Raw genomic sequence first — 55,801 nt, 5'->3', positions numbered from 1 at the left:
CGAAGGCCGCGCCCGCGGTGGCACCTGTGCCGCAGCAAGCGCCGGCTGCCTCGGCGGCACCCCAGGCATCGGCGCCAGCGGCGGCAGCAGCAGCGCAAGCCACTGCATCGGCCAGTGCCGTGCGGCCTGAAGCCGCTGCCCCCGAGCCGGTCGAGCCCAAGCCCAAGCCTCAGCCCGCGTCCAAGGCCGAGCCTCCGTCATCCTCGCCCAAGCCCGCCGCACCGCGCGAGGCTGCGGCAGCGCCGGCACGTCCTCCATCGGCTCCCGGCAAGCCGCAGCCTCAGCCAGCACCGACCGGCAAGAAATCGTCGCGGCCGCCGTGGGGCCTGGTCGGCGTGCTGCTGATTGCGCTGGTGGCCGTGGGCAGCTGGATCGGCCTTCACTTGACTTCAGGCCGGCAGGAAACATCGACCGCCATGGTGCCGGTGCCCCCGCCGTCGGGGCCGATGTCCGCCACCTCGCCGCCGCCTGCCGCCATGCCGCCGGGCGAAGGCGCCGCCGGCGGCTCATCATCGTCATCGGCGCCCGCGGGCGAGAACGTGGCGGCAGCGCCCGGCACGCCGCCTCCCGCGGCAGCGGCCAGCGCGCCGGCCGGCCCATTGACGCCGCTGACCAATGTGCCAGTGGGCGCGGCGCCGGCACCTGCACCGGCCACACCGGACCCCGCAGCCACGCCGCCGGGCGCAACGCCCACGCCCGTGCCGCCGCCGGAAGCCGCCATGGCCACCGCCGAAGCCGAGGACTGGAACCTGGCCCAGGCCGAGAACACGCGCGAAGGCTACGAGGCCTACCTGCGCCGCTATCGGCGCGGCCCGCATGCGCGCGATGCCCGCAACGCCATCGCCGAGCTGAACCGGCTCGCGCAGGCCGTGCCCGCGACACCGGGCACGGCGCCCACGAATCCGGTACCCACCGTGATCGCGGGCGGCCCGACCCCGCCGCCCGCGCCGCCGGCCGCTCCGCCCGGCATGGGACGCGTGGTGCTCAACATCCGTCCCTGGGGCCAGGTCTTCGTCGACGGCGCCGAGCGCGGCGTGAGCCCGCCGCTCAAGTCGCTCTCGCTGCGCCCGGGCATCTACAACATCGAAGTGCGCAACGGCGACCTCGACGTCTACCGCCAGCGCGTGACGGTGCAGGACAGCAAGTCGGCGCCCGTGGTGAGCCACGAGTTCAAGTAGGCGCTGCTCTGCGCCTTGGCGGGGGCGCTCAGTTCCGCAGCGCCCTGCGGTACTGCACCGCCTCCGCCACATGCACCACCCCCACCGATTCGGCGCCCGCCAGGTCGGCCACGGTGCGCGCCACCTTGAGCGCGCGGTGCGTGCTGCGCGCCGACCAGCCGAGCTTGGCGGCGGCGTTGTAGACGAACTTGCGTGCCGCATCGTCGAGTGCGGCATGCTTGTCGATGGCGCCGGCCTGCAGCGCCTGGTTGGGGCTGCCCTGGCGCTGCAGCGCGAACTCGCGCGCGGCCACCACGCGGGTGCGGATGCTGGCCGTGGATTCGCCGGGCGGCGCATCGATGAGCTGCTGCGCCGACACCGCGGGCACCTCGATGTGCAGGTCGATGCGGTCCAGCAGCGGGCCGCTGAGCTTGGCCTGGTAGCGCGAGATCTGGTCCGGCGTGCAGCGGCAGGCCTTCAGCGTCGAGCCCAGGTAGCCGCAAGGGCAGGGGTTCATGGCCGCGACCAGCTGGAAGCGCGCCGGAAACTCGGCGCGACGGGCGGCGCGCGCGATGGTGATGGTGCCCGTCTCCAGCGGCTCGCGCAGCGCCTCGAGGGCCGAGCGCGCGAACTCCGGGAACTCGTCTAGGAAGAGCACGCCATGGTGCGCCTGCGAGATCTCGCCGGGCCGCGGGGGCGAGCCGCCGCCCACCAGCGCCACGGCGCTCGATGTGTGGTGGGGCGCCGAGGTCGGCCGGTTCATCCAGCGCGCGGCCGAAAAACTGCCGGCCAGGCTGGCCACGGCCGCGCTCTCCAGCGCCTCGTCGACGCTCATGGGCGGCAGCAGGCCGGCAAAGCGCTGCGCCAGCATCGACTTGCCCGAGCCGGGCTCGCCGACCATCAGCAGGCTGTGCCCGCCCGCGGCGGCGATCTCGAGGGCGCGCTTGGCGCCGGCGTGGCCCTTGACGTCGGCCAGGTCGGCATAGAGCGGCGCGGCCGCCGCGGCTGCGGCGTGCACGCGGGCCCAGCCGTCGGCGGCGGGCTGCTGCTGCTGCTGTTCCTCGCCTTGCGGCAGCGCGGCGCCCTCGGGCATGAAGCGCTGCACCACGTCCAGCAGGTGCCTGGCGCCGTACACCTCGCTGCCGGGCACCAGCGCCGCTTCCTGGGCGCTTGCGGCGGGCAGCACCAGCCGTGTCGCGATGCCGCTCGTGTGCAGGGCCAGCGCCATGGCGAGCGCGCCGCGCACCGGCCGCAGTTCGCCTGAAAGGGAGAGCTCGCCGGCAAATTCATGGCCCGCCAGCAGCGCAGGCTGGATCTGCCCGCTGGCCGCGAGGATGCCGAGCGCGATCGGCAGGTCGAAGCGGCCGGAATCCTTGGGCAGGTCGGCCGGCGCCAGGTTGACGACGATCTTCTTGTTGTTCGGAAACTCCAGGCCGGCGTTCTGGATGGCCGAGCGCACCCGCTCGCGCGCCTCCTTGACCTCGGTTTCCGCCAGCCCGACGAGCGTGAAGCTCGGCAGGCCGTTCGCCAGATGCACCTCGACCGTGACACTGGCCGCTTCCAGCCCAAGCAAAGCGCGGCTTTGCACCAAAGACAGGCTCATTCCACTCCCTCTCACCATTGTGGTGCGCCCGTTTTTGGCCGGGCTCATGCACCGCGGTGCCCCATGGGGTACCGCAACTGAACACGCTTGTAACTATTTCGCCTGGGTTGCAGGTGCGGGGGCGGCCGCCGTGCCGCAGGGCAAAACGTGCACTTTGGCACGCTCCCTGCTATGAGACGGTGTCCCCCAACAATCCAACCAACTCCGAGGAGTCTCGATGATGCACCGTAAATTCGCCCAGGCAATGGCCGTGGCCGCCCTTGCTGCCCTGCCGATGCTTGCGAGCGCACAGCTCACGGGGAATGTGGCACTGACCAGCAACTACAAGTTCCGCGGCCAGGACCAGGACATGATCGGGAAGAACGACTACGCCAAGACCAAGGGCTTCAAGCCCGCGATCCAGGGCGGCTTCGACTACGCCTTCGGCGAGACCGGCTTCTACGTGGGCAACTGGAACTCCAGCGTCAACTGGCTCAAGGGCAACAGCATCGAGAGCGACATCTACGGCGGCTACAAGTTCAAGGCCGGCCCCTTCGACATGGACGTGGGCGCGCTGACCTACATCTACCCGGGCAACTCCGCCGGCAACACCACCGAGCTGTACGGCGCCGGCACCTGGGCCGACGAGGCCATCGGCTCGTTCACGCTGAAATACTCGCACACGGTGTCGAAGGACTACTTCGGCTACGCGGGCAACAAGGCCGGCTCGGGCCTGAAGGGCACCAACACCGGCTACCTGAACCTGGCCTACAGCAAGGAGATCGTGCCCAAGCTCACGCTGAAGGCCGCCGTGGGCTACACCCACATGTCCAGCGACATCCGCAGCCTGGGCTACAAGAGCTACGTGGACTACAACGTGGGCGTGTCGTACGACTTCGGCAGCGGCCTCGCACTGGCCGGCTCGATCCAGGGCGCCAACAAGAAGAGCTCGTACCTGGCCGTGTCCAACCCGGGCGTCGACCTCGGCTTCGGCACCTTCGGTCAGACCACCTATTCGCCCAACAAGGCGCGCTTCATCGTTACGCTCAGCAAGACCCTGTAAGCAGGCACAAGAACAAGGTGCGGCCCAAGCTGCCGCACCATCCATTCCATCCAAGAAGGAGAAAGTCATCATGAAGCTGGTCACAGCCATCATCAAACCGTTCAAGCTCGACGAGGTGCGCGAAGCCCTCTCGGCCATCGGCGTGCAGGGCATCACGGTCACGGAGGTCAAGGGCTTCGGCCGCCAGAAGGGCCACACCGAGCTGTACCGCGGCGCGGAGTACGTGGTCGACTTCCTGCCCAAGGTCAAGATCGAGGCGGCGGTGTCCGACGACCTCGTGGACCGCGTGATCGAAGCCGTGGAGGGCGCGGCGCGCACCGGCAAGATCGGCGACGGAAAGATTTTTGTCTACAACCTCGAGCAGGTCGTTCGCATCCGCACCGGTGAAACCGGCCGCGAAGCCCTCTGATCCAGCCCGGAAAACAACAACCATGAAAAAACTGCTTGTTTCTCTCGCGCTCGGCCTGAGCCTGCTCGCTGCAGGCACGGCGAGCTTCGCCCAGGCGCCTGCTGCCACGCCCGAGGCGCCGGCGGCGTCCGCGCCCGCAGCCGCTGCTCCGGCACCTGCGGCCGCTCCGGCTGCCGCCGCACCCGCTGCGGCTGCCGAAGCAGCGCCCGCCGCGGCGCCTGCCGCTCCTTCCTTCAACAAGGGTGACACCAGCTGGATGATGCTGTCCACGCTGCTCGTCATCATGATGACCGTTCCCGGCCTGGCGCTGTTCTACGGCGGCCTGGTGCGCAGCAAGAACATGCTGTCGGTGCTGATGCAGGTGATGGTCACCTTCTCGATGATCGTGGTGCTGTGGCTCATCTATGGCTACAGCCTCGCGTTCACCGAGGGGAACGCCTTCTTCGGCGGATTCGACCGGCTCTTCATGAAGGGGATCTTCGATCCGGCCACCGGCGTGTTCGCGCCCGGCGCCACCTTCAGCAAGGGCGTCTACATCCCCGAGCTGCTGTTCGCCGCCTTCCAGGCCACCTTCGCCGGCATCACCTGCTGCCTGATCGTGGGTGCCTTCGCGGAACGCGCCAAGTTCTCGGCCGTGCTGCTGTTCATGGTCATCTGGTTCACCTTCAGCTATGCGCCGCTCGCGCACATGGTCTGGTTCTGGATGGGCCCGGACGCCTACACCGCCGCCAACGTGGTGGACGCACAGAACGCCAAGGCCGGCCTGATCTGGCAGTGGGGCGCGCTCGACTTCGCGGGCGGCACCGTGGTGCACATCAACGCCGCCGTGGCGGGCCTGGTGGGCGCCTTCGTGATCGGCAAGCGCGTGGGCTACGGCAAGGAAGCCTTCACGCCGCACTCGCTCACGCTCACCATGGTCGGCGCTTCGCTGCTGTGGGTCGGCTGGTTCGGCTTCAACGCCGGTTCGGCCCTGGAAGCCGGCACCAGCGCCGTGCTCGCCTTCATGAACACCTTCACCGCCACGGCCGCTGCCGTGCTCGCATGGTGCATCGGTGAAGCGCTGATGCGCGGCAAGGCCTCGATGCTGGGCGCCGCTTCAGGCGCCGTGGCAGGCCTGGTGGCCATCACCCCGGCCGCCGGCAACGTCGGCCTGATGGGCGCGATCATCATCGGCTTCATCGCCGGCTTCGCCTGCCTCTGGGGCGTCAACGGCCTCAAGAAGCTGCTCGGCGCGGACGACTCGCTCGACGTGTTCGGCGTGCACGGTGTCGGCGGCATCGTCGGCGCGCTGCTCACCGGCGTGTTCAACACCCAGGCCCTGGGCGGCCCCGGCCTCGTGGGCGACTGGGTCACGGCCAGCGTGGTGTCCAACGGCATCGGCGCCCAAGTGTGGATCCAGCTCAAGGGCGTGCTGCTGACCATCGTCTGGTCGGGCGTGGTCTCGTTCATTGCCTACAAGATCGCCGACCTCACCATCGGCCTGCGTGTGTCGGAAGAAGAAGAGCGCGAAGGCCTCGACATCTCCTCGCACGGCGAGACCGCATATAACAGGTAACCCCCCAGTCTTCGCGCACTTCGTGTCGCTTCGCCAACCCCCCTGCTGGGGGCAACACCAGAGGCCCGGCAAAGCCGGTTCCTCGGTGTTTCTGGAAGAAGGCATGCGGTGTACAGGCTGGTTATAAGAACTACACGGAACGATTTTTCAGCGAGGTCTCCTTTGGATGTTCAGCCCGCGAGCGCTTCGGCGTCAGCGGGCTTTTTTTTGCCTGCGTTTTCCCGCTGGAGCGGCGATGTCCGCGCATGCACAATTCCGGGCATGTGGACCTCCATCGACAACAGCCTCTGCGAGCTCGGCGAATCGCCGTTCTGGCATCCGCGGGAACGCGCCTTGTACTGGCTCGACATCCCGGGCCGTGCGGTGCTGCGCACGCGCGGCGACATCGGCACGGACTCGGCCAAGGTGGAGCGCTGGGCCTTGTCCACCGAGCCCGGCTGCATGGCGCCGGCACGCAATGGCGGCCTCGTGATCGCGCTGCGCGACGGCATCTACCGGGCGCGCGAGTGGGGCGGTGAACTCGTCGCGATCGCGCGCGTGGAACACGACGCGCGCACCATGCGCTTCAACGACGGCAAGTGCGACGCGCTCGGCCGCTTCTGGAGCGGTTCGATCAACGAGGCCAAGGACCGCGCCAACGCCGCGCTCTACTGCCTCGATGCGCGGCCCGGCAGCGGCGTGGCGCCGGCCCTCACGCAGATGGCCAACCAGGTGACCACGGCCAACGGGCTCGCGTTCTCGCCCGATGCGCGCACGCTGTACTGGGCCGATACGCCCGCGCACCAGGTGCGCGCCTGGAACTGGGACGCGGCGGCCAATACGCTTTCGCAGCCCCGCGTGTTCCACCAGTTCGACGCCAAGCCCGAAGGCTGGACCCCCGATTCGCCGACGCTGCGCTATGAAGGCCGCCCCGATGGCGCCACGGTCGATGCACAGGGCCACTACTGGGTCGCGATGTTCGAAGGCGCGCAGCTGCTGCGCCTTGCGCCTTCGGGCGAGATCGTGGCCGCCGTTCCTGTGCCGACCCAATGTCCCACGATGCCCTGCTTCGGCGGCGACGACCTGAAGACGCTCTTCGTCACCACCGCCCGCAAGGGCCGTCCCGCCGCCGAGATCGAGCGGCTGCCAGCCTCGGGCACGGTGATCTCGATGCGGGTCGATACGCCTGGGTTGCCTGTGAGCTTCTTCGAGGATTAGGGTGAATCCCATGACTCGATGCGTCGTGCATGACGTGCTTTGTTCGGGGCGCGCTCCCGCCGACGGGGTACCTTTCTCCGCGAATGTCCCCCGGCCTGCGGCCTCCTCCTTGATTTCGCTGCGCAAGGCACCCCATCAGCGGGTGCGTTATGCGCAGCGGTCGTTGATCAGCGATGCACAACGAGCGTGCCCTCGTGCACAGGGCATCGGGTGCTCCCCGCAGCGAAATAAAGGAGGAGCCGAAGGCGGGGGACATTCGCGGAGGGGAGTACCCGGTGGCCTGTGCACGCGCCCTGAACAACAGCGCCGAAACCAACAGCGCCGAAACCAAGAGCACCCCAGAAGAGGGTAAGGACAATGGCCCTGCAGCACATCCCGCCCATCCAGTGCCTGCTGACCTTCGAGGCCGTGGCGCGGCTGCGGCATGCGGGCCGCGCGGCCGACGAGCTGTGCGTCACCGCCAGCGCCGTGAGCCACCGCATCCGCCAGCTCGAGGCGCACGTGGGCTTCAAGCTCTTCGGCCGCGGCGACTTCAGCCTCACGGCCGACGGCGCCGCCTACCTTGCCAACGTGCGCACCGGCCTTGCGGCGCTGCAGGCCACGCCGCTCGGCAACGCGGCGACGCGCGCCACGCGCCTGCGCATCGCCGTCACGCCCACCTTCAGCCGCGTGTTCCTGATGCCGCGGCTCGAGCTGTTCCGCAACATCTACCCCGACATCGAGCTGGTGCTGCAGGTGTCCATTCCGCTGCTCGATGTCACGGCCGAGCAGGCCGATCTCGAAGTGCGCTACGGCAACGGTGCGTATGCCGACTGCGAACACCGCCTGCTGCTCGAGGAAGAGGTGGTGCCCGCCTGCAGCCCGAGCTACCTCAACGAATTCGGCCCGTTCGACGGCTTTTGCACCGCGGCGGAGATTGCCAGCGCGCGGCTGATCCGCAGCCCGCTCGAGCCCTGGGGCACCTGGTTCGCAAGCTGCGGCCTCGACCAGCCCGAACCGCACGTCGGCTCGCAGTTCAACGACCTGGGCCTGGTCTACGACGCGGCCGCGAGCGGCTTCGGCGTGGCGCTGGTGCGCCAGAAGATGGGCGCCGCCTGGTTCGAATCGGGCCGGCTGGTGCCGCTGTCCGACCGGCCCGTGCCCTCGCCGCACCGCCACACCATCTGCTGGCAGCCCGGCATGCTCGATCGCTGGGAATGCGCGGCGTTTGCAGACTGGCTCGCGCAGAGCCTGCGCTGAACCGGCGGCCGGCCGGCCGGCCGGCCGGCCGGCAGAGTTCTATCGGCAAAGTTCTCTCAAGCGCCGCGCAAAAAAGCATCAACCCGGCCGCGCCGCATTTTGCGTAGAGTGCAGGGCACCAAGAGAGACATCCATGAACGCGCCGCTCACCGCCGCCCAGCACGATTCGCTGCTGCAAAAAAAAACCGACCGCCAGTCGCAGATCGTGCGTGCCCTGCAGGCCCACCTGCCGGCGCACGCGCTGATCTGGCACGCCGAGGACACCACGCCCTACGAGTGCGACGGCCTCACCGCCTACCGCCAGCGCCCACTGGTGGTGGCCCTGCCCGAGACCGAGGCGCAGGTGGCTGCGGTGCTCAAGACCTGCCACCAGCTCGGCGTGCCCGTGGTGGCGCGCGGTGCGGGCACCGGGCTTTCGGGCGGCGCCATGCCGCATGCGCTGGGCGTGACGCTGTCGCTCGCCAAGTTCAACCGCATCCTGAAGATCGACCCGGTGAGCCGAACGGCCGTGGTGCAGTGCGGCGTGCGCAACCTCGCCATCAGCGAAGCCGCCGCGCCCTTCAACCTCTACTACGCGCCCGATCCGTCGAGCCAGATCGCCTGCACCATCGGCGGCAACGTGGCCGAGAACTCGGGCGGTGTGCACTGCCTCAAGTACGGTCTCACCTTGCACAACGTGCTGCGCGTGCGTGGCTTCACGGCCGAAGGTGAGCCCATCGAGTTCGGCGGCGAGGCGCTCGACGCGCCGGGCCTGGACCTGCTCGCGCTGGTCATCGGAAGCGAAGGCATGCTGGCCGTGGCCACCGAGGTCACGGTCAAGCTGGTGCCCAAGCCGCAGGTCGCGCGCTGCATCATGGCCAGCTTCGACGACGTTCGCAAGGCGGGCGACGCGGTGGCCGCGGTGATTGCGGCCGGCATCATTCCCGCGGGGCTCGAGATGATGGACAAGCCCATGACCGCCGCCGTCGAGGACTTCGTGCACGCGGGCTACGACCTCGACGCGGCCGCGATCCTGCTGTGCGAATCCGACGGCACCGCAGAGGAAGTGGAAGAAGAAATCGGCCGCATGACGGCCGTGCTGCGCTCCTGCGGCGCCACCGCCATTGCGGTGAGCAGCAGCGAGGAAGAGCGCATGAAGTTCTGGAGCGGCCGCAAGAACGCCTTCCCCGCCTCGGGCCGCATCAGCCCCGACTACATGTGCCTCGACTCCACCATTCCGCGCAAGCGCCTGGCCGACATCCTGCTGGCCATCCAGCAGATGGAGAAGAAGTACAACCTGCGCTGCTGCAACGTGTTCCACGCGGGCGACGGCAACCTGCATCCGCTGGTGCTCTTCGACGCCAACGACCCCGACGAGCTGCACCGCTGCGAACTCTTCGGCGCCGACATCCTCGAGACCAGCGTGGCCATGGGCGGCACCGTGTCGGGCGAGCATGGCGTGGGCGTGGAAAAGCTCAACAGCATGTGCGTGCAGTTCACCGCAGCCGAGAACGAGCAGATGTCCGGCGTCAAGCGCGCCTTCGATCCGGCCGGCCTGCTGAACCCCGGCAAGGTGATCCCCACGCTGCAGCGCTGCGCCGAATACGGCAAGCAGGTGGTGCGCGGCGGCCGGCTGCCGCATCCCGAGCTGCCGCGCTTCTGAGAACCACGACAAGAAAAGCAGCACAGACCATGGAACCCGCCCTCCGCCAGATCGCCGAACGCATTCGCGCCGCGGCCGCCGATGCCACGCCGCTTCGCATCCGCGGCGGCGGCACCAAGGATTTCTACGGCGAGGCGTTGCAAGGCGACGTTCTCGACACCACGGCGCTCGCAGGCATCACGAGCTACGAGCCGAGTGAACTCGTCGTCACCGTGCGCGCCGGCACACCGCTCGCCGAACTCGAAGCCGCATTGGCCGAGAAGGGGCAGTGCCTGCCCTTCGAGCCGCCACACTTCGCCAGCAACAGCACGGTGGGTGGCATGGTCGCCGCCGGCTTGAGCGGCCCCGCGCGCGCCAGCGTGGGCGCGGTGCGCGACTACGTGCTCGGTGCCACGTTGGTCAACGGCCGTGGCGACATCCTGAGCTTCGGCGGGCAGGTGATGAAGAACGTCGCAGGCTACGACGTCTCGCGCGTACTCGCGGGCTCGCTCGGCACGCTGGGCGTGATTGCCGAGGTCAGCCTCAAGGTGCTGCCGGTCGCGCCCGCCGAGGCCACGCTGGCCTTCGAATGCAGCCAGGCGGATGCGCTGCGCCTGCTCAACGAGTGGGGCGGCCGGCCGCTGCCGCTCAATGCGAGCTGCTGGTTCGAACAGGCGGGCGCCGGCGTCCTGCAACTGCGCCTGCGCGGCGCGGTCGCGGCGGTGGAAGCCGCCTGCGCGCATCTCGGCGGCGAGCGCAAGGACAACGCGCAGGCCGCGGCGCACTGGCAGGCGCTGCGCGACCAGCAGCTGCCGTGGTTCGGCACGGGCCCGAACGCACTGTGGCGCCTGTCGGTGCCGCAGACCGCATCGGCGATTGCATGGGATGGCGATGGCGACGCGCCGCTGGTCGAATGGCATGGCGGGCAGCGCTGGTACCAGGCGCCGCCCGCGCAGGCCGCGCGCATCCGCGAAGCCGCGCGCGCGGCCGGCGGGCACGCCACGCTGTTCCGCATGCCCGCGGGTCAGGCCGCGGACAGCGGGGTGCCGCGCTTCGACGCACTGAGCGCGCCCGTGGCCCGCATCCACCAGGCGCTGATGCACGAGTTCGATCCACACCGCATCTTCGATCGCGCACGGCTGTTGGCCGGCGCATAGATAAAAAACCAAGAACACCAGCGATGCAAACCGAACTCGCCCCCGAATTCCGCGGCACCGACGAAGGCCGCGAGGCCGAAGCCATCCTGCGCAAGTGCGTGCACTGCGGCTTCTGCACCGCCACCTGCCCCACCTACCAGCTGCTCGGCGACGAGCTCGACGGCCCGCGCGGACGCATCTACCTGATCAAGCAGGTGCTCGAAGGCAAGGCCCCCACGCGCAGCACGCAGCTGCACCTGGACCGCTGCCTGACCTGCCGCAACTGCGAGAGCACCTGCCCGAGCGGCGTGCAGTACGGCCACCTGGTCGATATCGGCCGCAAGATCGTCGACGAGAAGGTGCCGCGCCCCGCCCTGGAAGCGGCCACGCGCTGGCTGCTGAAGGAAGGGTTGCCGTCGCCGCTGTTCGGCCCGGCGATGAAGCTCGGCCAGTCGGTGCGCGGCCTGCTGCCCGATGCGCTCAAGGCCAAGGTGCCGGCCAGGCAGGAGGCCGGCGCCTGGCCCACCGCCACGCATGCGCGCAAGGTGATGATGCTCGCGGGCTGCGTGCAGCCGTCGATGATGCCCAACATCAACAGCGCCACCGCGCGCGTGCTCGATGCGGCCGGCATCCAGGCCGTGGTCGCGCCCGAGGCCGGCTGCTGCGGCGCCGTCAGGTTCCACCTCAACGACCAGGAAGGCGGCAAGGCCCAGATGCGCGCCAACATCGACGCCTGGTGGCCGATGGTCGAGCGCAACGAGGTCGAAGCCATCGTCATGAACGCCTCGGGCTGCGGCGTCACGGTGCGCGAGTACGGCCACATCCTGCAGCACGACCCGGCCTACGCCGCCAAGGCCGCGCGCATCAGCGAGCTGACGCGCGATTTGAGCGAGCTGCTGCCCGACCTGGTGCCGGCCCTGAAGGCCCGCGTGCATGCGCCGCAGGGCGTGGTCGCCTACCACCCGCCCTGCACGCTGCAGCACGGCCAGAAGCTGCGCGGCGGCGTCGAAACGCATCTGCGCGCACTCGGCTTCGACGTGCGCGTGGCCATGAACGAATCGCACCTGTGCTGCGGCTCGGCCGGCACCTACTCGGTGCTGCAGCCGGAGCTGGCCTACCCGCTGCGCGACCGCAAGCTCGGGCACCTGGCGCAGCTGCAGCCGAGCGTCATCGCCTCGGCCAACATCGGCTGCATCACGCACCTGCAAAGCGGCAGCCAGCAGACGCCCGTGCGGCACTGGGTGGAGCTGCTGGACGCGGCGCTGGCAGCGGCCTGATCGCACACCGAAGAGCGCCCTGGTCCGACTCGCGTTCAGAGCTTTTGCGCCGCATCATGGCGGCACCGTTTTTCCTAGGAGCAAGCCTCATGTCTTCTGTTCAAGCAGCTTCCACCGTTCCGAAGAAGCACTTGCGGCGCGCCCTGCTGGCGCTGGCATGCGCGGCCGGCGCCGTTGGCGCGCAGGCCCAGTCGGCCATGCCGCAATGGAAGGGCGAGGGCGCGGTGCGCTATGTCTGCGGCGGCATCGGCTCGGACGAATCGACCGCCATGCGCGCCGCCATGAAGGACCATCCGCTGGCCCTGCTTTTCGCGCGCTCCGACGGCGCCTACCTGGCGGATGTGCAGGTCGACATCAGGGGCGCCGACGGCGCGCCCTCGCTGGCCTTGCGCGCGAGCGGGCCGGTCTGCCTGGTCGATCTGCCCGCGGGCCGCTACACCATCGACGCTGCCATGGCCGGCAGTGCCAAGAGCCAGGCGGTGACGGTGGGCAGCGGCTCGAAGACTGTCGATTTCAGGTTCTGAGCGGGCCTCGATTCAGCCCGCCGCCAGCGCCGCCTCGATCTCGCGCGCGATTGACGCAGGCGTGTCCAGCGGCGCGTAGCGCTTGCGCACCCGCCCGTCGCGGCCGACCAGGAACTTGGTGAAGTTCCACTTGATGGCCGTGCTGCCCAGGAGGCCCGGCTTTTCCTTGGTGAGCCACTGGTAGAGCGGCGCGGCGTTGCCGCCGTTGACGTCGATCTTTTCCATCATCGGAAAGCTCACGCCGTAGTTGGTGGTGCAGAAGGCGCCGATTTCCTCGTTGGTGCCCGGGTCCTGCGAGCCGAACTGGTTCGACGGAAAGCCCAGCACCACCAGCCCCTGGCTCGCGTACTTCTCGTGCAGCTGCTCGAGCCCGGCGAACTGCGGCGTGAAGCCGCACTGGCTGGCCGTGTTGACGACCAGCAGCACCTTGCCGCGGAAGTCCGAGAGCTTCACCTTCTTGCCGTCGATCCGGTTGGCTTCGAAGTCGTAGATGCTGGTGGTCATGGCGCTGCCTCGGTCAGGTGGGGGATGAAAGCCGATCATCGCCCTGCACCGGCGTTCGCGCAAACGCCGACCACACGGCCGCCAGCACGATCAGCGCGCCGCCCGCCAGGATGCGCGGGTCCATCTGGGCCGCACCCAGCGCCACGGAGGAGACGCTGGCAAAAAGCACCTCCGACAGCATGATCACCGCCGTGGCGCTGGCCGCCAGCCGGGCCGCGCCGTACTGCAGGCAGATGTTGGCCAGCACAAAACCGGTGCCCAGCAAGGCCGCCCATCCGATCCAGCCCGGCTCCGCGGCAAGCGGCGAGCCGAAGGCGCCGAGCAGCGTGCCGGCCGCCGCGGCAATCCCCGCCACCGCCGCGCATCCGCAGAACATGGCCAGCGCGCGCGATTCGCCGGGCGCGTCGCGCAGGTGGCGCAGCACGATGTTGGTCACGGCAAAGCTGAAGCCGGCCGCCAGGCCCAGCCAGTCGGGCAGGCTCGAAGGCACCGGCCACTCGACGCCGGGCGTCTTGAGCACCACGGCCACGCCGGTCAGTGCCAGCGCCACGCGCGCGAGCGCGCCGCCGGTGGGCCGCTCGCCCAGCACGGCCCAGCCCAGCAGCACGCTCCACAGCGGCATCAGGTAGAACAGCAGCACCACCCGCACCACGTCGCCCTGCGTCACCGCCCAGTTGAAGCCCAGGTTGGTGAAGCCCGCCGCCAGGCCCAGCAGCACCAGCATCGGATATGCCGCGAAGCCGCGCCAGGCGTGCCGGCGAAAGAAGCCCATCGCCAGCGAGATCGCCACGTAGATGATGCAGGTGGTCCAGACGGGATGCAGCCCGTGGCTTTCGATGTGCCGAAAGGGGAACCACGAAACGCCCCACACAAAAGCGTTGAAGATCAGTGCGAGAGCTGGCATGAGGGCAGGAGTTTTTTTCGTGGAACACCGTGGATCCGGCTTCGCCGGGCCACCGGTGTTGCCCCCGGTGAGGGGGTGGGCGAAGCGACACGAAGTGCGCGCAGCCTGGGGGAGGTCAATGATGCTTGTCGCTGCGGGCGATGGCGAGCAGGTGCTCGACTTCTTCGGGGTACTTGCGCAGGTTGTGATGATGCCAGCGCTGGATCAGCCACATGCAGCCCGCCACCACGCCGCCGAAGGCGCCGATGGCCGCAAAGGCCGACAGGCCCAGGCCGGTGCAGGCGCTGTAGAAGCCGCCGAGCAGCAGGATGCAGGCCTGCTCGTTGAAGTTCTGCACGGCAATCGAGCGGCCCGCGCCCATGAGGTTGTGGCCGCGGTGCTGCAGCAGCGCGTTCATCGGCACCACCAGGAAGCCGCCCAGCCCGCCCAGCAGGATCAGAAAGGGCACCGCGATCCAGACGTTGCCGATCAGGTTCATGCTGATGACCAGCAGCCCCATGGCAATGCCCATGGGAATCACGCGTGTGGCCATGTCCAGCCGCATGCGCATCGACGCCACGATGGCGCCCACCGCCATGCCGATGGTGACCACGCCGGTGAGCGCCGTGGCCTGCGTGGTGTTGTAGTCGAGCGCGAGCGCGGCCCAGGCCAGCACGATGTACTTGAGGTTGGCGCCCGCGCCCCAGAACAGCGTGGTGGTGGCCAGCGAGATCTGGCCCAGCTTGTCGCGCCACAGGCGTGCGTTGCAGTGCCAGAAGTCGGGCAGCAGCGAGAACATGTTGCGCGCCAGGCCGTGCGCCGGATTGGCGCGCAGCGGCCGCATCTCGACGCCGGTGTGCGGAATGCGCGTGTTGAACCAGGCCGCCAGCATGTAGACGAAGATCAGCACCGAGATGGCCGCCTCGGCCGGCGAATCGACCCCCGTGTCGATCAGCGGCATGTCGAAGGACAGCAGCCGGCTGGAGACCGCATGCCCCACCAGCGAGCCGCCGAGCACGATGCCCAGCAGGATCGAGGCGATGGTGAGTCCTTCGATCCAGCCGTTGGCTTTTACCAACTGCGAAGCGGGCAGGAGCTCGGTCAGGATGCCGTACTTGGCCGGCGAATAGGCCGCGGCGCCCAGCCCCACGATCGAATACGACAGCAGCGGATGCGAGCCGAACAGCATCATCAGGCAGCCGACCACCTTGATCGCGTTGCTGATGAACATCACCCGCCCCTTGGGCAAGGCGTCGGCAAAGGCGCCCACCAGGGGCGCCAGCACCACGTAGAAGACGGCAAAGATCGGCACCAGCGCCGCGCGCTGCCATTCGGCCGCTCCCGTGCTTCGCATGAGCTCGACCGCCACGACAAAGATCGCGTTGTCGGCCAGCGACGAAAAGAACTGGGCCGACATGATCGTGTAGAAACCGCGCTTCATCGATGGGCTGGCTGGCCAGGAATGTGCTGGCTGTAGTGAAAAAGTGTCGCGACTTTTGGGCGAATGGGCGGTTATAGCATGGGGGTACGACGGCGAAATCAGCGTTCACATCCTGGACAGCCTGGTCCGGGAAGATGCTAAAACCCCATCCGTCCACCATTCGACGCCCATCATGCCGCGCCCCATTCTCGCCACTGTCCACACCGCCGCGCTTCGCCACAACCTCGACCGGGCACGGCGTGCCGCGGTCGATGCCCGCGTCTGGGCCGTGGTCAAGGCCAATGCCTATGGCCACGGCATCGAGCGGGTCTATGAGGGCCTGCGCGGCGCCGACGGCTTTGCGCTGCTCGACCTGGCCGAGGCCGAGCGCGTGCGCGCCCTCGGCTGGCGCGGCCCGGTGCTGCTGCTCGAAGGCGTGTTCGACGCGCGCGACCTGGAGCTGTGCTCGCGGCTCGACCTGTGGCACACGGTGCATTGCGACGAGCAGATCGACATGCTCGCGGCCCACAAGACGCTCAAGCCGCAGCGCGTGTTCCTCAAGATGAATTCCGGCATGAACCGCCTGGGCTTCGCCCCCGAGCGCTTCGGCTCGGCCTGGACCCGGCTGAACGCGCTGCCCCAGGTCGACGAGATCTCGCTGATGACGCATTTCAGCGACGCCGATGGCGCACGCGGCATCGCGCACCAGCTCGAAGTGTTCGAGCGCGCCACCCACGACCTGCCGGGCGAACGCTCCATTGCCAACAGCGCCGCCACCCTGCGCCACGCCCGCCAGACCCGCGGCGACTGGGTGCGCCCCGGCATCGTGCTGTACGGCAGCGCGCCCGACTTCCCCGAGCACGACGCGGCGCACTGGCAGCTGCAGCCCACCATGACGCTCTCGACCAAACTGATCGGGATCCAGACACTGAAGGCGGGCGACACCATCGGCTACGGCTCCAACTTCACGGCCGAGGGGCCGCTCACCATCGGCGTGGCCGCGGTCGGCTATGCCGACGGCTATCCGCGCCACTGCAACACCGGCACGCCGGTGCTGGTGAACGGCGTTCGCACCCGCATGGTGGGCCGCGTGAGCATGGACATGATCACGGTCGACCTCACGCCCGTGCCCGAGGCCAAGTTCGGCACCGAGGTCACGCTCTGGGGCCGCTCGGCCGTGAGCGGCGCGGTGCTCCCCATCGACGAGGTCGCGCAGGCCGCCGGCACCGTCGGCTACGAGCTCATGTGCGCGGTGGCGCCGCGCGTGCCCTTCGCGCCGGCCGACGGCGAATGAAGGTTCTCTCCAACTGGCGCTCGGTGCGCCTGTGGGAGACGCAGCTCGAGCGCGAGCTGCACCGCAACTACAGCCTGCGCACGCACGGCATCCTGATCGGCAGCTTCACGCTGCTGCTGATGTGGGGCGTGTCGGCGCTGCAGATGCATGTGCTGGACGTGCAGTCGCTGGCACTGCGCTACCTGCTCACGCTGGGCGTGGGGTATCTGGGCTACCTGGGGGTGCTGCGCTGGTGGGCCCGGCGGCTGGTCGAGAACCGGGCGGGCTTCAACATCGATGCCGGTGATGTCGTCGATGCGGGCGATCTGGCGTTCGATGCGGCCGGCAGCCCGGCCGGCGGCACCGGAGGCAGCGCGCTGTCCGATGCGGCCAGTGGCGCGCTCGAGGTGGCGGGCGCCGCGGACGAGGGCGCCGTCATCGTGGTGCCGGTGGTCGCCGTCTTCCTGATCTGCGTGGCCATCGTGCTGGGCGCCGGCTCGCTGGTGCTGCTCTACTTCAGCTGGGACGCGCTGCTGGCCGTTGCCGTCGAGGTGGCGTTCTCTTACGTCTCGGCGCGCGCCGCGGTGCGGGTGGCGCGCGAAGGCTGGCTGATGGCGGCCGTGCGGCTGACGTGGAAGCCGCTGTTGGGAGCCGTCGTCTGCGCCGTGGCCCTGGGCGCCGTGCTCGACCACTTCATGCCGCAGGTCAATTCGCTGCCCGAGGCGGTGCGGGTCCTGCTGAAGAAGCACTGAGCTATTTCCGCCGGCCGCGCTGCGTGGCGAGCGCGTCCAGCAGATGGTCGATCAGCACCCGGCACTTGGGCACGGTGAAGCGGCTGGGCGGATAGAGGATATAGGCGTGCCCGTGGTAGTTGCCCTGGAACTCCCAGTCGGCCAGCACCCGCATCACGCTTCCGTCTTTCAGCGCCTGCTGCGCCATGAAGGCCGGCACGCACGCCACGCCCAGCCCCGCCAGTGCGGCTTCGAGCCGCACCTCGCTGTGGTTGGAGACGTAGCGGCCCCGCACCACCACCTCGGCTTCGTCTTCATCGCCCTTCCTGAAGCACCAATGGTTGTCCCGCTCGTGCTCGCCGAGCGAGAGGCAGCTGTGCGCGAGGAGATCGCGAGGGTGCGCGATGGCGGCGCCTTGCGCCAGGTAGCGCGGCGAGGCACACAGGATGTGCGCGACCGGCATCAACTGCCGCGCCACCAGCCCTTCGGGCGGTTTCGTCGTCAGCCGCACCACCAGGTCCACGCCTTCGCGGATCGGATCGATGTCGCGGTCTTCCACGATGAGCTGCACGTCGACCTCGGGATGGCGCTGCAGGAAGTCGAGGATATGCGGATGCAGCACGCGCCGCGCGAAGGCCTTCGGCGCGCTGATGCGCACCAGCCCGCTCGGCTTCTTCGAGAACCGTTGCGCGACGTCCATCGCGCCTTGGGCCGCAAGCACCAATTCGCGGCACCGTGCGAGGGCCTCGACGCCGGGCTCGGTCAGCCGCAGCTGGCGCGTCGTGCGCTGGATCAGCTGCGCGCCGATCTCCTTTTCCAGGCGCTTCACCTGCCGGCTCGCGGCCGAAGGCGTCATGCCCAGCAGATCGGCGGCCGCAGAGAAGCTGCCCAGCTCGGCGACCCGAAGAAAGGTCACCATCTCCGGTAGTACTTTGAGAAATGAATTCGTTCCCACGGCGCAAGGGTCCTGTTCCGGCCGACGGCTGTTCGGCCCGTGTGATGCCCGGAACAATTCTTTGCTTTGTTGTTCAGGACGGTGGGCTGACAGCATGGATTCAAAGCAGGTGCTCGGCACCGCCTCCGGTGCATGGGGCGAGAGGAGGTGGGCCGGCGTCGGCGCCGCCGAGGTCATGCTGCTGGCTGTGGCGGCGGTGTGGGGCGGCAGCTACGCCGTGGCCAAGCAGGCCACGCAGCAGCTGCCCGTGCTGGAGTTCATTGCGCTGCGCTTCGGGCTGACATTCGTCGTGCTGCTGCCGGCGCTCAGGCCGCTGTTCGATGCGCAATGGCGGCAAGGCCTCGCGGTGGGCGGCCTGCTCGGCGCCAACCTGCTGGCGATCTTCGTCTGCGAGACCTTCGGTGTGTCGCTCACTGCGGCGAGCAACGCCGCATTCCTGATCAGCCTGTGCGTGGCGCTCACGCCCTTTGTCGAATGGTGGCTGCTCGGGCGGCGGCCGGAGCCGCGCATGTTCTGGGCGGCGGGCCTGTCGGCGGTGGGCGCCGCGATGCTGTCGGCCACTTCGCCCGCCAGCATCTCGGTGGGATGGGGCGATGGCCTGATGGTGATTGCGGCCTTCCTGCGCGCCGTGATGGTGTGCATGACGCGGCGGTTCGCTGGCCGCCATTCGATGCCGGCGCTGACGCTGACCGCCGTGCAGTCGGGCATGATGGCGCTCGGCGCGATGGCGCTGTCGCTCGTCGCGTCGAAGGGCGCATGGCACATGCCGCCCGCCACGGCCTCCTTCTGGTGGGGCATGGCGTACCTCGTGCTCCTGTGTACGGTTTTCGCGTTCTTCGCGCAGAACCATGCGGCTTCGCATTCGAGTCCGAGCCGGGTGTCGCTGCTGATGGGAAGCGAGCCGGTGTTCGGGGCCTTGATCGCGGTGTACGGGTTCGGGGAGACGGTCGGGGCCTGGGGCTGGGCCGGTGGATTGCTGATCGTGATGGCGGCTTGGTGGGTGACGATGCCGCAGTCCACCGCGCCGCGTGCGCATTCCGTGAATTTGTAGCGCGAAGCGGTCGAACGGCCCTCTCCGGCCAAGGACAATCCGGGCTGGAGGAAGAACTGTTCACATGAACTTGAAGAAACGACCACCCGCCGCTTTCGCCTGCGGCATTGCGCTGGCCATCGGCGGTTTTTCGGCGCATGCCGTCGAGCCGGAGGCATCGACAACCCCGTTCGCGACAAGCGCTGCCGACGCCCCAGCCACCCCGCCGCCGTCAGCGGTCGCTCTGGGTGCACAGGAGGCTGCGGCGCCGCAAACTCGGCTGCGTTTCACTCGCGGCGTCTACAAGCCCGGCATCGAACGGCTTCGCGTGGTCCGGCGCGAAGACACGGGCAATCGCATCGCGGGGCAGGTCGCGCTGAACGTGGTAACGACCTTGATCGCGGGCGGGCTCTCCATCGGCGCACAGGGTTTTTCGAAGGACGACCTGGGCGGCGTGACGTTGGAAGAGCTGAAGGATGACCCCTTGGCCGTCAACCCGGCCATCACCGAGCTGAACGATGCCTTGAGCAAGGTCGCGACCGACATCTATCGCAAGCGCGCCGAAGCGGCGTATGCAACAGCCCTGACGGATGGCTCGACGCCCGAGGAAATCGAAGAAGCGCGAAAGGTCCAGAAAGAAGCCGACACGCCCCTGAACTCGGGGCCTTGGCATCTGGTCTACGAAAACCTGACGGGCTCGGACGAATTGTTCCGCCTGAAATTCGGCGCCGAGCTCGGCCGCGCGGGCTTCATGCGCCCACCGTTCGCGTGCCTCTATCAGTCGGAGCCCGTGGCGTGGACGCAATGGAAGGCGGACAACTGGCAGCGGCTGCGCGAGGAGCGCGCGAAGGCCGTGACCAGCTGCACCGAGACGCTGGCAGCCACGCCCGAGAAGCGGTGGTGAGCCCGGGGCTCGGGCTCAGTACAACCCGAGCTTGCGCATCTTCAGCCGCGCCAGCCCCAGCAGCGCATCGGTGAACGGCGTGGCCACTGCCGTCAGCTCGCCGAGCTCCCGCACCACGGTCACCAGCGCATCGAGCTCCACGGAGCGTCCGGCTTCCACGTCCTGCAGCATCGAGGTCTTGAACGCGCCGAGCTTCATCGTCACCGCATGCCGGTCTTCGGGGCTCTGGGTGATCTCGATGCCGATGCGGTGTCCGATCTCCTTGGCTTCGAGCATCACGGCCGAGATGAAGCCGCGCACGTAGTCGTCGCCCATGATCAGGTCGGTGGTGACGCCCGTGAGCGCGCTGATCGGGTTCACGGTCATGTTGCCCCAGAGCTTGAACCACACATCCTTCTGGATCTGCGGCGACAGCGTGGCGTCCAGGCCCGCGCGCTGCAGCAGCGCGACCAGCTTCTGCGCGCGCGGCGTGGCTTCGCCCGAAGGCTCGCCCACGATCAGCCCGTTGCCGAAGTGGTGCCGCACCACGCCCGGCGCATCGAGCGAGCAGCTCGCGTGCACAACGCAGCCGATCACGTTGCGCGAGGGAATGGCCCTTGCAATCGCGCCGTCCGGATCCACGGCCGCCAGGCGATGGCCGGTGATGGCGCCGCCGAAGCCGCCTTCGAGAAACCACCACGGCACGCCGTTCATGGCCACCAGCACCAGGGTGTCGGGACCGATCAGCGGCCCGATGCGTTCGGCCACGCCGGCCAGCGCGGGCGCCTTCACGGCGATGACCACCAGGTCCTGCGTGCCGAGCGCATCGGGGTCGGCCACCGCGTTGACCGGCACGCGCGTGCGCACGTCGCCGCGCATCAGCGAAAGGCCATCCTGCCGCAGCGCTTCGAGCGTGGCGCCGCGCGCCACCACGTTGAGCCGCTCGCCGGCCTGCGCCAGGCTGGCGCCGATCCATCCGCCGATCGCGCCGGCGCCGTAGATGCAGATCTTCATGTCAGTTCTTGTAGCTGGCGTCGATGCGGTCGACCTGGCGCACCAGTGCATCGAACACGTCCTGCCCGGCGCCGTGCTCGGGGCTGAATTGCAGCGCATCGCGCGTGCAGCGCTGCGCGATCTCCTCGCTCACCGGAATGGCCGCCCCCATCGAGAAGGTGGCCATCTGGATCTCGCAGGCGCGCTGCAGCGTCCACAGGATGGCGAAGGTCTGCGGCAGCGTCTGCCCCCAGGCCAGCAGGCCGTGGTTGCGCAGGATCACGGCGTTGCGGTCGCCGATGCTCCTGAGCAGGCGCGGGCCCTCGTCGGCATGGATGGTGATGCCCTCGAAGTCGTGGTAGGCCACCATGCCGTGCAACTGCGCGGTATAGAAATTGGTCTGCTGCAGGCCGCCCTGCAGGCAGGCCACGGCCACGCCGGCCGTGGTGTGCGTGTGCATCACGCAGTGCGCGCCGGGCAGGCCGTCGTGGATGGCGGCGTGCACCGTGAAGCCGGCCGGGTTCACCGGCCACGTCGAGCCGTCGAGCACCTTGCCCTGCAGGTCGATCTTCACCAGGTTGCTGGCCGTCACTTCGCTGTAGTGCAGGCCGAAGGGGTTGATGAGGAACTGCTTCTCCCCGCCCGTCACGCTGTCGGGCAGCCGCACCGTGATGTGGTTGTAGATCATCTCGGTCCAGCCCAGCATTGCGAACACGCGGTAGCAGGCCGCGAGCTGCTCGCGCGCGGCGCGTTCGTCCGGATGGATCGAGGGATGGACCGGAGCCGATGGCGGCACGCGGGTGGCGAGTGTTGTGTTCATTGCAGTTCCTTCATGCAGGTTTACCCCTCCGCGGTGAAGCCGACTTCCTTGACGATCGGCGCCCACTTGGCGGTGTCTTTCTTGAGCAGCTCGGTCAGCTCGCCGGGCGTGGAAGACATGGCCTCCAGGCCGAAGGTGCCGAGCCCGTCGATCACGTCCTTTTGCGCCAGCGCGTTCTTCATTGCAGTGTTCAGCTTCGCGACCAGTTCCGGCGAAGCCTTGGCCGGCAGGAAGAAGGCGAACCATTCGCTGTGCGCCATGTCCTTGATGCCCTGCTCGCCGAAGGTCGGCACGTCGGGCGCGAAGCGGCTGCGCTTGGCGCCCGAGACGCCCAGGATGCGCACCTTGCCCGAGGCCAGGTGCTGCGTGATGTCGCCGATCGGCCCCGAGACGGCCGAGATGTTGCTGCCCAGCAGGTCCAGCATGGCCGGCTGCGTGCCGCGGTAGGCGGCATGCTTGAGCTCGACGCCGCCCTTCTTGCCCAAGAGCGCGCCGATGAAGTGCGGCGTGGAGCCCGCGGCCGGCGAGCCGAAGTTGGCGCCGGCCGGGTTGGCCTTGGCCCAGGCCAGGAACTCGGGCACCGTCTTCACGCTGGCGGGCACCGCGGGGCCGACCGCAAAGCCGAAGTCGAAGATGCAGGCGATGCTCACGGGCGTGAGGTCCACCATCGGGTCGTACGGCAGCTTCTTGTAGATGTGCGGGTAGATCGTGAGGATGGAGGTGGGCGTCTGCAGGATGGTGGCGCCGTCGGCGGGCCGGCCCTTCACGTAGCTCACGGCGATCTGGCCGCCCGCGCCGGTGCGGTTTTCGACCACGGCGGCCTTGGCGTACTCGGGGCTGAGCTTCTGCGCGAGGCGCCGGCAGGTGGTGTCCGAGGTGCCTCCGGCCGCAAAGCCGGTGACGATGGTGGCGGTTTCGAGCGAGGCCTGCGCGAAGGCGCGCTGGCCCAGGCTGGCAAGCAGCGCCGAGGCGCCGGTGGTCTGCAGCAGCTGGCGGCGGGTGAAGGTCATGGTCTGTCTCCGGGGTGTTGTTGGTTGCGTTTCACGACTCGTCGCGCAGCCAGGTGACTGCGCCCGAATGGGTCACGGCGCCCTGGTGGGCGGGGCGCACGGTGAGCGCGTATTTTTCCAGCAAGCCGCGGTGCGCCACCCCCGCGTTTACCTGACGTCTGGACAGCCGCAGCGCGATTTCTTCCGCTGCCAGTTCCACCGAAATGGTGCGCGCCCCGGGCCGCGCGTCGATGGCCACCATGTCGCCGTCCTGCAGCGCCGCAATCGGCCCGCCGTCGGCCGCTTCGGGCCCCGCATAGCCGATGCACAGGCCGCGCGTGGCGCCCGAGAAGCGCCCGTCGGTCAGCAGCGCCACCTTGTCGCCCATGCCCTGGCCGTAGAGCAGGGCGGTGATGCCCAGCATCTCGCGCATGCCGGGGCTGCCCTTGGGGCCCTCGTTGCGGATCACGATCACGTCGCCGGCTTCGTAGCGGCGGTTCTGCACGGCGGCCTGCGCTTGTTCCTCCGAATCGAAGACGCGCGCCGGGCCGCGGTGCACCAGCGTCTGGAGGCCCGCGGTCTTGAGCAGCGCGCCGTCAGGGCAGAGGTTGCCCTTGAGCACGGCCAGCCCGCCGTCGCGCGTGATCGGGTTGCCGGGCGCGTGCACCACGCGGCCGTCGGGCGCCGCGGCATCGGCCAGTTCCTCGGCCAGCGTGCGGCCGGTGAAGCTGAGCGCATCGCCGTGCACGAAGCCCTGCTCCATCAGCGTGCGAAGAATGACGCCCGCGCCGCCGATGTAGAACACGTCGCGCGCCAGGTACTGCCCGCCCGGGCGCAGGTCGGCGATGAGCGGCGTGCGCGCAAAGACCTCGGCCACGTCGTCCAGGTGGAACCTGATGCCGGCCTCGTGCGCGATGGCCGGCAGGTGCAGCGCGGCGTTGGTCGAGCCGCCGGTGGCCGAGACCACGGCGCAGGCGTTCTCGAGCGCCTTGCGCGTGACGATGTCGCGCGGCAGGGGGCTGTCGCCCATCACCGCCTTCATGAGGTTCTTTGCGGCGCGGCGCATCAGCGGCGCGCGTTCGCTGAACACCGCCGGCACCATGCTGGAGCCGATGGGCGCCAGGCCTAGCGCCTCCGACACCATGCCCATGGTGTTGGCCGTGAACTGGCCCGCGCAGGCGCCCGCGGTGGGCAGGCAGGCGCGGCTCATGGCGTCGAGCTCGTCGTGCGTGGCGGTGCCGGCCAGCACCTTGCCGATGGTCTCGTAGGTGTCGACCACGTTGAGGTCGCGGCCATCGGGCCCCGGCATCTGCCCCGGCAGTGCCGAGCCGCCGTGCACGAACACGCTCGGCACGTTGCAGCGCACCATGCCCATCATCAGGCCCGGCAGGTTCTTGTCGCAGGCGCCGATGGCGAAGATGCCGTCCCACTGGTGGCCGCGCGTCGAGGCCTCCACGCTGTCGGCGATCAGCTCGCGCGAGATCAGCGAGAAGCGCATGCCCGAATGCGCCATGGTGAGTCCGTCGCTGACCGACACCACGGGGCATTCGTGCGGCGTGCCGCCGCCCGCGTAGATGCCGGTCTTGGCGTGCTGCGCCTGCTCGCGCAGGTTGAGGTTGCACGGGCTCATCTCGCCGCCGGTGTGGAACACGCCGATGTGCGGGCGCGCGATGTCCTCGTCGTCCTGGCCGAGCGCATGCAGGAAGCTGCGCGTGGTGGCGCGGATCGTGCCTTCGCGGATGGTGGCGGAGCGAAAGCGCTTGCTGTTCGGATCGGTGGGAGTGGTCATCGGGCTGGCATCGGCTGGCTGGCTGTCTGGATTGCAGAAGGATCAGAACATGCCGTTGCTGTTCGCGGCGGTCTCGGGCACGGGCTGCACCACATCCCAGTGCTCGACGATCTTTCCGTTCTCCAGCTTGAAGATGTCGACGATGGCGCTGCCGCGCGTGCCCGGCTCGCGCACCGCGTTGACGTGCAGGATCACAAAGTCGCCATCGACAAAACTGCGCTTTATGTCGCTGTGCGACTTCGGAAACTTCTCGCGCAGGAACGCGATGAACTTGCGGAAGCCCTCGGGCCCGTCGGCCGCCGTGGGGTTGTGCTGCACGTAGCGGTTGCCCACGTACTGCAGGGCCGCGTCGGCGTCCTTCTGGTTCAGGCCTTTTTCGTAGAAGGCCAGGACCGCCTGGCGGTTGGCCTCCTGCTGGGCGGTGGCGGCTTGCGGCTTGCCGGTGCCCATGGGGGCGCAGGCGGCGAGGAACAGCGTGGCGGCCGCCGAAAGGGCCGCAAGGGTGGCGCGTTGCATGACAGGTGCTCCGGTGCGAAAGAGATGGAATGAATCGTTCAGTAGCCGCTGGGCGTCACCGCGCTCGCGGCGCTCTTGTAGCGGGACGACAGCTGCCTTGCCGCCGCCGTGAGCAGGATGGTGTCCACGCCCACCGCCACGAACTGCGCGCCGGCGGCCAGCCACTTGCGCGCCTGCTCCTCGGTGGTCGAGAGAATGCCCGGCGCCTTGCCGGCCTTGCGGATGCGCGCAATGGCGTCGGCGATCATGGCCTGCACTTCGGGATGGTTGGGCTGGCCGACGAAGCCCATCGAGGCCGACAGGTCGGCCGGACCGATGAACACGCCGTCCACGCCCGGCGTGGCCGCGATGGCGTCGAGGTTCTTCATCGCCTCCACCGTTTCGGCCTGCACCAAGAGGCAGGTTTGGGCGTTGGCCTCGTGCAGGTAGCGCGGATAGGCCTGCCAGCGCGAAGCGCGCGCCAGGGCGCTGCCCATGCCGCGGATGCCTTCGGGCGGATAGCGCATGCCCTGCACCATGCGCGCTGCCTGCTCGGCGGTGTCGACCATCGGCACCAGGATGGTCTGCGCGCCGATGTCCAGGAACTGCTTGAGCAGCGTGACGTCGCCCACCGGCACCCGCACCACGGGGTGCGAGCGCTCCGACTCGGGCTGTGCCGACCAGGCGCTCGAGATGCCCTGCAGCTGCGCGAGCACCGAGCGCACGTCGTTGGGCGCGTGCTCGCCGTCGACCAGCAGCCAGTCGAAGCCGGTGCCTGCCAGGATCTCGGCCGCGTAGCCGTCGGCCATGCCGACCCAGAGGCCGATCTTCTGTTCGCCGGCCTGCATGGCCTGCTTGAAGGTGTTCAAAGGTGTTTGCATGGTGGGTCTTTTAGATGAGACGAAAGGCAATGCTGCCCAGAGGGCCGTAGTCGGCATGGAAGGTGTCGCCGGGCAGGGCGGTGGTCGGCCGCGTGAACGAGCCGCCCAGCACCACTTCGCCGGCCTCGAGGCATTCGTCCCACGGCGCGAGCTTGTTCGCGAGCCAGGCCACGCCCGTGGCCGGGTGGTTGAGCACGGCCGCGGCCACGCCCGATTCTTCGATCACGCCGTTCTTGTAGAGCAGCGCGCTCACCCAGCGCAGGTCGACCGCATCGGGCTTGACCGGCCGTCCGCCCATCACGATGCCGGCGTTGGCCGCGTTGTCGGCAATGGTGTCGAACACCTTGCGCGGCGCCTTGGTGTGGCGGTCGAACTGCTCGATGCGCGCGTCGATGATCTCGATGGCCGGCACCACGTAGTCGGTGGCGGCCAGCACGTCGAAGATGCTCACGTTCGGCCCCTGCAGCTTCCTGCCGAGCACGAAGGCCAGCTCCACCTCGATGCGCGGCGCGATGAAGCGCTTGAACGGAATGTCGCCGCCCTGCTCGAAGAACATGTCGTCGAGCAGGGTGCCGTAGTCGGGCTCGTCGATCTGGCTGGACTGCTGCATGGCGCGCGAGGTCAGGCCGATCTTGTGGCCCCGCGGCACCCGGCCTTCTGCGATCTTCTGCTTCACCCATGCGCGCGAGATGGCGTAGCCGTCCTCGATGGTCATTTCGGGAAAGCGCTTGGAGAAATGCTCGACCTGCACGCGCGACTTTTCGCTTTCGTGCAGTTCGGCGGCCAGCCTGGCGATGGTGTCGGCAGTGAGCATGGTTCTACTTGTTGAAGAGTGGATGCAGGTTGCTGTGCTTGCCGTCGTACACCTGGCCGGGGCTTTCGTCGATCTGCAGTGTGATGCCGATGTGGCGCTTGTCGAAGATGGGCGCGAAGTGCTTCTTCACGCCTTCGAGCAGCGCGTCGCCGGCCTTCTTCCTGTCTTCCTCGCTCCGGCCCGTCGCGATGCGCACGTTGATGTAGACGAAGGCGTAGTCGTCCGCATCGTCGGCCACGGCGTAGTGCACGGCCGGGTAGGCCAGCACCCGTGTGCCGCCGGTGGGAAAGAGCTTGCGGCCCGCGCCATCCTTCTGCGCGACCAGGACGGCGGCGAGCGAGCGGCACAGGCCGCCCATGTCGGCTTCGGCTTCGAGATTGGCGGTGTACTGGATGACGACGTGGGGCATGCGGTGCTTTCTCAGGTGGTGGTTTCCGCAGGCAGTGGCGTCACGGGGAAGATGGCATTGATCTGCCCCGTGCCCGAGCTCCCGAAATAGGGCGTGACCACTTCCACCGGCGCGGCGTAGCGGTCCCAACCCAGGAGGCCCAGCAGCATCGCGGTGTCGTGCATGTCGCCTTCGCCCCAGCACTTGTCGGCGTACATCGGCAGCATGCCGACGAAGGTCTTCCAGTCGCCGGCCTCCCAGAGCTCGACCACGCGGCGGTCCACCTGCTCGAGGAAGGGATCGTAGACCTTGTGCATGAATTCGGGGGCGCGGCCGTTGTCCGCGAAGTGGTGCGAGAGCGAACCGCTCGCGAACACCGCCACCGTGCCCTCGTAGCGCTCCTCGATCGCGCGCCGCACCGCCAGGCCGAAGCGGCCCGACTCCGTGAGGTCGTGCCAGTCGCACCAGCCGCTGATGCTGATCACCTTGTAGTGCTGGTCGGCGTTCATGTAGCGCATGGGCACCAGCGTGCCGTACTCGAGTTCGAGCGTGGTGTCGCTGTGCGCGCGGCTCTTCACGCCCATTTCGTTCGCCACGTCGGCAATCAGGTGGCCCAGAGCCGGGTTGCCCGGATAGGCGTACGGCATGTTCTTGATGAAGTGCGGCAGCTCGTTGCTGGTGTAGGTGCCGCCGAACTTCGGGCCGCAGTTGATGTGGTATTCGCTGTTGACCTGCCAGTGCACGTCGAACACCACGATGGTGTCCACGCCCAGCGCGCGGCAGCGCCGGTCGATTTCCTTGTGGCCGTTGATCGCCGCGTCGCGGCAGCCGAAGTTCGGTCCCGGGAATTCCGAGAGGTACATCGACGGCACGTGCGTGATCTTGGCGGCGAGTGCGAGGGTGCCCATGGTCAAGCTCCCCAATGCGGAATGTGATGCGAACCCATCGACACCGCCACGTTCTTCGGCTCGCAGAACACCTCGTAGCTCCAGGTGCCGCCTTCGCGCCCCGTGCCCGAGGCCTTGGTGCCGCCGAAGGGCTGGCGCAGGTCTCTTACGTTCTGGCTGTTGACGAAGCACATGCCGGCCTCCACCGCCGCGGCCACGCGGTGGGCGCGGCCGATGTTCTCGGTCCAGACGTAGCTCGACAGGCCGTACGCGATGTCGTTGGCAAGTGCTATCGCGTGCGACTCGTCCCTGAACGGGATCAGGCAGGCGACCGGGCCGAAGATCTCGTCCTGTGCGATCCTCATGCGGTTGTCGACGTCGGCGAACACGGTGGGCATCACGTAGTTGCCGCGCTGAACGCGCTCGGGCAGGTTGGCCGGTGCATCGAGGCCGCCGCACAAGAGCGTCGCGCCTTCCTTCGGACCCAGTTCGATGTAGCTGCGCACCTTGGCCAGGTGCGCCTGCGAGATCATCGGGCCCACGATGGTCTTCTCGTCGAGCGGATCGCCCACGGTGATGCGCCTGGCGCGCTCGGCGAATCTGGCGGCAAAGTCGGCGTAGATCGACTGCTGCACCAGGATGCGCGAGCCGGCGGTGCAGCGCTCGCCGTTGTTGCTGAAGATCATGAACACGGCCGCGTCGAGCGCGCGGTCGAGGTCGGCGTCCTCGAAGATCACGAACGGGCTCTTGCCGCCGAGTTCCATGCTGAATTTCTTGAGGCCCGCGCTCTTCACGATGCGGTTGCCCGTGGCGGTGGAGCCGGTGAACGAAATCGCGCGCACGTCGGGGTGCGCCACCAGCGGCTCGCCGGCCTCCTTGCCGTAGCCGTGCACCAGGTTCAGCACGCCGGGCGGAATGCCCGCTTCGAGCGCGAGCTCGCCCAGCCGCGCGGCCGTGAGCGGCGAGAGCTCGCTCATCTTCAGCACCGCGGTGTTGCCGAAAGCCAGGCAGGGCGCGACCTTCCAGGTGGCGGTCATGAAGGGCACGTTCCACGGGCTGATCAGCGCGCACACGCCCACCGGGTGGAACAGCGTGTAGTTCAGGTGCGTGGGCGTGGGGTAGGTGTGGCCGTCGACGCGCGTGCACATCTCGGCGAAGTAGTAGAAGTTGTCGGCCGCGCGCGGGATCAGCTGCTTGCCGGTCTGCGCGATGACCTGGCCGCAGTCGTTGGTCTCGGTCTGCGCGATCTCGGGCACGTGCTGCGCGATCAGGTCGCCGAGCTTGCGGACGAGCTTGGCGCGCTCGGGCGCGGGCAGGCCGGCCCACTTGGGGAACGCCTCCTTCGCCGCAGCCACGGCCGCGTTCACTTCGGCTTCGCCGCCCGAGGCGACTTCGGCCAGCACCTCCTGCGTGGCGGGGTTGACGGTTTCGAAGTATTCGCTGCCGGCAACAGCCTTGCCGGCGATCAGGTGATCGACTCTCATGCTTTTCCTTGGATGGTGTTGACCAGCGTGCCGATGCGCTCGATCTCCGTCACGACCACGTCGCCCGGCTTGCAATCGACCACGCCGTCGGGCGTGCCCGTGAGGATCAGGTCGCCGGGCGAGAGCGTCATGAAGCGGCTGAAATACTCGATGAGGAAGGGCGCGTCGAAGATCATGTCGCGCGTGCTGCCCTGCTGCGTGACGGTGCCGTTCACCGTGGTCTTCAATGCGAGCGCCATGGGGTCGGGCACGTCGGCCGCATCGACGAACCACGGGCCGAGCGGCGTGCAGGTGTCGCGGTTCTTCACGCGCAGGTTGGGGCGGTACCAGTTTTCGAGGTAGTCGCGGATCGCGTAGTCGTTGGCCACGGTGTAGCCGCCGATGAAGTCGTAGGCGTCGGCCCGCTTTACGCGCTTTGCGGTCTTGCCGACCACGATGGCGAGCTCGCATTCGTAGTGCATGAACTGCACGCCGGCCGGGCGGTGCGTGTGCTGGCGGTGGCCGATCAGCGTGCTCTGGTCCTTGACGAACACCAGCGGTTCCTCGGGCGCCTTGAACTCGAGTTCCTTCGCGTGGTCGGCGTAGTTGAGGCCGAGCGCGAGGATGGTGCGCGGCCGCGGCGTGGGCGCGAGCGGCGGCAGCCACGTGAGCTGTTCCTGCGGCACGATGCGGCCGTCGTCCAGCCGCACGGCGGCATCGGCCTGGCCGTTGAATTCGTGCGCGGTGCCGGTGTGCTCGCGGCCTTCGAAGATGACGCGTGCGTGCTTCATGCGGCGGCCTCCTGCACCAGCGTGTTGCAGAGGCTCTCGAACCCCGGCGCGGAAATCTCGATGCGGTCGCCCGCACGCGCCAGCGGCCGGCCGGCGTCGCAGCCGAGCATCAGCACGTCGCCATGCGCGAGCGTCATGAATTCGCCCACGTCGGCCAGCAGCTGCTGCGCGGGCCGCACGAGCTGCGAGAAGTCGATCGACTGCTTCAGCGCGCCGTTGATGCGCACCTCGGCGCGAAAGCCCGCGGGATCGGCCACGTCCTGCGCATCGCGCAGCGCCGGTCCGACGCCCAGGAAACCGTCGACGCACTTGAACTTCACGGGCGGGCGGAAGAAGCTCGCATGCGGAATCGAGAGGTCGTTCATCAGCACGAAGCCTTCCACGTCGCCCTCGGCGCCGATCACCATGCCGATGCTCGCGCCGATCTCCACCTCGGGCACCGATGCAGGCACCGCGATGGCGCTGCCGTGCGGGCTCCAGGTGTTGGCGGTCTTCACGTAGAGCACGGGCGCCTTCGGCGGTGCCTTGTAGGGCGGCTCGGTCATCTGCGGCGCGAGCGCCTGCATTTCCGCGCGGAAGTTCAGCAGCGTGCCGTACACGGTGCCGGCGGGCAGGAAAGGGGAGGAGGGGCTCATTCGGGTTGCTCCAGCGCGATCAGTTCGTCCAGCAGTCCGTACAGCTGCGTCAGCTTGGTCTTGCCCAGCGACTGCTCCAGCCATTGGTAGTGCGACTCGATGCTCGAGGACAGCTTCTTCACCAGCTTCATCCCGTGCGCCGTGGCCTCGACCACGGTGCGGCGCTGGTCCTCGGGATCGCGGCTGCGGGTGATGAGGTCGTCGCGCTCCATGCGCGCGAGCACGCCGGTGAGGCTGGGGCCGAGGATGAAGGCCTCGCGCGCCACGCGGCCGGTTTCCACCGCGCCGTGCTCGCCGAGCACCCGCAGCACGCGCCACTGCTGGTCGGACAGCGCATGCTCGCGCAGGCTGGGCCGCGTGTGGGCCATGACGGCTTCGCGCGCCTGCAGCAGCAGGCGCGGGAGGTTGCGGTGGGTGAAGGTGCTGGCCACGGGACGCGTCTTGCAGATTATTTAATATATTAAATGATCCGCGATAGAGAAGCCAGCCGGCAATCGGGAAAACCCGTGTGGGGGAGGATGGGTGCGCGGCGCAGCCGTCAGGACAGGAAGGACTTGTCGCCGTCGTACTCGCTGGCGACCAGTGCCAGCGTGTCCGCCATGGCCTGGCTCAGCGCCTCGGCATGCACTTCGGCAACATGGATATCTCTTGGAGTGGTGTTCTTCTGATGTCCGCGGATTTCGCAGGACAAGTACAGACGACCTTGGGCAGGAATCAGGTAGCTCCAGACATCCAGCGTGATGTCGCCGAAATGCAGGAACTCGTACAAGCTCGAGAGATCCTGCATGTCGGAATGTTCGTCCGAGTCTTCCGTGAAGATGAGATGGATGTCCTTGGGACCGAGTTCGCCGAAGACATCCGGTCTTTGTTCGAGTCTGGTCTTCTTCCTGAAGCTCACCAAGGTTCTGTCCAGCCGGAACATGAAGTTCGGAACATAGACGTGGTTGTCTTTCTCGGTCACGTGCAAGTTCAGCGCGTAGATATCCACGCGGCGCATCGAGGCGTTCTCCGGCTCTTTGGGCCCGACCTCGAATTGGAGGATTTCTCTGCTGCCGAAAAGTTGATTGAGCATCAGGCAATGATTCCCCATGAAGGTGGTTCTTGAAATCTGGACGCTATCCGCGGCACAGGGGCACCGTATTGGCGAACTTGCGTTGATAGGGTTTCAAGTCGAGACCTTTCTCGGTGCCATTGAGCCTGACGCCATTTTCCGATCCCGCCCAGTGATAGCTCCTGTGGCCGGAATCCTGAAACTGATGGATGTTGCCTTCACTGTCTCGGGCATATCGCACGGTGCGATCGTAGGGGTTGGACTGGCTGCTTTTGAACAACTCCACATGGTTCTCAGGAAGCACGCTTTTGTCCGGGTCATAGCGAGCGCTTCCTCGTCCCGGAGAGTTCCGGTTGTTGTCATGCGTACCCGGATTTTCGTAGTGGTCGAACTTGCCGTCGTTACCCCTGACGCGTGCGAGGATCTGATGTCCATGGGGGCCGCGATCGCCGACCTCCCAGTACGGAATCTTGCTGCCGGACACGAGTCCCAACGGGTCGATGCCAAGGATCGGGTTCTCGGCATAGCGCGTCAGGTTCTCGCCCGCGCGCAGCCGCAGCGGGTCCTGCGAGATGAATTGGCCGCTGTTCGGATCGAAGTAGCGGTACCTGTTGTAGTGCAGCCGTGTTTCCGGGTCGAAGTACTGCCCCTGGAACCGCAGCGGGTTCGAGATCTCTTCTCGATGCAGTGCCGTGATTGCACCCCAGGCGTCGAAGCTTGCCGACCAGACCACGCGTCCGTCCTCGTTCGTGATGCGCGTCGGGCAACCGTTGGGGTCGACGTGGTAGTGCAGCGTGCGGGTCACGCCGCCGTCGTGCGCGATGAGCGCCAGTGGCACGAAGGTGGAGGGGTAATACACGTACTCCCGTGCGTGCTGGTACCGCCGATCCTGCTTGCCAGGGGGCTGGCGGGCGCCCGCCAGGCGCAGCATGGGGCTTGACGGCGAGGCCAGGGGTGGCCGTGGCGCATCGTTGTCCTCGACCATCTCGCCAAGCAACGCATTGCCATCCCAGAAGAACCAGGTGGTCTGCGTCAGGCCGCGCTTGAAGACCCGTCGGCCCGCCGGATCGTAGCCATAGCGTGTCGCGGCCGCGCCGCTGCGGCTTTCGGCCAATCGATGGTTCGCATCCCACAGCAGGTCCAGTCCGCCGTCGGCCGATTCGGCGCTGCCCATCCGCACCAGATCCCCGGCGCGGTCGAAGACGTAGTGGACGCCCTCGAGACTGCCCTCGCGCGTCCAGAGCACAGCCTCGGGGTCGGCTTCGCCACCGGCCACCTGCTTCAGCGGCGCCAGCCGGATGCGCGTCTGCAGGCGGTCGCCGGCCGGATCGTGCAGGAAGCGCCGGATGCGGCCCTGGGGCGCCATGTGTTCCAGGAGTTGCCCGAGCACGTCGTAGCGGTACTGGTCGACGCCCTGCTGACTGTCGCTTCGGCTCACGAGTTGGCCTGCGCGGTCATAGTCGTAGCGGGTGTCGAAGACCGGTGCCACATCCTTGAGCAGGCGCTGGGCCGTCAACTGGTCGCGCGTGTCGTAGTCGAACCGACGTTCCAGTCCTGGGCCCAGTTGCTCGTGGGTGGTGCGGCCGAGCGCGTCGCGGGTCATCACGATGGGAGGCCGGTCGTCGATGGTGAGGCTCTCCAGCCTGTTGCCCGGATCGAAGGCACAGGCCGTGCGATGGCCCGCGCTGGTCTCGCGCAGGACGCGGTTCCCGGCCTCGTCGTACCGGTAGGTCACCCGGAAACCGCCTTGCCGCTCTTCCAGCAAAAGACCTGCGGGATCGAAGCGGCGCTTGACGTGCATGGCCTCGTTGCGCATCTCCACCAGTTGCCCGCACAGGTCGTAGGCAAAGTGTTCCTGCACCTGTCGATCCGGCCGCAACGGGTCGGCGAAGGTCTTTCGCGTGATGCGGCCCATCGGATCGTTGGCGAATGCGATGCGCTGGCCCAGCGGGTCGATGGTGGCCGTCAGGCGCCCCGCCGTGTCGTATTGATAGTGGCGCGACTGGCCCCAGTAGTCCACCTCCTCGACGATGCGGCCCAGCGCATCGCGCCGCAGCATGTAGCGCTCGCCGCGCTGGTTGGTCAACCCGACCAGCCACTCCTCGGTGTCGTAGTGGTATTGCACCGTCTGGCCATCGGGTTGGATGCGCCGGCTGATGCGGCCGGTGCCTACATACTGCAGCCGTGTCTGGGCGCCGCCTTCGTCGATATGGACGACCAACTGGTCCTCTGCGTCGTAGCTGCAGTTGATCTGCCCGCCGCCCGGGTGCTCGATACGCAACAACCGTCCCTTGGCATCGTGGTGATAGCGGTACACGCGGCCCAGCACGTCGGTCTGCTCGGTCAACCGGCCCAGCACGTCGTGGTCGAAGCGGCTTTCATGGCCCAGCGGATCGGTCAGCGCGCGCAACTGGCCGTGCCGGTCATGCCGCAACTGGGTGAGCGCACCCCGTGCATCGACATGCTGTGCCAGCTGCCCGTGAGCATCGTGCGCGAAACGCGTGATGGCGCCCCGCGGGTCGCGTTGGCTGGCCAGAAGACCGCGAGCGTCATAGGTCTGGGTCCAGCGATGGCCGAGTGGATCGATGACGGCGAGCACCCGGTCCTCGTCGTCGAACTCATTGCCGATGGTGCTCCCGTCCGGCCGCCGCACCCCCAGCAGGTTGCCCCGCGCGTCATACGTGAACCCGGTGCGCAGCCCCCCGGGCGCCGTCACCGCCACGGTCCGCCCCACATCGTCGTACTCAAAGGTCGTCACGCCATCCAGCGGATCGATCTCCGCCAGCGGCAACCCTGCCTCATCAAACTTGACCACCGTCAGATGCCCCAGCGAGTTCGTGACCTCGGTCTGCCGCAGCGCCGCGCTGTAGGCGAAGCGGTAGTCGTGCAGCCCGCCGTCGCCCCAGGCGTGCACCACGCGCCATTGTTCGTCGTAGGCGTAGTGAAACGACAGGCCCGTGCGATCCGTGTGGCGCGCCATGCGGTGCTGCAGGTACGCGAACTCGCGCGCCGCACCCAGCGCATCGATCGCCGCCAGCAGGTCGCCGTCGGCATGGCGGTAGCGCACCAGCGGATGCTCCTGCCCGGTGGCCGGGTCGCGCAGCGCCATGGACTCGATGTACCCGCCGCGCGACTGCACCTCGATGCTGCGGCCCGGCAGGCCGTCCACGCCGCTTTCGGCGATGCGCACCAGGTCGCGGCCCCGCCGCACGAAGCGCCAGTGGTTGCCGCAGGCATCCTCGATGCGCGCGATGGGCAGGGGCGCGGCCTGCAGTTCCCCCTCGGGCGACAGCGCATCTTCGAAGTGGTAGCGCAGGCCGCTCTTGAAGCGCACCACGAGCGCCGTGCCCTGGCGCATCAGCCGCGCACCGTCCACCACGTCGAGCACCTGCTGTCCTTCGGCCTGCGGCAGCGCAGGGAACAGCGCGAACTCTTCCGGCCCCTGCAGGCTGAGCAGACCGTCGGCTTCCGCCATCAGGCGCACATCCGCCGGGGTCTGCCAGCCGTGGCCGCAATGGCCGGGCAGGGCGTGGTCGCGCGATGCATAGACGCGCGTCCAGCTCAGCGGCAGCCGGCCCGGAATGCTGAAGTCCTCGTGCGTCACCGAGACGCTGCCATCGCGGATGTCCACCGGCTCGGCACGCAGCACCTGGCACTTGAGGAAGCCCGGCGGCATGTTCTTGAACACGCGCCGCGCGATGCGGGTGTAGGCCCGGCCCAGCGCCTTGAACAGCCCGCGCTGGACCATCGCGCCCCACGAGATGGTCGGCGGCCCGCCCACGAACACCTGCGGCGGGATGGCGACGTTGAAGGTGGTCGGCAGCATCAGGCTCAGCCGCAGGGGCTTGACCGCCTTCTTCTTTCGGAACGGCGGCACCAGGCCCACGATGTTGCAGGCCAGCACCGGCACGCCGATGCGCGAGAAGGGTTCGCCATCGGCCAGCACGATGCGGCTGCCCATGAAAAGCTCGTCCTCGAACTGGGGGCCGCCGGGCGCCTTGATCACCGGCATGGGGGCGCCGACGAGGACGTGGAAGTCCACGCCGCCGGTGCCGGCATTGGCCCGGCGCACCCCCGCCACCTCGACGGTGGCACCGAGCGGAAAGGGAATGCTCTCGGGCATCTCGCCGCCGCCGGCCGGCGCGCCCGGCGGCGCCGGCACCTCGGGCGCCGCGGTGCCCTGGCCGATGGTGCCCAGGCCCGCCTGCATGGCACCGTCCACGGCCGCCATGCCCTTCACGATCGGGTTGTCGGGCGAGACCTGGATGGTCGGCAGGTAGTCGAACGGGTCCATCACGATGCCGATGTGCAGCGTGGGCCACACGCCGGGCGGCGCCAGGTAGGTGTGGGCATCGATGCCCAGCTGGGGGTCGAAGTGCTTGGCCGCGAAGAACAAGGTGCTTTTCTCTCTGGCGTGCGGTGGGGTGAGGCGGTGCGGCTCAGGCCGCTTCGACGAAGGGCTGCGGATCGGGCAGGCGGGCGAACGCCGGCGGCTCGCGCCATTCGTCGACGCCCTGGTCCAGCGGATGGCTCACATGCGGCAGCCCGCTCCAGGCCGGGTCGAGCCACTGGCGACCCAGCGCAATGACGGTGCGGAACACGTCCTCGCTGCCTTGGACCCATTTCTCGCGCTCGCGCAGCAGGGTCTGGAACGCCTGCTCGTAGTGCTGCGCGAGCCGCGCCTCGATGGCGTCGATCGCGGGCCGCGGCGGCCGTTCGCCCAGCCGATGGCCGGCCAGGTCGGCGTCGGCCAGGGCCGCGCGCGCGTCGCGCTCGTAACGGGTGGCGCAGTGCGCGATGCGCTCGCAGCGCCTGGGGTCCTGCATCACGAGCATGTCGTGCAGCAGCTGCGGCACGGTGCTCCGGGGGCGGTCGGTGTCGGCCATGGTGCGCGCCTCGCGGATGCCGGCCAGCGCCGAGGCCCACGCCCGGTCGCGCTCGCCGGCGCTGCGCCAGGCCTGGGCCGCGGCGCGCTGGCCTTCGACGGCGAACATGGGGTGGGGCACGCGGCGGGCCGCTTCGGCGGCCTCTTCGAATGCATGGGCGGCCTGCTTCATGTCGCCCGCCGCGGCCCAGGCCCCGCCTTCGGCCATCCAGCCCTGCATGAACAGCGTGGCACCCATGGGGTTGCCGGCCTGCGCCGCCTCGGCCGCCGAATCGCGGGCCCGGCGGTAGCGCGTGATCGACGCGCCGAAGTCGCGCGCCTGCAGCCAGGCGCCGCCCACCATCATGTCGAGCACGGCACGCTGGTCGGCCCAGCCGTTGCGCGTGGCCAGCCGCAAGGCGCGTTCGCCCGCGGCCTCCACCCCGGCCGCGTCGCCCAGGCGCAGCAGCGACAGCATGTCGGCATAGAGCTGGCGGAAGAGGGCCGCGCCGCTGCCCCCGCCGCCGCTCTGGGCGGCGATCTCGCGCGCGGCCTCGAGGATGTCCAGCGGCGCATCGACCACCCGCATCGCGCCCGCGTGCCGCTCCACCAGCGGCTGCCAGGCGCGCGAGTCGCTGTCGTCCACCAGCACCAGCCGCAGCAGGCCGGCTTCCTGCGGCGGCATGGGCGTCTGCATCGCCGCATCGAACCAGCGCTCGAAGCAGTCGGCGTCGCTCACGCTGGCGGGCTGCAGCACGACCGACATGCGCTGGCAGCGCAGGTGCCGCGCCAGCGAACAGCCGGCCTCCACGAAGCCGGCGGCGCTGTCCCAGCCGGGCTGGCTTTCCTCGTCCCAGTGGGCTGCGACACCCTGCTTCACGAGCTGCGGCCGGTTGTGCCTGTAGGTGTCGATCAACTGCTGCCGCAGTTCGCGGCTGTAGCGAAAGCCGGTCTCGAAAGCCGTGTCCAGCCGCAGGAAGAGATCGGGCGTGCTGTATTCGCTGTCGACCATCTGGAGCGTGAAGAAGGCCTCCAGCATGCGCTGCGAGTCGGGCGGCGCGCGCAGCACGATGGCGCGCAGGGCCGGGTCATCGGTGCGCTCCCACCACAGGTCGTGCAGCTGGGCCATGCGCTTCTCGACGGGGTTGCGTGTCGACATGGCGGCCTCAGCAGTTCAGGAAGATCTTGGTGCCGTTGACCGTGACGCCGGCGTCGTCCAGCATCAGGTTCGCGCTGCCGGCGCGCAGCACGATGCGCCCCGGCGTGACCTCCACCGTCGTGCCCTCGACATTGAGCACCACGCTGGTCGGGCTCGCATGCGTCATGGCGCCGGACGAGTAGGTGTCCAGCGTGCCGCCCTCGGCGCTCACGCCGACATTGGTCGAGGCCACGGCGGAAAAGTCCCCGCCCTGCGCGAACAGGCCCACGTTGAGGGCGGCCGTTCCATAGATGTTGGCGGCCGAGCTGGTCAGGGAGAAGTCGCCCTGCGAGGTGGCCGAGGCCGGGCCGGCCGGCACGTTCAGCGTCATCGCGTCGTTGTAGGTGCCGGTGTGCGACCTGGCGGAAACCTGGTAGGCCTGCCCGATGGTGGTGGTCTGGCCGAGGGCGACGTTCCAGGTGTCGCTGTCCTGGACCGTGACGGTGCGGGCCTGCGTCACCGCGAGCGAATCCGTGCCCGTGACCGACGTGCTCTGATTGCCGGTGACGCTGGCGGTGCGGTTGGCCTTGGCGGTGTGGGTCTGGTCGCCCGTGACCGTGAGGGCCTCGGTGCCGGTGACCGAGTGGCTGCGGTTGGACTTGACGGTGACCGTCTCGTTGCCATCCACCGTCTCGGCGCGCTGGCCGTGGACCGTGATCGTCTCGTTGCGGTCCACCGTTTCCGTGCGGTCGTTCTTGATGTGATTGGTCTCGTCGTGGTCGACGGTCTTGGTGCGGTCGCGGCCCACCGTGTGCACCTCGTCGTTCTCGACCTCGATCAGCTGGTCCTTCTCCGCATGCAGCCAGAGCTGCTCTTCGCCCTTCTTGTCCTCGAAGCGAAGGGCGTTCGCGTTCTCGCTGGTGCCGCCTTCGGAGCTGCGCGACAGCAGGCCGCTCTGCGTGGCGTTTGCCGGCAGCTCCCACGGGGGCATGTTGTCCGCGTTGTAGACGCGGCCGGTGATGATCGGCCGGTCCGGGTCGCCGTATTCGAAGTCGACCACCACCTCCTGCCCGATGCGCGGGATCTGCATGCCCCCGAAGTTGGTGCCGGCCCACGGCGAGGACACGCGCACCCAGCAGGAACTGCTTTCGTCCCTGGTGCAGTAGCGGTTCCAGTGAAAGCTGAGCTTCACGCGCCCGTACTGGTCGGTCCAGATCTCGCGGCCCGCGGGGCCGGTGACCACCGCGGTCTGCGGCCCGGCGGTGCGCGGCTTGGCCGCGTCCGGTGTCGGGCGGAAGATGTTGCTTGCCGGGATGACCTCGAACTCGACGTTGCACTGGAACTCTTCCTGCCCCGTGGCGTCGCCCGCTTCCTGCAGCAACAGGCGTGCCGCGGTGACGAGGTAGTCGGCGTTCGCGCCGTCCTGCGGATGGCCGGCCAGCGTGAAGCGATGGCCGGCCGCCACGCCGCGCAGGTTGCCCGCGCCGCTGGCCACCTGCCCCGGCGCACCGGCTTCTTCCATGCGCGCACGCGCGAGCTGCTCGCCCTCGGATTCCACTGCGTAGTTGCCGGGCCACGCGAACACCTCGCGCGTGCTGTGCTGCGTGCGCCGCGGCATCGCGCGGGCCTGCGTGAGGTCCGCCTTCGGCCGCGTGAAGTCGAAGTCGCCGGTGACCCACTTTCCGCTTTGCAGGCCTTCGGACAGCCGGAAGCGGTGGCAATGCTCCTCGTTGGACGATGCCTGCAGGGCACTGAAGGGAACCTGCTCGTAGCCGCCGGCCGGAAAGGGCCGGTGCGACTGCATGTCGTCGACGATCACCATCGTGTGGCCGGCCTCGCCGTGCTCGAAGTAGTAGTACAGGCCCCACTCGTGCAGCAGGCGGCTCGCGAAGTCGTAGTCCGTCTCGCCATACTGCACCACGAACTCGCGCGCGGGATAGCTGCCCGTGGCCCGGATGGAGAGCGCAAAGCCGTACGCGCCGAGCACCTCGCCCACCGTGTCGAGCACGCTGTTTTTCTGGAAGATCCTGTAGTCGCGCGTTCGCTGCGCCAGGCTCAGCCAGGGCTCGATGACCACTTCGTAGAGCGCCCGCCTGTTCTCCAGGCGCAGGAAGCGGGCGCGCGTCACCAGGCCGGAAATGTGGCGCTCCTGCCCCGCGCCGCCGGGGCGCCCGTCGAGCAGGATGTGCACGCTGAACTCCTCGCCGATCAGGGGCTTGAGCTTGACGTTCGCCGCCGAGCGCGCATCGATGTCCGGCGACTCCGGCGTGGTCAGCGTGATGGTGTAGCTGTAGGGGCGGCTGAGGGCTTCTTCCCCCTCCACCCGCATCGGTTCAAGTGCGTCCATGCCTGCGAGCGTGGGCATGGCGCTGGAAGTTGCGGCGAGCTTGCGGCCGCGGTTGAAGGCGGACATGGCGTTGAGACTCCCTAGGTTGGGCCCATATTTCCTTGACCAAAACACATTTCGCTTCTTGCGTCTCCCTACACTTCGGCATGGCCAAGGAAAAAACTCTCTTCGTCTGCAGCGAATGCGGCGGCACCAGCCCCAAGTGGCTCGGCAAATGCCCGAGCTGCGGCGCCTGGAACACACTCATCGAACAGGTGGCGGGCGGCAGCGGCCCGGCCAACAACCGCTTCGGCACGCAGTACGCCGCGCTGGCGGGCGTGTCGGAGCTCGCAACCCTTTCCGAAATCGAAGCGACCGACGTCGCGCGCACGCCCACCGGGCTCGACGAGCTCGACCGCGTGCTGGGCGGCGGCATCGTCTCGGGCGGCGTCACGCTGATCGGCGGCGACCCGGGCATCGGCAAGTCGACCTTGCTGCTGCAGGCGGTCGATGCGCTGCAGCGCGCGGGGCAGAACGCGCTCTACGTCACGGGCGAGGAAAGCGGCGCGCAGGTGGCGCTGCGTTCCAGGCGGCTTGGCCTGGACCACTCGCAGGTGCAGGTGCTGGCCGAGATCCAGCTCGAGAAGATCATCGCCACGCTCGACGCCACGCGCCCGGCCATCGCGGTGATCGACTCGATCCAGACCGTGTACTCCGACCAGCTCACCTCTGCGCCGGGCTCGGTGGCCCAGGTGCGCGAATGCGCGGCCCACCTCACGCGCTTTGCCAAGACCAGCGGCACGGCCGTGGTGCTGGTGGGCCACGTCACCAAGGAGGGCGCGCTTGCCGGACCGCGCGTGCTCGAGCACATGGTCGACACGGTGCTCTACTTCGAGGGCGACACGCATTCGAGCTTTCGCCTCGTGCGCGCCATCAAGAACCGCTTTGGCGCCGTCAACGAGATCGGCGTGTTCGCCATGACCGAGCGCGGCCTGAAGGGCGTCGCCAACCCGAGCGCGATCTTCCTGAGCCAGCATGCCGAGCCGGTGCCCGGCAGCGTGGTGCTGGTCACGCTCGAGGGCACGCGGCCGATGCTGGTGGAGATCCAGGCGCTGGTCGACAACGGCGGGCCGAGCCCGCGCCGCCTCTCGGTGGGCCTGGACCGCGACCGGCTCGCGATGCTGCTGGCCGTGCTGCACCGCCACGCGGGCGTGGCCTGCATGGACCAGGACGTGTTCGTGAACGCGGTGGGCGGCGTGCGCATCAGCGAGCCGGCGGCCGACCTGGCCGTGATGCTCGCCATCACCTCGAGCCTGCGCGGCAAGCCGCTGCCCAGGGGATTCATCGCATTCGGCGAGGTCGGCCTTGCGGGCGAAGTGCGCCCCGCGCCGCGCGGCCAGGAGCGCCTGCGCGAAGCGGCCAAGCTGGGCTTCAGCGTGGCCGTGGTGCCCAAGGCGAATGCGCCGCGCAAGGGCACGAAGGAGATCGAAGGTCTGACGATCCATGCCGTAGAACGTATCGAGGAGGCGATGGACGTGGTCCGCCGCCTGGATTAAGACCGGTTGCCAGGGAAAAAATGCCCGGCGCGCCAGGGGCGCGCCGGGCGATCCTCCCTGTTCCCACGATGTGTGCCATGTTGTGCTGGCAACCTCGGTTGCCTCTCCCTGAAGCCGGTTGCGTCGGCCCGTGCGGTGAAATGTGCCTGCTGGAACCGCGACTCGATGCGCTTTTCGGGGCGAGTACCGCCTTGCGCGCCTGGCAGTAGCAACGGCCGCTACCGCACAAGGCGACAATGCGCCCCATGAATTTCCAGAAAATACTGGTGCCCGTGGGCGGCATCGTCCTGCTCGGGCTCGCATGGCGCAGCTACGGCTGGGCCGGCGTGGCGCTGACCGGCGGCGCCATCGTGATGTTCCTGCTGCTGCACTTCAACCGCGCGATGCAGGTGCTCAAGCGCGCGGCCGACCGGCCGGTGGGCTATGTGGCGAGCGCGGTGATGCTCAACGCCAAGCTCAAGCCGGGCGTGACGCTGATGCACGTGATCGCGATGACGCGTGCCCTGGGCGAACTGCGCTCGCCCAAGGACGAGCAGCCCGAGCTCTACCGCTGGACCGACACCGGCGGCTCGTATGTCGACGCCGTGTTCAACGGCGGCAAGCTGCAGAGCTGGACGCTGACGCGGCCCGAAGCCGCGCCCGACGACGCGCCGTCTTCCGAAGAAGACAAGGCGGGCTAGGAAGCAGCCAGGAAGAAGCGCCGCGCGTCAGAACGGTGCGTCTTCTTCCTCAGCTTCGGCATCGGCCGGCGTGGTGGTCGTGGGTGCTGCCGCCGCAGCCTTCGGCGCTGCTGCTGCGTCCGCGGGGGCGCCGCTGAAGGCCGCCTCGCCGCCCAGCGCGTCGAGCAGCGCCGGCACCAGCTGGCCGAGCTCGCCGGTGGCAATGGCCACGTCGGCGTCGAAGTTGTCTTCCTTCTTGCCGCCGGCCGCGCCGTCGCCCGTGCCTTCGAGGAACACGATCTTGCGGATCAGCATGCCGTGCGTCAGCTCGAAGGACACGCGGTCGTCCCAGGTGAGCGCCAGGCGCGTCGGCCGCTTGCCGTCGGTGATGTGCTTTTGCACTTCCTCGATGTCGAGCGGGTGCTTGGCGTAGCGCACCACGGCCTTGGAATCGTCCGAGGCCTTGAGCTCGCATTCGCGGTCGATGGTGAAGCCGGCCGGCGGCTCCTGCGTCAGCAGCCAGTTGGCCATGGCGGCGGCCGGCTCCACCTGCGTGTTGATGAGGGCCACCGCAAAGCCGTCGAGCGACTTCACGAGGCTGGTGACCACTTCGTCGGCGCGCGAGGCGTTGCCGCTGTTGATCACCAGCCGGTGCTCGGCCTTGTCGATCCACACGGCCACGCGGGCGCTGCGCGTGAAGGCCATCGGCAGCAGCTCCAGGGTGATGTCCTCCTTGAGCTCCTTCTTTTCCTTCTTGCCGGGCTTGCGGCCGGTGGCGGCCTCGATCTGCGCGCAGCGCTCGTCGAGCTTACGGCGCACCACGGAGCCGGGCACCGCCTTGCTCTCGATCATGTATTCGACCAGCCACTGGCCGTCGATGGATTCGACCAGCGGGCCGTTGGCTTCGCCGCGGGGCTCCACCCAGCCGGCGGATTTTTCCTGCGAGGGGCCGCAGGGCTCGAAGCGCGCCTTGGCGAGCGCTTCTTCGGCCTCGGCCAGTGTTTGGGACCAGGCAGGTTCGATGCGATAGACGATGACGTTCTTGAATACGGACACGGAAACCCTTTTTTCCACTGGTTTGGACAACCGGCCATTGTCGGGCACGGCGTTGCGGGCTCGGCCGTAAAATCGAAAGCTTTTGCGACTTCCCCCGTCGCTCCCCACACAGCTCCCAAAGGAATCAGGAAATGAGCTCGATCCCCCCCTCGCTGGACGACCGTGACGGCAAGATCTGGATGGACGGCGAACTCGTGGACTGGCGCGACGCCAAGATCCACGTGCTGAGCCACACGCTGCACTACGGCTGCGGCGCCTTCGAGGGCGTGCGCGCCTACAAGACGGCCGACGGCAGCACCGCCATCTTCCGCCTGGCCGAGCACACCGAGCGCCTGTTCAACAGCGCCAAGATCCTGCGCATGAAGATCCCCTTCACGCAGGAGCAGCTCAACGAAGCCCAGAAGCAGGTCGTGCGCGAGAACAAGCTCGAAAGCTGCTACCTGCGCCCGCTGATCTGGATCGGCTCCGAAAAGCTCGGCGTGAGCCCCAAGGGCAACCGGATCCACGCCATGGTCGCGGCCTGGTCCTGGGGCGCCTACCTGGGCGAAGAGGGCATGAAGCGCGGCATCCGCGTGAAGACCTCCAGCTTCACCCGCCACCACGTCAACATCACGATGACGCAGGCCAAGACGGTGAGCAACTACACCAACTCGATCCTCGCCAACATGGAAGCGCTGGACGACGGCTACGACGAAGCGCTGCTGCTCGATGCGAGCGGCTTCGTGTCGGAAGGCGCGGGCGAGAACATCTTCGTGGTCAAGGGCGGCGTGGTCTACACGCCCGACCTCTCGGCCGGCGCGCTCAACGGCATCACGCGCAACACCATCCTGCACGTGTGCAAGGACCTGGGGCTCGAACTGGTGCAAAAGCGCATCACGCGCGACGAGGTCTACATTGCCGACGAGGCCTTCTTCACCGGCACCGCCGCTGAAGTGACGCCCATCCGCGAGCTCGACCGCATCGAGATCGGCAACCGCGGCGACGGCGGCTCGCGCGGCCCCATCACCGAAAAGATCCAGGCTGCCTTCTTCGACATCGTGAACGGCAAGAACCCCAAATACGCCCACTGGCTCACGAAAGTCTGAGAAAAACCATGCCTACCAACGCAGTCGTCGAACTCCTGGCCAGGGAGCTCAACCATCAGGGCGGCGTGTTCTGCCCCAGCCCCAAGGCCGACATGAAGCTCTGGGACACCCACCCCAAGGTCTACCTGGACGTGGCGCGCACCGGTGAAGCCAAGTGCCCGTACTGCGGCACCGTCTACCGCCTGAAGGCGGGCGAGACGGTGTCGTCGCGGCATTGACCGTTCGCGGCCTGCTCGGGCGCTTCGGCGCCGCCTACCTGCTCCTGCTGCTCATCCTGGGCCTGGCGCTGAACATGTTCGGCGTCCAGGCCAACGCGGGCGTCAATACCGCCGCGCTGCTGGGCGCCGTGATGTGGGTGTGCCTGGCCTTCGGCAAGAAGAACGGCCGCTACCTCGCGCGCAGTGAAAAGACCCGTGCCGTGCTCGGCATGATCGCGATCGACCTGGCGATCCAGGCCGCGGTCTCGGTGGCGGCGGCCATGGTTGCCGGCGCCTCGGTCCTGCAGCCGGGGCCGATGCTGCTGGTGCTGCTCTTCGTGGGCGTGCTGCACGCCGCGGTGATCTATTTCTTCGTTGGCATGGCCGGCCGGCAGTTCGCGGCCGCCGAAACCAGGCGCAGCAGCAGATAGCTATCGGGATTGCGGCGGGACTTCGAGCGCTGCCGCGATGCGGCGCGTCGGCCACAGGCCCTGCCAGGGCTGCGTCTCCCGCGGTTCCTGCGCGAGCCGCAGGTAGACCATCGCGATCCACAGCAGCGCCAGGCCGATCTGCGCGTCGCGCACGGCCGAGTTCACGCTCGACGCAATCAGCGCGATCAGCGTGGCCGCCAGCGCATAGCGGCCCGCGATGTCGGGCCGCTTCCACGCCTGCCAGACGGCGCCCGCCATGATGGCCAGCAGGCTCAGCAAGGCCGGCAGCCCGCCCTGCGCGCCGACCCAGAGGAAGTCGTTGTGCGGCATGTTCGAGTCGGCGAAGAGGGCCGGCCCGCGCTTGTGCCACTGGTCGGTCCAGCCGCCGATGCCCCAGCCCGTGAGCGGCCGGTCGGCGATCATGAGGCCGGTGTCGCGGTACATGTAGTAGCGGATGACCCAGCTGCCCTTGAAGATTTCGCCGGCCTGCGCCTTCTCGATTTCCTCCACGCCGGTCTCGACCTTGTGCTGCAGCTGCGGCAGCTGGTAGAGCGCGGCCGCCAGCACCACGGCGCCCAGCACCAGCGCGCTCACCAGCATCTTCAGGTGGCTGCGCCACTGGTGGATGCAGACCACCGGGATCACCAGCAGCAGAGCGAGCACCGAGGTGCGCGAGGTCAGCGGCAGCGCCACCACCAGCCCCAGGCCCAGCATCAGCACGAAAGCCGGAATGGCGCGCAGCGGCCGGTGCGCGGCGATCTGCGCAATGCCCCACACGGCGGCCGTGGACGCCACCACGCTGAACAGCAGCGCATTGCTGATCGACTTGTTGCCCACTTCCATGACCACCGCGCGCAGCGGCGACCAGATCGGAAAGCCGATGGCGTAGTAGGCCACGACCAGCAGGATGTTCAGCGCCGCGATCAGCAGGAAGCCGCGCAGCGCCCAGACCGCTTCCTCGCGCGTGAGCGCCATCGCCATCAGGATGGTGAGGCCGATGCGCAGGCCGTGGAACAGGTTCGAGCCGGTCTCGGGGTAGTGCGGCCCGATGGCCAGCACGATGAAGGTCCAGGCCAGGTACGCCACCAGCGGCCACCACAGCGGGTTGGCGCGCAGCCGCGCGAAGCGCTCGCGCAGCCCGCCGGCCAGGAGCATGGTGGCGAGCAGCAGCAGGGCCGAAAGGTAGGTGAGGCCGACGGGCATGAACACCACCAGCCCCCAGAACATGGCCGCGGGCCTGACGATGTGCGATCTCTGCATAGGGGCGGCATTTTAGGTGGAAGGCTTGGTACTCCCCCAGGCTTCGCGCACTTCGTGTCGCTTCTCCTTCCCCCTCGCCGGGGGCGACGCCAGCGGCCCGGCGAAGCCGGTTCCGCGGCGTCCCGCGGACGAGACCGGGGGCTCAGTTCGCGGGCGCGCCCGCCGGCAGGCGGATCACGAAGCTCGCGCCGCCGCCCGGGCCGTCTTCGCAGCGCACGCTGCCGCCGTGCCGCTCGGCGATCGACTTCACCAGTGCGAGCCCCAGGCCCACGCCGCCGTTGCGCTCGCTGGCGCCGGGCAGCCGGTAGAAGGGCTCGAAGATGCGTTCGCGCAGGGCCGGCGGCACGCCCGGGCCGCGGTCGGTGACGCGCACGGTGGCAAAGCCGTTGGCGCTGCCGAGCTCCACCCTGATCTCGCCGGCGCCGTAGCGGCGCGCGTTCTCGAGCAGGTTGCGGATCGCGCGGCGCAGCAGGCGCGAGACGCCGGGCACGGTGAGCCTGGCGTTGTCGGTGCCTTCGACCAGGTCGAGCTCGGCATTCACCTGCGAGCACTCCTCGGCCGCGAGCCCCGTGAGGTCGACGGCCTCGATGGTGCCCAGGTCGGCCTCGCTCGCGTCGAGCCGGCTGGCCAGCAGGATCTCGTCGATGAGCTGGTCGAGCTCGCCGATGTTGCGCGAGATTTCCTCGCGCGCCTTGGGGCTCGGGCGTTCGCCCATCAGCTCCAGGCCCATGCGGATGCGGGTGAGCGGCGAGCGCAGCTCGTGCGATGCATTGGCCAGGAGCGACTTGTGCGAACGCACCAGCTGTTCGATGCGTTCGGCCGACGCGTTGAAACGTTTGGAGAGATCAGCCACTTCGTCCTGCCCTTCTTCGGTCACTCGCACCGAGAGATCGCCTTCGCCCCAGCGCTGCACGCCGCGCTGCAGTGCCTCCAGCCGCTGGGTGAGCCGCCGCACGATCGGGTATACGCCCAGCGCCACCGCAATGCCCACGAGCGCGATCATCCAGCCCAGGCCGAACGGCGTGCGCCAGGGCGCGAATCCGCCGCCGGGCGGTCGGTCGCGCGGCGCCACGCGCAGCGTGAGTGCCTTGCCGTCGCTGAGCGTCACGTCGAACTCCAGGCCCTGGCCCGGCACGCGCAGCGCCTTGCCGGTGCCGATCGGCGTGTCCTGCGCATCGAGCACCACCACGTTGCGCGGCACCGGCGCCAGCCGTTCGCGCTCGGCCTGGGCCGCCTCGCGCACGATCCAGTTGGCCATCAGCGTGAGGATGACGACGCCGCCCACCACCGCGAGCCAGATGCGCACGTAGAGGTGGCGGGAGTAGAGGCTGCGCAGCATCGGCCGGTCAGTCCTGCTGCTTGGCGAACACGTAGCCCACGCCGCGCACCGTGAGGATGCGCTTGGGGTTCTTGGCGTCCACCTCGATGGCGGCGCGGATGCGGCCCATGTGCACGTCGATCGAGCGGTCGAAGGCCTCGAGCTCGCGGCCGCGCACGGCCTCCATGATCTGGTCGCGCGTGAGCACGCGGCCGGCGCGCTCGGCCATGGCCACCAGCAGGTCGAACTGGTAGGAGGTGAGGTCGGCCAGCGCGCCGCCCACCGACACGGTGCGCGCATTGCGGTCGATCTCGAGCGTGCCGAAGCGCATCACGGTGCTGGCTTCGGTGTCGGCATTGTTCTCGCTGCGCCGGCGCAGCACCGCGCGGATGCGCGCGAGCAGCTCGCGCGGCTCGAAGGGCTTGGGCAGGTAGTCGTCGGCGCCGATCTCCAGGCCGATGATGCGGTCCATCGGATCGCCCTTGGCGGTGAGCATCAGCACCGACACCTTCGAAGCCGGAGGCGGCAGCGAGCGGATGCGGCGGCAGATCTCCAGGCCGTCGGTGTCGGGCAGCATCAGGTCGAGGATCACCAGGTCGGGCGCGTGCTGCTGCAGCTGCTCGAGGCCGCTCGCGCCGTCGCCGGCATGCGTGAAGAGGAATCCCGACTGCGTCAGGTATTCGCCCACCATCTGTGCCAGGCGGGCGTCGTCTTCGATCATCAGGAGCTGGGGGGTACTCATGCGCTTCATGGTCGTGCACGGGGGGCAACGGGGCTTGAACGCTCCGTAAAGTTGGGTAAACGCCGCGTCCGGCTGTCATCCGGAAGTGCTGCGAAAAGCATAGCGCCGGCTTGCGCGCCGGCGGGCAAGCCGGCGATGTTTTCCTCGAGCAGCGAGGGCAGGGCGCAATCGCCCAGGTCCGCATTGTCCGCCCGTGCGCGCGCGAGGATCTCGCCGGCCAGCCGGCGCAGTTGCGCGGCCGAGGCCCGGATGCGCGCCCTGAACGCGGCGTCGCCCAGCCGCGGGTCCTTCAGGCTGCGGTTGAGTTCGGCGAACCAGGGCATGGCGGCCTGGTCGAGCATCACCGGGGCGTTGCGCCTGGCGCTGGCCGCCGACCAGCTGCGCAGCAGCTGCTGCACCGCGAGGTTCAGGCGCTGGCAATGCTGCAGCTCGTCCTTCAGGCTGCCGAGCAGCATCAGGTCGGTGAGCCGCTGCTGGAAGAAGATCTGCGAGAGCACGCCCCAGTAGTAGGCGTAGTCCCAGATCACCTTCACCGGCAGCACCTCGGGGTCGCCGAACAGCGGGTACTGGTCCTGGTAGAGCGCCAGCGTGCTTTCGTAGAACGAGTGGTAGATCTGGTCGTAGAGCTGCGCGCGCGCTTCCACCGGGCGGCCCGCGCGGTCGTGCGCCACCAGGTCGGCGATGTAGGTGTTGCTGATCGCGATGAAGTCGCTGCCCGGCGAATAGAAGGGGTCGAGGAACAGCCCGGCCTCGCCCGTAAGGGCCCAGCGCCGGCCCGAGAACACCTGCCTGCAGCCGTGCGAGAAATGCTTGAGGAACGCGAAGTCCTGCAGCAGGTGCCGCTTGCCGTCGAGCGCGTCGTACAGCCGCGGCTGGTAGGTGGCGAACCACCGCATGGCCTTGTCGAAGGTGTCGATGGTGTCCAGCGGGTGCAGCTTCGGGTCGGCCACGATGCCCACCGAATGCGAGCCCGAGGCCAGCGGAATCAGCCAGGCCCAGTAGCCCGCGCCCACCAGGTGGTTGGTCGAGAGCCAGCGCGCCTGCGGATCGCAGCGCCCGCGCCAGGCGGCGTCGTCGCTCCACTCGTCGATGGCAATGCGCTCGCCGATGCGGAACCACACGGCGTTGACGTCGTGCGCGTTGGCCTCGGCCAGGCCGAGCTTGCGCTTGAGCAGGCCGGCGCGCCCGCAGGCATCGACCAGCCAGCGTGCCTCGGCGCTGTGGGTTTCGCTGCCGCGCGTCCATTCGAGGCGGTGTGGCGCCTCGGCGTCCGGGGCCAGCTCGACGCGGCGCACCAGCGCGGCATCGTCGAAGCGCACGCCGCGCCGCACGGCCTCCTGGGCCAGGTAGTTCTCGAAGATGCCGCGGTCGATCTGGTAGCTGGGCACCGCCAGGTAGCGGCTGGCGCCGATCTCGGTGACCTGGTCGATGTCGCGCCGGCCCTCGCTGAAGAAGAAGCGGAAGCCGAACTTGCGCAGCTGCGCGCCGTCCATGTGGGGCTTGAGGCCGAGCACCGTGTCGAAGTAGTGCGCGCCGATCTCGACCGACGACTCGCCCACCTTGTGCGCCGCATGCGGCACCGGGTGCCTGCGGCGCTCCAGCACCAGCACGTCGATGTCCTGGAAGCGCTGCTTCAGCTGCAGCGCGAGGGTGAGGCCCGCGAGCCCGCCGCCCATGATCACTGCGTCACATCGTTGCGCAGTGCCGGTCATGGAGCTTCAGTCCCGGATCGGCCGCAGTTGCAGCCGCAGCGACAGGGTGGAGGAAAGCGGCAGCCCGATGGGCGGCGGCGGACCGTCGCCATCCAGCCGCGCCAGCGCTTCGAACAGGCCGAGCGCATGGGCCATCGGGTTGATGTGCGCCAGGGTCTTGGCGGCGTCCGAAAGCGGCGCCGGCGGGTTGTCGCCACCGCCGCTGCCGTCCACCGACCAGTCGAGCGCGGCCACGCTGCGCGCCGTGCGCCCGGGCGCGATCACCAGCGCCACGGCCAAGAGGCCCTGGCTGTCGGTCACCGAGGTCAGCGGGCCCACCGTGGGCGTGTCGTAGCCCACCAGCAGCACCGGCGACTGGTCGGCCGCGCATTGCACGGCCGCTTCGAGCAGGCCGGCGGCAAAGCTGTTCTCGTAGGCCGAGACCGAGTTGCTGGCCGCCATGCAGCCGGTGCCGATGGTCCAGTAGCCCACGGCCGCGTTGTGCACCGAGTTGTGGAAGCGCGTGGGCGACAGCACCGTGGGGTCGGTGGCCAGCGTGCTGCACATGTAGTCGTTGATCGACAGGTCGCCATGCGCCGAGACGAACACGCAGGGCACGTCGGCCGCATTGCGGCCCGAGCCCGCCATCGACGCGGCGGCCACTTCGAGCGCCAGCGCCACGGTGTCGGGCGCGCGCCGGCGCTCGGCCGGCGCCAGCACCTGCGGCGACGGCCGCTTGGCCGGCGGATCGGCCAGCCCGCCTTCGCCGCGGAAGGCGGCGCGCGCGGCGTCCCAGCCCGGCAGGGTGGGCGTCCAGAAGGCCGGGCCTTCGATGTAGAGAGTCGGGGGCGTGGGGACGCTCATGCTGGTTGTCATTGGATGGCCCCTTCGCGGAACACCGTGGAACCGGCTTTGCCGGGCCACTGGTGTTGCCCCCGGTAGGGGGAGGGAGAAGCGACACGAAGTGCGCGGAGCCTGGGGGCGAGCCTCATGCCTTTGCCTTGCCGAAGACCAGCGAGCAGTTGTTGCCGCCGAAGCCGAAGGAGTTGGTCAGCGCGTAGCGCACCTCGCCATGCGCGGGCGCGAGCCGGATCTGCGGGCCGAAGCCGGCGTCGAGCTGGCTCGTGTTGACCGTGCCCGGCATCAGGCCGCGCTCGATCGCGAGCAGGCTGATCACCGATTCGACGATGCCCGCCGCGCCCAGCGTGTGGCCCATGAAGCCCTTGGTCGAGCTGGCATGGGTGGTGGCAGGGAAGCGCCGCGCCACCAGCGCGCCTTCGACCTCGTCGTTCTTCTGGCTCGCGGTGCCGTGCATGTTGATGTAGTCGATGGCTTCGGGCGCGAGGCCCGCGCGCGCCAGCGCCTCGTCGAGTGCGCGTTCGGCGCCCAGGCCCTCGGGGTGCGGCGTCGACATGTGGTGCGCATCGCTGGCTTCGCCGTAGCCCAGGAGCCGCAGCGGCGCGGCGGCGTCGTCCTGCACGCGCTCCACCAGCGCGAAGCCGGCCGCTTCGCCCAGGCTGATGCCCTTGCGGCTCGCATCGAACGGCCGGCACGGCTCGCTCGACACCAGTTCGAGCGAGTTGAAGCCGAACAGCACGCTGCCGCACAGCGTGTCGACCCCGCCGACCACGGCGGCGTCGGCCAGGCCCAGGCGGATCAGCCGCTCGGCCGAGGCAAACACCTTGGCGCTCGAGGAGCAGGCAGTGGAAATCGTCTCGCTCGGCCCGTTGAGCCCGAGCACCTGCTGCACGAACATCGCCAGCGAATGCGGCGTGTGCACGGCCGGACGCCGCTGGTCCATGGGAAAGCGGCCGTCGGCGTCGAGCTGGGTGTAGGCCAGCTCGGTCTCGCCGATGCTGGAGGTCGAGGTGCCGAGGATCAGCGCGATGCGCGAAGGGCCGTACCTGGCCCGCGCGGCCGCCACGGCCTCGGGAAAGCCATCCGCATGCAGGCCCAGCCAGGCCAGCCGGTTGTTGCGGCAGTCCCACGAGGCCAGCGCCTCGGGCAGGCGGATGTCCTCGAGCCCGTCGACCCGGCCGATCCAGGTGGGCAGCGGCGCGTCGCCGAAATCGTTGGCGCGCAGGCCGCTGCGCGAATGCTCGAGCGCCTCGGCGAGCGGCTCCTTGCCGACGCCGACGGCCGAAGTGGCCGTGAAGGCGCTGATCTGAAGGGGAGAAATGCGGGGCGGCACGTTGCTTGTGGGTTTGGCGGACGGAAGGTGAATGATCGCTCTGGGAGCGAGGCGGCAGGTAACCGGAAAGTGACAGCCTACCAGTTGCGCGGGGCCCCGCGCGTCAGCTGTTTTCCCATGCGGACCCCGCCCTATTGACGCCCGGCCGGCGCCTTGGTGGTGGTGATGCGGGCGGCCAGCGCCACCAGCAGCAGCACCGGCAGGCCCAGCAGCGCGGTGCCGGTGAAGAACTGGGCGTAGCCGTGCGCATCGACAAAAGCGCCCGAATAGCCGGCAATGAACTTGGGCAGCAGCAGCATCAGCGAGCTGAACAGCGCGTACTGGGTGGCCGAATAGCTGATGTTCGTGAGGCTCGACAGGTAGGCGATGAAGGCCGCCGAGGCAATGCCCCCGGCCAGGTTGTCGGCCGACACCACCGCGATCAGCGCCGTCAGGTCGTGCCCGCGCGACGCCAGCCAGGCAAAGAGCAGGTTGCTCGCCGCGCTCAGCACCGCGCCCAGCATCAGCACGCGCATCACGCCCAGCCGCATCGACAGCACGCCGCCCACGAAGGCGCCGGCCAGCGTCATGACCACGCCGTAGATCTTGCTGACCGTGGCCACCTCGTCCTTGGTGAAGCCCATGTCCACGTAGAAGGGGTTGGCCATGATGCCCATCACCACGTCGCTGATGCGGTAGATGGCAATCAGCGAGAGGATCAGCGCGGCCTGCCACTTGTAGCGGCGGATGAAGTCGGCAAAGGGCTCGATCAGCACGCTTTGCAGCCATTCGGCCGCGTTCTTCGGCTTGGGCAGCACGCGGCGCACCGGCTCGGGCGAGAGCAGCACGGTCAGCACGCCCACCGCCATCGAGGCCGCCATCACCAGGTAGGCCGTCTTCCACGCGCCGTTCTGGTAGGCCGCCGCGCCCGTGGCGGCCGCTGCTGCCGGCGCCACCTCGGCCCAGGCCGCCACCCACAGCACGCCGGCGCCGGCCCAGATCATCGCCAGGCGGTAGCCTGTTTGATAGGCGGCGGCGAGCGCGGCCTGCTTGCGCGTTTCGGCCGACTCGATGCGGAAGGCGTCCAGCGCGATGTCCTGCGTGGCCGAGCCGAAGGCCACCAGCAGCGCGCACCAGATCAGCGGCGCGAGGCCCTGGCGCGGATCGTTGAGCGCCATGCCGACCAGCCCCGCGACCACCATCCCCTGCGCCAGCAGCAGCCAGCCGCGCCGGCGCCCGAGCAGCGTGGTCAGCGGCGGCAGCGGCAGCCGGTCGACCAGCGGCGCCCAGACCCACTTGAAGCCATAGGCCAGGCCCACCCAGCTCAGGTAGCCGATGGTGGTGCGGTCGATGCCCGCCTCGCGCAGCCGAAAGCTCAGCGTGCCCAGCACCAGCAGCAGCGGCAGGCCGGCGGAAAAGCCCAGCGCCAGCATGCGCAGCGTGGCGGGCTCGAGGTAGACCTTCAGCGCATCGCGCCAGGGCAGGGAGGGGGCGGTGGAGGTTTCGGCGGGCTGGGCAGACATGAACTCCGGATTGTCCATGAGCGCGCGCCGCCTGCCGAGCCGTCTTTTTGTCGGCAATTGTTCCTATGATCCGCGCATGTGCACACGATGCGAGCTTCTTGTTGTTTCTTCCGCGGCTTCCTCGGCGCTGCGCGCCTCGGCATGGCAGCCGCGGCGGGCCTTCCTGCTGGCGGCCGGCGCCGCGCTGGCCGGACCGGCCCTGGCGCAGGTGAACGTGGGCAATGCCTCGGTGGCGCGCAACCTGGTGCCGGCCGACCGGATCGAGGCCGCCGGCGTGCAGCAGTACGGCCAGCTGCTGGAGCAGGCGCGCGCCAAGCGTGCGCTCGCGGGCGACGGCAATGCGCAGCTGCAGCGGCTGCGCACCATCGCGAACCGGCTGATTCCTTTTGCGACGCCGTGGAACGCGCGCGCGCGTGAATGGAAGTGGGAGGTCAACCTGATCGGCAGCAAGCAGATCAACGCCTTCTGCATGCCCGGCGGCAAGATCGCCTTCTTCACCGGCATCCTCGAACAGCTCAAGCTCAGCGACGACGAGGTCGCCATGGTGATGGGCCATGAGATGGCCCACGCGCTGCGCGAGCATGCGCGTGCCCGCATGGCCAAGAGCGCGGGCACCGGCGCGGCGCTTTCCATCGGCGCGCAGCTGCTGGGCCTGGGCCAGATGGGCGATCTGGCGGCGCGCGCCGGCACGCAGCTGCTGACCCTCAAGTTCAGCCGCAGCGACGAGACCGAGGCCGATCTCGTCGGGCTCGAGCTTGCAGCGCGCGCGGGCTACGACCCGCAGGCCTCGGTGTCGCTCTGGAAGAAGATGGCCGCGGCGTCGAAGAACCAGGGCGGCCTCAGCTTTCTGTCGACCCACCCGAGCGGGCCGGACCGGATCCAGAAGCTCGAGGCCAACCTGCCGAAGGTCGAGGGGCTTTACCGGGAAGCCAAGCGTAGCTGAGGTCTTACTCCCTCTCCCTCCGGGAGAGGGCGGGGGTGAGGGCGGCGGCCTTCATATGTGAGCCGCGCTTCATCGGCGGCACGGAGCCCTCACCCCAACCCTCTCCCGGAGGGAGAGGGAGCAAAACCCTGAACAGGATCTTTTGAAGGACGGCCTTCGGTCGCCTGGCACATTGCTTGCATCTCGACTTGTACACAAGTTTGGATGCCTGATGATGGTGCATGAAGAAAACGGATCGGCTGCCGCAGCGTGGATTGCCCGCTTTCCCCGGCCCGTGCCCGGCGCGGACGCGGGGCCTCTCGCCGGCCTGCGCTTCGCCGTCAAGGACAACATCGACGTGGCCGGCGTGCCCACCACGGCCGCCTGCCCGGCCTTCGACCGCCGGCCGGCTGAGCACTCGGCCGTGG

At 68.7% G+C, this 55,801-nt stretch carries 51 protein-coding genes (2 of these 51 running past the window's edge); 21 read left to right on the top strand and 30 right to left on the bottom strand.

The window, feature by feature from the left end:
* Positions 1-1,178, top strand: partial view of a serine/threonine-protein kinase gene (locus AC1DMS_RS19040; protein ID WP_028254190.1) — the 3' portion only. The gene continues 1,000 nt to the left of window position 1, outside the view; the window shows 1,178 of its 2,178 coding nt (coding positions 1,001-2,178); its start codon lies beyond the left edge, outside the window; the stop codon is at positions 1,176-1,178.
* A 28-nt stretch (positions 1,179-1,206) separates the two neighbouring features.
* Here AC1DMS_RS19040 and AC1DMS_RS19035 read toward each other — a convergent pair whose 3' ends face one another.
* Entirely contained in the window at positions 1,207-2,760 is a 1,554-nt protein-coding gene (locus AC1DMS_RS19035; RefSeq protein ID WP_028254191.1) for a YifB family Mg chelatase-like AAA ATPase, read from the bottom strand.
* A gap of 217 nt (positions 2,761-2,977) precedes the next feature.
* On the opposite strand from AC1DMS_RS19035, the gene AC1DMS_RS19030 reads away from it, so the two are divergent.
* The 9 genes from AC1DMS_RS19030 to AC1DMS_RS18990 all read left to right on the top strand — a co-directional run bounded on the left by AC1DMS_RS19030 (position 2,978) and on the right by AC1DMS_RS18990 (position 12,760).
* Entirely contained in the window at positions 2,978-3,802 is an 825-nt protein-coding gene (locus AC1DMS_RS19030) for a TorF family putative porin (protein WP_012745382.1), read from the top strand.
* A 70-nt stretch (positions 3,803-3,872) separates the two neighbouring features.
* Positions 3,873-4,211: a P-II family nitrogen regulator gene (gene glnK / locus AC1DMS_RS19025; RefSeq protein ID WP_007833403.1), complete on the top strand. Its 339-nt coding sequence runs from the start codon at positions 3,873-3,875 to the stop codon at positions 4,209-4,211.
* A gap of 22 nt (positions 4,212-4,233) precedes the next feature.
* Positions 4,234-5,766, top strand: coding sequence for an ammonium transporter (locus tag AC1DMS_RS19020; RefSeq protein WP_020610607.1), 1,533 nt, complete (start codon positions 4,234-4,236; stop codon positions 5,764-5,766).
* Between the two features lie 261 nt (positions 5,767-6,027).
* The gene (locus tag AC1DMS_RS19015; protein WP_018906604.1) at positions 6,028-6,963 is read left to right on the top strand and encodes an SMP-30/gluconolactonase/LRE family protein; all 936 of its coding nucleotides are present in this window, start codon (positions 6,028-6,030) and stop codon (positions 6,961-6,963) included.
* 357 nt (positions 6,964-7,320) lie between these two features.
* On the top strand, positions 7,321-8,202 hold the full coding sequence (locus tag AC1DMS_RS19010) for a LysR substrate-binding domain-containing protein (protein ID WP_018907532.1): 882 nt from the start codon (positions 7,321-7,323) through the stop codon (positions 8,200-8,202).
* A 133-nt stretch (positions 8,203-8,335) separates the two neighbouring features.
* Positions 8,336-9,844, top strand: a complete 1,509-nt coding sequence (locus AC1DMS_RS19005; RefSeq protein ID WP_018907531.1) for an FAD-linked oxidase C-terminal domain-containing protein — start codon at positions 8,336-8,338, stop codon at positions 9,842-9,844.
* Between the two features lie 29 nt (positions 9,845-9,873).
* Positions 9,874-10,980: a glycolate oxidase subunit GlcE gene (gene glcE / locus AC1DMS_RS19000; RefSeq protein WP_018907530.1), complete on the top strand. Its 1,107-nt coding sequence runs from the start codon at positions 9,874-9,876 to the stop codon at positions 10,978-10,980.
* A 23-nt stretch (positions 10,981-11,003) separates the two neighbouring features.
* The gene (gene glcF, locus AC1DMS_RS18995) at positions 11,004-12,236 is read left to right on the top strand and encodes a glycolate oxidase subunit GlcF (RefSeq protein WP_018907529.1); all 1,233 of its coding nucleotides are present in this window, start codon (positions 11,004-11,006) and stop codon (positions 12,234-12,236) included.
* 89 nt (positions 12,237-12,325) lie between these two features.
* Positions 12,326-12,760, top strand: a complete 435-nt coding sequence (locus AC1DMS_RS18990) for a hypothetical protein (protein WP_012745389.1) — start codon at positions 12,326-12,328, stop codon at positions 12,758-12,760.
* A gap of 12 nt (positions 12,761-12,772) precedes the next feature.
* On the opposite strand, the gene AC1DMS_RS18985 is transcribed toward AC1DMS_RS18990, so the two are convergent.
* From AC1DMS_RS18985 to lplT, 3 genes are all read right to left on the bottom strand, one after another.
* Positions 12,773-13,264, bottom strand: coding sequence for a glutathione peroxidase (locus AC1DMS_RS18985; RefSeq protein ID WP_018907528.1), 492 nt, complete (start codon positions 13,262-13,264; stop codon positions 12,773-12,775).
* 13 nt (positions 13,265-13,277) lie between these two features.
* Positions 13,278-14,168, bottom strand: coding sequence for a DMT family transporter (locus AC1DMS_RS18980; RefSeq protein ID WP_018907527.1), 891 nt, complete (start codon positions 14,166-14,168; stop codon positions 13,278-13,280).
* A gap of 115 nt (positions 14,169-14,283) precedes the next feature.
* Positions 14,284-15,588 carry a lysophospholipid transporter LplT gene (gene lplT, locus AC1DMS_RS18975; RefSeq protein WP_012745392.1) on the bottom strand — a complete coding sequence of 435 codons (1,305 nt, stop codon included), beginning with the start codon at positions 15,586-15,588 and terminating at the stop codon, positions 14,284-14,286.
* A gap of 172 nt (positions 15,589-15,760) precedes the next feature.
* On the opposite strand from lplT, the gene alr reads away from it, so the two are divergent.
* The gene (alr, locus tag AC1DMS_RS18970) at positions 15,761-16,861 is read left to right on the top strand and encodes an alanine racemase (RefSeq protein ID WP_018907526.1); all 1,101 of its coding nucleotides are present in this window, start codon (positions 15,761-15,763) and stop codon (positions 16,859-16,861) included.
* Positions 16,858-17,592: a hypothetical protein gene (locus tag AC1DMS_RS18965; RefSeq protein WP_018907525.1), complete on the top strand. Its 735-nt coding sequence runs from the start codon at positions 16,858-16,860 to the stop codon at positions 17,590-17,592. The genes alr and AC1DMS_RS18965 overlap by 4 nt, the downstream gene beginning before the upstream one ends.
* Before the next feature lies 1 nt (position 17,593).
* On the opposite strand, the gene AC1DMS_RS18960 is transcribed toward AC1DMS_RS18965, so the two are convergent.
* Positions 17,594-18,526: a LysR family transcriptional regulator gene (locus AC1DMS_RS18960; protein ID WP_026284351.1), complete on the bottom strand. Its 933-nt coding sequence runs from the start codon at positions 18,524-18,526 to the stop codon at positions 17,594-17,596.
* 94 nt (positions 18,527-18,620) lie between these two features.
* On the opposite strand from AC1DMS_RS18960, the gene AC1DMS_RS18955 reads away from it, so the two are divergent.
* Both AC1DMS_RS18955 and AC1DMS_RS18950 read left to right on the top strand, forming a co-directional pair.
* A complete protein-coding gene (locus AC1DMS_RS18955) occupies positions 18,621-19,577 on the top strand; it encodes a DMT family transporter (protein ID WP_012745396.1) in 957 nt (318 codons plus the stop codon).
* Positions 19,578-19,641: 64 nt separating this feature from the next.
* The gene (locus AC1DMS_RS18950) at positions 19,642-20,460 is read left to right on the top strand and encodes a hypothetical protein (protein WP_018907524.1); all 819 of its coding nucleotides are present in this window, start codon (positions 19,642-19,644) and stop codon (positions 20,458-20,460) included.
* 15 nt (positions 20,461-20,475) lie between these two features.
* Here the strand turns inward: AC1DMS_RS18950 and AC1DMS_RS18945 are convergent, their stop codons facing one another.
* The 17 genes from AC1DMS_RS18945 to AC1DMS_RS18865 form a co-directional block, all read right to left on the bottom strand.
* Complete coding sequence (locus AC1DMS_RS18945; protein ID WP_418146470.1) at positions 20,476-21,453, bottom strand: 2-dehydropantoate 2-reductase; 978 nt, start codon at positions 21,451-21,453, stop codon at positions 20,476-20,478.
* Between the two features lies 1 nt (position 21,454).
* Positions 21,455-22,252: a class II aldolase/adducin family protein gene (locus tag AC1DMS_RS18940; RefSeq protein ID WP_018907534.1), complete on the bottom strand. Its 798-nt coding sequence runs from the start codon at positions 22,250-22,252 to the stop codon at positions 21,455-21,457.
* A gap of 20 nt (positions 22,253-22,272) precedes the next feature.
* Positions 22,273-23,262, bottom strand: a complete 990-nt coding sequence (locus tag AC1DMS_RS18935; protein WP_012745400.1) for a Bug family tripartite tricarboxylate transporter substrate binding protein — start codon at positions 23,260-23,262, stop codon at positions 22,273-22,275.
* A 31-nt stretch (positions 23,263-23,293) separates the two neighbouring features.
* Positions 23,294-25,030, bottom strand: coding sequence for a dihydroxy-acid dehydratase (gene ilvD / locus AC1DMS_RS18930; RefSeq protein ID WP_418146475.1), 1,737 nt, complete (start codon positions 25,028-25,030; stop codon positions 23,294-23,296).
* Positions 25,031-25,072: 42 nt separating this feature from the next.
* Positions 25,073-25,546, bottom strand: coding sequence for a nuclear transport factor 2 family protein (locus AC1DMS_RS18925; RefSeq protein ID WP_012745402.1), 474 nt, complete (start codon positions 25,544-25,546; stop codon positions 25,073-25,075).
* A 38-nt stretch (positions 25,547-25,584) separates the two neighbouring features.
* Positions 25,585-26,406, bottom strand: a complete 822-nt coding sequence (gene hpaI, locus AC1DMS_RS18920) for a 4-hydroxy-2-oxoheptanedioate aldolase (protein WP_018907536.1) — start codon at positions 26,404-26,406, stop codon at positions 25,585-25,587.
* 10 nt (positions 26,407-26,416) lie between these two features.
* Entirely contained in the window at positions 26,417-27,220 is an 804-nt protein-coding gene (hpaH, locus tag AC1DMS_RS18915) for a 2-oxo-hept-4-ene-1,7-dioate hydratase (protein ID WP_369663979.1), read from the bottom strand.
* 4 nt (positions 27,221-27,224) lie between these two features.
* The gene (locus AC1DMS_RS18910; protein WP_418146476.1) at positions 27,225-27,629 is read right to left on the bottom strand and encodes a 5-carboxymethyl-2-hydroxymuconate isomerase; all 405 of its coding nucleotides are present in this window, start codon (positions 27,627-27,629) and stop codon (positions 27,225-27,227) included.
* An 11-nt stretch (positions 27,630-27,640) separates the two neighbouring features.
* Positions 27,641-28,516 carry a 3,4-dihydroxyphenylacetate 2,3-dioxygenase gene (hpaD, locus tag AC1DMS_RS18905; RefSeq protein WP_012745406.1) on the bottom strand — a complete coding sequence of 292 codons (876 nt, stop codon included), beginning with the start codon at positions 28,514-28,516 and terminating at the stop codon, positions 27,641-27,643.
* Between the two features lie 2 nt (positions 28,517-28,518).
* Positions 28,519-29,979 carry a 5-carboxymethyl-2-hydroxymuconate semialdehyde dehydrogenase gene (gene hpaE / locus AC1DMS_RS18900; protein ID WP_436287131.1) on the bottom strand — a complete coding sequence of 487 codons (1,461 nt, stop codon included), beginning with the start codon at positions 29,977-29,979 and terminating at the stop codon, positions 28,519-28,521.
* Positions 29,976-30,749, bottom strand: a complete 774-nt coding sequence (locus AC1DMS_RS18895; RefSeq protein ID WP_027729663.1) for a fumarylacetoacetate hydrolase family protein — start codon at positions 30,747-30,749, stop codon at positions 29,976-29,978. Before AC1DMS_RS18895 ends, hpaE begins: the two co-directional genes overlap by 4 nt.
* Positions 30,746-31,384, bottom strand: a complete 639-nt coding sequence (locus AC1DMS_RS18890) for a fumarylacetoacetate hydrolase family protein (RefSeq protein WP_418146478.1) — start codon at positions 31,382-31,384, stop codon at positions 30,746-30,748. Before AC1DMS_RS18890 ends, AC1DMS_RS18895 begins: the two co-directional genes overlap by 4 nt.
* The gene (hpaR, locus tag AC1DMS_RS18885; protein WP_012745410.1) at positions 31,381-31,815 is read right to left on the bottom strand and encodes a homoprotocatechuate degradation operon regulator HpaR; all 435 of its coding nucleotides are present in this window, start codon (positions 31,813-31,815) and stop codon (positions 31,381-31,383) included. The genes AC1DMS_RS18890 and hpaR overlap by 4 nt, the downstream gene beginning before the upstream one ends.
* Positions 31,816-31,922: 107 nt before the next feature.
* Positions 31,923-32,456: a hypothetical protein gene (locus tag AC1DMS_RS18880; RefSeq protein WP_155247804.1), complete on the bottom strand. Its 534-nt coding sequence runs from the start codon at positions 32,454-32,456 to the stop codon at positions 31,923-31,925.
* A gap of 43 nt (positions 32,457-32,499) precedes the next feature.
* Positions 32,500-36,831 carry an RHS repeat-associated core domain-containing protein gene (locus tag AC1DMS_RS18875; protein ID WP_418146479.1) on the bottom strand — a complete coding sequence of 1,444 codons (4,332 nt, stop codon included), beginning with the start codon at positions 36,829-36,831 and terminating at the stop codon, positions 32,500-32,502.
* 43 nt (positions 36,832-36,874) lie between these two features.
* A complete protein-coding gene (locus AC1DMS_RS18870; protein ID WP_418146481.1) occupies positions 36,875-38,458 on the bottom strand; it encodes a hypothetical protein in 1,584 nt (527 codons plus the stop codon).
* 7 nt (positions 38,459-38,465) lie between these two features.
* Complete coding sequence (locus AC1DMS_RS18865) at positions 38,466-40,850, bottom strand: type VI secretion system Vgr family protein (RefSeq protein WP_018903873.1); 2,385 nt, start codon at positions 40,848-40,850, stop codon at positions 38,466-38,468.
* 80 nt (positions 40,851-40,930) lie between these two features.
* Here AC1DMS_RS18865 and radA point away from each other — a divergent pair, with 80 nt between their 5' ends.
* Together radA and AC1DMS_RS18855 are read left to right on the top strand one after the other, a co-directional pair.
* Positions 40,931-42,319, top strand: coding sequence for a DNA repair protein RadA (gene radA / locus AC1DMS_RS18860; RefSeq protein WP_012745415.1), 1,389 nt, complete (start codon positions 40,931-40,933; stop codon positions 42,317-42,319).
* A 236-nt stretch (positions 42,320-42,555) separates the two neighbouring features.
* Positions 42,556-42,999: a hypothetical protein gene (locus tag AC1DMS_RS18855; protein WP_018903874.1), complete on the top strand. Its 444-nt coding sequence runs from the start codon at positions 42,556-42,558 to the stop codon at positions 42,997-42,999.
* Between the two features lie 27 nt (positions 43,000-43,026).
* Here the strand turns inward: AC1DMS_RS18855 and AC1DMS_RS18850 are convergent, their stop codons facing one another.
* Positions 43,027-44,034, bottom strand: a complete 1,008-nt coding sequence (locus AC1DMS_RS18850; RefSeq protein WP_012745417.1) for a recombination-associated protein RdgC — start codon at positions 44,032-44,034, stop codon at positions 43,027-43,029.
* A 131-nt stretch (positions 44,035-44,165) separates the two neighbouring features.
* Between AC1DMS_RS18850 and AC1DMS_RS18845 the strand changes: the two genes are divergently transcribed.
* The 3 genes from AC1DMS_RS18845 to AC1DMS_RS18835 are packed head-to-tail and all read left to right on the top strand — an operon-like array spanning position 44,166 to position 45,747.
* Entirely contained in the window at positions 44,166-45,119 is a 954-nt protein-coding gene (locus tag AC1DMS_RS18845) for a branched-chain amino acid transaminase (RefSeq protein WP_012745418.1), read from the top strand.
* A gap of 8 nt (positions 45,120-45,127) precedes the next feature.
* Positions 45,128-45,337, top strand: a complete 210-nt coding sequence (locus AC1DMS_RS18840; protein ID WP_012745419.1) for a zinc-finger domain-containing protein — start codon at positions 45,128-45,130, stop codon at positions 45,335-45,337.
* Complete coding sequence (locus AC1DMS_RS18835; protein WP_478181622.1) at positions 45,334-45,747, top strand: ABZJ_00895 family protein; 414 nt, start codon at positions 45,334-45,336, stop codon at positions 45,745-45,747. Before AC1DMS_RS18840 ends, AC1DMS_RS18835 begins: the two co-directional genes overlap by 4 nt.
* Here AC1DMS_RS18835 and AC1DMS_RS18830 read toward each other — a convergent pair whose 3' ends face one another.
* The 7 genes from AC1DMS_RS18830 to AC1DMS_RS18800 all read right to left on the bottom strand — a co-directional run bounded on the left by AC1DMS_RS18830 (position 45,748) and on the right by AC1DMS_RS18800 (position 54,469).
* A complete protein-coding gene (locus tag AC1DMS_RS18830; RefSeq protein ID WP_018903876.1) occupies positions 45,748-47,007 on the bottom strand; it encodes an O-antigen ligase family protein in 1,260 nt (419 codons plus the stop codon). It lies immediately after the preceding gene.
* Positions 47,008-47,149: 142 nt separating this feature from the next.
* Positions 47,150-48,346 (bottom strand): ATP-binding protein, encoded by a 1,197-nt coding sequence (locus AC1DMS_RS18825; RefSeq protein ID WP_278879258.1) that lies wholly within the window; start codon positions 48,344-48,346, stop codon positions 47,150-47,152.
* A 7-nt stretch (positions 48,347-48,353) separates the two neighbouring features.
* Positions 48,354-49,076: a response regulator transcription factor gene (locus tag AC1DMS_RS18820; RefSeq protein ID WP_012745423.1), complete on the bottom strand. Its 723-nt coding sequence runs from the start codon at positions 49,074-49,076 to the stop codon at positions 48,354-48,356.
* Positions 49,073-50,779 carry an NAD(P)/FAD-dependent oxidoreductase gene (locus AC1DMS_RS18815; protein WP_418146483.1) on the bottom strand — a complete coding sequence of 569 codons (1,707 nt, stop codon included), beginning with the start codon at positions 50,777-50,779 and terminating at the stop codon, positions 49,073-49,075. The genes AC1DMS_RS18820 and AC1DMS_RS18815 overlap by 4 nt, the downstream gene beginning before the upstream one ends.
* 6 nt (positions 50,780-50,785) lie before the next feature.
* Positions 50,786-51,622 (bottom strand): beta-ketoacyl synthase chain length factor, encoded by an 837-nt coding sequence (locus tag AC1DMS_RS18810; protein ID WP_418146485.1) that lies wholly within the window; start codon positions 51,620-51,622, stop codon positions 50,786-50,788.
* Between the two features lie 124 nt (positions 51,623-51,746).
* On the bottom strand, positions 51,747-52,949 hold the full coding sequence (locus tag AC1DMS_RS18805; protein WP_418146486.1) for a beta-ketoacyl-[acyl-carrier-protein] synthase family protein: 1,203 nt from the start codon (positions 52,947-52,949) through the stop codon (positions 51,747-51,749).
* Between the two features lie 131 nt (positions 52,950-53,080).
* Positions 53,081-54,469, bottom strand: coding sequence for an AmpG family muropeptide MFS transporter (locus AC1DMS_RS18800; protein ID WP_012745427.1), 1,389 nt, complete (start codon positions 54,467-54,469; stop codon positions 53,081-53,083).
* A 58-nt stretch (positions 54,470-54,527) separates the two neighbouring features.
* Here AC1DMS_RS18800 and AC1DMS_RS18795 point away from each other — a divergent pair, with 58 nt between their 5' ends.
* Positions 54,528-55,394, top strand: a complete 867-nt coding sequence (locus AC1DMS_RS18795) for a M48 family metallopeptidase (RefSeq protein WP_478181621.1) — start codon at positions 54,528-54,530, stop codon at positions 55,392-55,394.
* 211 nt (positions 55,395-55,605) lie between these two features.
* On the top strand, positions 55,606-55,801 hold the start of the coding sequence (gene atzF, locus AC1DMS_RS18790) for an allophanate hydrolase (RefSeq protein ID WP_478181620.1). Its footprint extends 1,514 nt past the window's final position; 196 of the gene's 1,710 nt are visible here — the first part of the coding sequence; the start codon lies at positions 55,606-55,608; its stop codon lies beyond the right edge, outside the window.

This window comes from Variovorax sp. 05T418, from assembly GCF_056396385.1.
The sequence above is the reverse complement of the archived record's forward strand: the minus strand, read 5'-3'. Positions and strand labels throughout refer to the sequence as shown.

Excerpts from the sequence above, each read along its gene's own strand:
- AC1DMS_RS18800 (WP_012745427.1), bottom strand. The coding sequence starts at position 54,469 with ATGGACAATCCGGAGTTCATGTCTGCCCAGCCCGCCGAAACCTCCACC.
- AC1DMS_RS18825 (WP_278879258.1), bottom strand. The coding sequence starts at position 48,346 with ATGCTGCGCAGCCTCTACTCCCGCCACCTCTACGTGCGCATCTGGCTC.
- glnK (WP_007833403.1), top strand. The coding sequence starts at position 3,873 with ATGAAGCTGGTCACAGCCATCATCAAACCGTTCAAGCTCGACGAGGTG.
- AC1DMS_RS18865 (WP_018903873.1), bottom strand. The coding sequence starts at position 40,850 with ATGTCCGCCTTCAACCGCGGCCGCAAGCTCGCCGCAACTTCCAGCGCC.
- AC1DMS_RS18795 (WP_478181621.1), top strand. The coding sequence starts at position 54,528 with ATGTGCACACGATGCGAGCTTCTTGTTGTTTCTTCCGCGGCTTCCTCG.
- AC1DMS_RS19035 (WP_028254191.1), bottom strand. The coding sequence starts at position 2,760 with ATGAGCCTGTCTTTGGTGCAAAGCCGCGCTTTGCTTGGGCTGGAAGCG.
- AC1DMS_RS18890 (WP_418146478.1), bottom strand. The coding sequence starts at position 31,384 with ATGAGCCCCTCCTCCCCTTTCCTGCCCGCCGGCACCGTGTACGGCACG.
- AC1DMS_RS18940 (WP_018907534.1), bottom strand. The coding sequence starts at position 22,252 with ATGAACACAACACTCGCCACCCGCGTGCCGCCATCGGCTCCGGTCCAT.
- AC1DMS_RS18840 (WP_012745419.1), top strand. The coding sequence starts at position 45,128 with ATGCCTACCAACGCAGTCGTCGAACTCCTGGCCAGGGAGCTCAACCAT.
- hpaE (WP_436287131.1), bottom strand. The coding sequence starts at position 29,979 with ATGAGAGTCGATCACCTGATCGCCGGCAAGGCTGTTGCCGGCAGCGAA.
- AC1DMS_RS18985 (WP_018907528.1), bottom strand. The coding sequence starts at position 13,264 with ATGACCACCAGCATCTACGACTTCGAAGCCAACCGGATCGACGGCAAG.
- AC1DMS_RS18965 (WP_018907525.1), top strand. The coding sequence starts at position 16,858 with ATGAAGGTTCTCTCCAACTGGCGCTCGGTGCGCCTGTGGGAGACGCAG.
- AC1DMS_RS18855 (WP_018903874.1), top strand. The coding sequence starts at position 42,556 with ATGCGCCCCATGAATTTCCAGAAAATACTGGTGCCCGTGGGCGGCATC.
- AC1DMS_RS19030 (WP_012745382.1), top strand. The coding sequence starts at position 2,978 with ATGATGCACCGTAAATTCGCCCAGGCAATGGCCGTGGCCGCCCTTGCT.
- AC1DMS_RS19015 (WP_018906604.1), top strand. The coding sequence starts at position 6,028 with ATGTGGACCTCCATCGACAACAGCCTCTGCGAGCTCGGCGAATCGCCG.
- AC1DMS_RS18955 (WP_012745396.1), top strand. The coding sequence starts at position 18,621 with ATGGATTCAAAGCAGGTGCTCGGCACCGCCTCCGGTGCATGGGGCGAG.
- AC1DMS_RS18810 (WP_418146485.1), bottom strand. The coding sequence starts at position 51,622 with ATGAGCGTCCCCACGCCCCCGACTCTCTACATCGAAGGCCCGGCCTTC.
- AC1DMS_RS18830 (WP_018903876.1), bottom strand. The coding sequence starts at position 47,007 with ATGCAGAGATCGCACATCGTCAGGCCCGCGGCCATGTTCTGGGGGCTG.
- ilvD (WP_418146475.1), bottom strand. The coding sequence starts at position 25,030 with ATGACCACTCCCACCGATCCGAACAGCAAGCGCTTTCGCTCCGCCACC.
- glcE (WP_018907530.1), top strand. The coding sequence starts at position 9,874 with ATGGAACCCGCCCTCCGCCAGATCGCCGAACGCATTCGCGCCGCGGCC.
- AC1DMS_RS18990 (WP_012745389.1), top strand. The coding sequence starts at position 12,326 with ATGTCTTCTGTTCAAGCAGCTTCCACCGTTCCGAAGAAGCACTTGCGG.
- AC1DMS_RS19005 (WP_018907531.1), top strand. The coding sequence starts at position 8,336 with ATGAACGCGCCGCTCACCGCCGCCCAGCACGATTCGCTGCTGCAAAAA.
- AC1DMS_RS18815 (WP_418146483.1), bottom strand. The coding sequence starts at position 50,779 with ATGACCGGCACTGCGCAACGATGTGACGCAGTGATCATGGGCGGCGGG.
- AC1DMS_RS18980 (WP_018907527.1), bottom strand. The coding sequence starts at position 14,168 with ATGCCAGCTCTCGCACTGATCTTCAACGCTTTTGTGTGGGGCGTTTCG.
- AC1DMS_RS18950 (WP_018907524.1), top strand. The coding sequence starts at position 19,642 with ATGAACTTGAAGAAACGACCACCCGCCGCTTTCGCCTGCGGCATTGCG.
- AC1DMS_RS18925 (WP_012745402.1), bottom strand. The coding sequence starts at position 25,546 with ATGCAACGCGCCACCCTTGCGGCCCTTTCGGCGGCCGCCACGCTGTTC.
- AC1DMS_RS19020 (WP_020610607.1), top strand. The coding sequence starts at position 4,234 with ATGAAAAAACTGCTTGTTTCTCTCGCGCTCGGCCTGAGCCTGCTCGCT.
- hpaD (WP_012745406.1), bottom strand. The coding sequence starts at position 28,516 with ATGGGCACCCTCGCACTCGCCGCCAAGATCACGCACGTGCCGTCGATG.
- AC1DMS_RS18945 (WP_418146470.1), bottom strand. The coding sequence starts at position 21,453 with ATGAAGATCTGCATCTACGGCGCCGGCGCGATCGGCGGATGGATCGGC.
- hpaH (WP_369663979.1), bottom strand. The coding sequence starts at position 27,220 with ATGCTCACTGCCGACACCATCGCCAGGCTGGCCGCCGAACTGCACGAA.
- radA (WP_012745415.1), top strand. The coding sequence starts at position 40,931 with ATGGCCAAGGAAAAAACTCTCTTCGTCTGCAGCGAATGCGGCGGCACC.
- AC1DMS_RS18895 (WP_027729663.1), bottom strand. The coding sequence starts at position 30,749 with ATGAAGCACGCACGCGTCATCTTCGAAGGCCGCGAGCACACCGGCACC.
- AC1DMS_RS18935 (WP_012745400.1), bottom strand. The coding sequence starts at position 23,262 with ATGACCTTCACCCGCCGCCAGCTGCTGCAGACCACCGGCGCCTCGGCG.
- AC1DMS_RS18880 (WP_155247804.1), bottom strand. The coding sequence starts at position 32,456 with ATGCTCAATCAACTTTTCGGCAGCAGAGAAATCCTCCAATTCGAGGTC.
- AC1DMS_RS19010 (WP_018907532.1), top strand. The coding sequence starts at position 7,321 with ATGGCCCTGCAGCACATCCCGCCCATCCAGTGCCTGCTGACCTTCGAG.
- AC1DMS_RS18820 (WP_012745423.1), bottom strand. The coding sequence starts at position 49,076 with ATGAAGCGCATGAGTACCCCCCAGCTCCTGATGATCGAAGACGACGCC.
- hpaI (WP_018907536.1), bottom strand. The coding sequence starts at position 26,406 with ATGCAAACACCTTTGAACACCTTCAAGCAGGCCATGCAGGCCGGCGAA.
- AC1DMS_RS18910 (WP_418146476.1), bottom strand. The coding sequence starts at position 27,629 with ATGCCCCACGTCGTCATCCAGTACACCGCCAATCTCGAAGCCGAAGCC.
- AC1DMS_RS18870 (WP_418146481.1), bottom strand. The coding sequence starts at position 38,458 with ATGTCGACACGCAACCCCGTCGAGAAGCGCATGGCCCAGCTGCACGAC.
- AC1DMS_RS18845 (WP_012745418.1), top strand. The coding sequence starts at position 44,166 with ATGAGCTCGATCCCCCCCTCGCTGGACGACCGTGACGGCAAGATCTGG.
- alr (WP_018907526.1), top strand. The coding sequence starts at position 15,761 with ATGCCGCGCCCCATTCTCGCCACTGTCCACACCGCCGCGCTTCGCCAC.
- lplT (WP_012745392.1), bottom strand. The coding sequence starts at position 15,588 with ATGAAGCGCGGTTTCTACACGATCATGTCGGCCCAGTTCTTTTCGTCG.
- glcF (WP_018907529.1), top strand. The coding sequence starts at position 11,004 with ATGCAAACCGAACTCGCCCCCGAATTCCGCGGCACCGACGAAGGCCGC.